The organism is uncultured Caulobacter sp., assembly GCF_947036865.1.
In the GTDB taxonomy this organism is placed as follows: domain Bacteria; phylum Pseudomonadota; class Alphaproteobacteria; order Caulobacterales; family Caulobacteraceae; genus Caulobacter.
In genome coordinates this window covers 1-41,038 of sequence record NZ_CAMQSF010000033.1, presented here as the reverse complement: position 1 = coordinate 41,038, position 41,038 = coordinate 1, and the positions used below count along the sequence as shown (strand labels likewise).

Sequence of the window (41,038 nt, the reverse complement as noted above, 5' to 3'; positions counted from 1 at the left end):
CTCAGTCGGCTTCGCCGACAGCTCCCCCAGAGGGGGAGCAGCTACTCCCGCCGCAGAATCCTGTCCGTCAGCACCTTGCCCAGCATCCCGGCCCGGAAGGTCTTCTTCATCGCCACCGGGTCGTAGTCGTCGCTCTCGACCCAGTCGGTGAAACTCAGGCCCTTGGGCTCGCCGCGCTCCAGATACTGCTCAAACACATAGTCCAGCACGCCGGTGTTGCCGTGCTTGATGTGCAGGTAGCGGGGGGAGAGCTGCTTGATCGCCTCGCGGATCGGCTGGCCCAGGCGGTAGTGGGCGTAGAAGACGCTCATGATCCCGGCCCGATCCGCGCCGGATTTGCAGTGCATCAGGGCCGGATATTCGATCGTCTCGAACAGTTCCTTCGCGCCCCGCACCCGCTCGCGGATCGGGACCTCGCGCGAGGTGATGGTGAAGTCGACGAAGTTGAGGCCCAGGCGCTCGCAGGCGTCCTTCTCCAGCGCGTAGAAGCGGCCGTCGAAGCCGCCGCGCAGGTTCACGACCGTCCTGATCCCCCGCTTCTTCCACCAGGCCAGCTGGAACGGCCAGGGCTGGTTGGCGCGGACCAGCTCCGGGCTGATCCAGTGGGCGTTCGAAAAGCCCAGGCGCAGATAGGCGTGGTCGTTCCACAGATAGTGGAGATAGGTCTTGAACCGGCCCCAGGGCGTGGTGAGGTCGAACTTGGCCAAGCGGGCGCGATCCTTCGGAAAGTCCGCGACTAAGTAGGGTAGAGCGGCCCGAAAGGCAAAATCCCCGGGGGCTCGCCCAGATGGCGTCGCTTTTCGCGGGCACTGCGTCCCGCGCGTCCTTGACAGCCCCGTCGTGAAATCCGACCCCTCGCCCATGACGTCGCCGGCCCCTCCGCAGCCCTCGAACCGCGCCCTGATGGGCCGGATGTGGCGGGAGTTCCTGCGTCCGCGCTGGAAGGGCTTCCTGGTCTCGATGATCAGCGCCGTGGTCGTGGCGCGGCTGACCGTGATGCTGGGCGAATATGTCGAGCCCGCCGTCGACAAGCTGATCGCCCATCCCCAGCCCGGCGCCCTGGTGTGGGTTCCGCTGACCATCGCCGCCCTGGCCGTGGCGCGCGGCGTCTTCCAGGTGATCCAGGCCAGCCTGATCAACCGCATCGGCAACGGCGTCGTCGGCGACATGCAGACGCGCCTGTTCGGCCGGCTGATCCGCGCCGACCTGGCCCGCCTGCGCGGCGCGCATTCCGGCTCCTACGTCTCGTCGGTGCTGTACGACGCCGGCCTGATCCGCGAGGCGGCGACCACCGGGGTGATCAACTATGTCCGCGAGGGCCTGACCGTCGCCATCACCCTGTGGGCCCTGCTGAGGAGCGACCCGATCCTGGCGGCCGGCGTCCTGACCATCGTGCCCGGCGTCAGCGGCGTGATCCGCCACTTCTCCAAGCGCACGACCAAGGCCGCCAAGGGCGCGATGGGCGAGACCTCGAACCTCTCGACCGCGATCATGGAGAGCCTGGACGGGGTCAAGATCGTCAAGATGGAGAACCGCGAGGCCTATGAGGAGGCCCGCGTCGCCGCCGTGGTCGAGCGCCGCCAGCGCCACCTGATCAAGGGCAGCAACGCCCGCGCCATGGCCGCCCCGGCCACGGAGCTGTTCTCGCAGCTCGTGATCGCCGCGGTCTTCGCCTATGCCGGCTGGCGGGCGATCACCGGCGCTCTCGTGGTCGGGCCGTTCACCCTGGCGCCGATCACCGCCGGCGGCTTCCTGAAGTTCGTGATCCTGCTGGGCATCGCCGCCCAGTCGCTGCGCCAGGTGGCCAATCTGCAGACCGTGTTCAGCGAGGGCCTGACCGCCGCGCGCCGGCTGTTCGAGGCGCTGGACGTCGCCCCGGTGATCGTCGACCCGGCCGACGCCAAGGCCCTGCCGGCCGGCGACGGCGCGATCGCCCTGGAGGGCGTCACCTTCTCGTACGGGGCCGACATTCCCGCCCTCTCGGATGTCTCGATCGCGGCGCGCAAGGGCGAGACCGTCGCCCTGGTCGGCCCGTCCGGCGGCGGCAAGAGCTCGATCCTCAGCCTGATCCCGCGCTTCTACGACGTGACCGGCGGGGCGGTGACGATCGACGGCCACGACGTGCGGTCGGTGACCCTGGCGAGCTTGCGCGACCGGATCGCCCTGGTCACCCAGGAGCCGTTCCTGTTCGACGACACCATCCGCGCCAACATCGCCTATGCCCGCCCCGGCGCCAGCCAGCTGGAGATCGAGGCCGCCGCGCGCCAGGCCGCGGCCCACGACTTCATCCAGGACCTGCCCGAAGGCTACGACACGGTGGTCGGCGAGGCCGGCGCGCGGCTGTCCGGCGGCCAGCGCCAACGCATCGCCATCGCCCGCGCCTTCCTGAAGGACGCCCCGATCCTCTTGCTGGACGAGGCCACCAGCGCGCTCGACACCGAAAGCGAGGCCCAGGTCCAGGCGGCGCTGGAGCGGCTGATGGCCGGCCGCGCCACGATCCTGATCGCCCACCGACTGTCGACCGTGAAGAACGCCGACCGGATCTATGTCATCGACAAGGGCCGCGTGGTCGAGACTGGGACGCACGCCGAGTTGGCGCGCGCCGGCGGCCTCTACGCGCGCCTGGCCAAGGCCCAGGACCTGGACCGCGCGCCCGAGGCGTCCGCCGTGGAGACTGGCGCTTGAGGCCCTTGCGTTCCCCGTTCGTGATCTGGCTGCTGTCTTCGATCTTCGCCGGCTATTCCAAGCTGGTGTTCCGCACCCTGCGGATGACCGTCGAGGGCGCCGAGCAGGCCGAGGCGGTCTGGGCGCGAGGGCGCGAGACCGGCGTCGGGGCGATCCTGTGCTTCTGGCACTCGCGCATTCCGATGTCGCCGCTCAGCTGGCCGCAGGACCTGTCGCGCCGCCAGGACATGCGCGCCCTGATCTCGCGCTCCAGCGACGGCGAGTTCATCGCCCGCACGGTCGAGAAGCTGGGTTTTCCGTCGATCCGCGGCTCCTCGGCCAAGAAGACGGACCTGGCCAAGAACAAGCACGGCGAGCAGGCCTTCCGCGACATGGTCAAGTGGGTCAAGGACGGCGGCGGCGTCGCCATCACGCCCGATGGTCCACGCGGCCCGGCCGAGCACATGGAGAAGGGCACGCCGTCGCTGGCCCGCGTTACCGGCGCCCCGGTGATCTTCGTCGGCCTGGCCGCCAAGCCCTGCATCCGACTGGGCTCGTGGGACCGGACCGTCGTGCCCCTGCCCTTCGCCAAGGCGGCGATGGTCTATGACGGTCCGACCGGCGCGGGACGCGGCGACGACCCCGACCAGCTGGTCGAGGATTGGGCGGGCCGCCTCTCCGCCGTCACCCGCCGCGCCGAGGCGCTGGTGCAAGATTGATCCCTTACGCCCTTGGTGGGATGTAGAGCCATGCCGCACGATCACAGCCACGCCCACGACGATCACCACGACCATGATCACCACGATCACGGCCACGCGCACGGTCATGGCCATCACCACCATGGTCACGGCCATAGCCACGCACCCAAGGACTTCGGCCGCGCCTTCGCCATCGGCACGGCGCTGAACCTGGGCTTCGTGGTCGTCGAGGCCGTCGCGGGCCTGATGACCCACTCGCTGGCCCTGCTGGCCGACGCCGGTCACAACCTGTCGGACGTGCTGGGCCTGCTGCTGGCCTGGGGCGCGGCGGTGCTGGCCAAGCGCGCCCCCAGCGCCCGCCGCACCTATGGCCTGCGCAAGGGTACGATCCTGGCCTCGCTGGCCAACGCCGCCCTGCTGCTGATCGCCGTCGGCGCCATCGCCTGGGAGGCCGTCCGCCGCTTCGCCACGCCCGAGCCGATCCAGACCGGCCCGGTGATGATCGTCGCCGCCGTCGGCATCGCCATCAACACCGCGACCGCCCTGATGTTCATGAAGGGGGGCGAGGACGACCTGAACGTCCGGGGCGCCTTCCTGCACATGGCCGCCGACGCCGGCGTGTCGGCCGGGGTCGTGGTCGCCGCCTTCGCCATGAGCCTCACGGGCTGGCTGTGGCTGGACCCCGTGGTCAGCCTGGCCATCATCATCGTCATCGTGCTGGGCACCTGGGGCCTGCTGCGCGACTCGCTGGACATGGCCCTGGACGCCGCGCCCCGGAACGTCGATCCCGGCAAGGTCCGCGCCTGGCTGGCCGCCCGGCCGGGCGTCACCGAGGTCCACGACCTGCACATCTGGGCGATGAGCACCACCGAGACCGCCCTGACCGCCCACGTCGTCCGCGCGCTGGACGCCACCCACGACCAGTTCCTGAACGACGCCTGCGCGGAGCTGGCCAGCAAGTTCAACATCGGCCACGTCACCATCCAGGTCGAGACCCACCATGGCGCCCACGGCTGCCGCCTGGCGCCGGAAGGCGTGGTGTGATCCGGCCCGGCGCGCTCAAGCTCTATCGCGCGGCCACGGGCCTGCTCGAACCGTTCGCCCCGGCGCTGCTCGAGGGCCGGGCCCGGAAGGGCAAGGAGGATTCCGCCCGCCTCGCCGAACGCCTGGCCCGCGCCGAGGTCGCGCGCCCCGACGGCCCGCTGGTCTGGCTGCACGGCGCCAGCGTCGGCGAGAGCCTGTCGATCCTGCCGCTGGTCGAGCGGCTGAGGTCCGAGCGGCCGGAGGTCGCGGTGCTGGTCACCTCGGGCACCACGACCTCGGCGGCGCTGCTGGCCCAGCGCCTGCCGGCCGGAGCGATCCATCAGTACGTCCCGGTCGACGCGCCCGGCGCGGCGCGGCGGTTCATCGCCCGCTGGAAACCCTCGCTCGCGGTGTTCGTCGAGAGCGAGCTGTGGCCCAACCTCTTGCTGGAGGCTAAGGCCGCCGGGACGCGTCTGGCCCTCGTCTCGGCCAAGCTGTCGGATCGCAGTTTCGCCAGCTGGCGCCGGCGGCCTGACGCCGCCCGCCAGCTGCTGGGGAGTTTCGACCTGATCCTGGCGCAGGACGCCCGCGCCGCCGAACGCTTCGCGGCCCTGGGCGGAGTCGTCGCCGGCGAGGCCGACCTGAAGTTCGGCGCCGCGCCACCGCCGGTCGATGGGGCTGAACTAAGCGCCCTGCGCAGTCGCTTCTCGCGAGCGCCGCTGCTGATCGCCAGCACCCACCTCGGCGAAGACGAGATCGCGCTGGACGCCGTCGCCGCCCTGCCCGACCGGCCGCCGGTGATCCTGGCGCCGCGCCATGTCGAGCGGGGGCCTTCGATCGTCGCGCTCGCCCAGGCGCGCGGCCTGACCGCGACACTGCGCAGCCGGGCGCCGGAAGCAATGGCGGATGTCGTCGTCGCCGACACCTTGGGCGAGATGGGTCTCTGGTTCCGCCTGGCGGGGACGGCCGTCATCGCCGGCAGTCTGGTCCCGAACATCGGCGGCCACAATCCGCTGGAGGCCGCGCGCCTCGACTGTCCGGCGATCAGCGGTCCGTTCGTCGACAACTGGGCCGCCGCCTATGAGGGCCTGAGGGCGGCCGGAGGCGTCGTGCTGACCTCGCCTGACGACCTGAGCGGCGCGATCGCCGCCGATCTCGCCGATCCGGCCGCCGCCCACGCCCGCGCCGGCCGCGCCCGCGCCTTCGTCGACGCCCGCGACGCCGAGGCGCGCGCGGGCCTGTCCCGCATCCTCGAGCTCGTTCCCCAGATAGCCTCATGAAACTCGGCACGCCCCGCTGGTGGTACGTGAAGAGCGGCGGCCCCGCGCCGCTGACCCGCGCCCTGTTGACGCCCCTCTCCTGGATCTGGGCCGACGCCACGCGGCGGCGCATCGCGCGGGCGACCCCAGCCATCGTCGGCGCGCCGGTGATCTGCGTCGGCAATGTCACCGTGGGCGGCGCGGGCAAGACGCCGATCGTCCGCGAGCTGCTGCTGATCCTGACCCGCCGGGGCGTGGCGGCCCACGGCCTGTCGCGCGGCTATGGCGGCAAGCTGAAGGGGCCGGTTCAGGTCGATCCGGCGCGGCACACCGCCGCCGACGTCGGCGACGAGCCGCTGATGCTGGCCCAGGACTTTCCGATGTGGGTGGCGGTCGACCGCGTCGCCGGCGCCAAGGCGGCGGTGAGCGGCGGCGCCCAGGCGATCGTCATGGACGACGGCCACCAGAACCCGACCGTGCGCAAGGCGCTGTCGCTGGTGGTGGTGGACGGCGAGACGCGCGGCGGCGAATGGCCGTTCGGCGATGGCCGCGTCTTCCCCGCCGGCCCGATGCGCGAGCCGCTGAAGGTGGGCCTGGCCCGCGCCGACGCGGTGATCGTGCTGCTGCCGGTCGATGTCGAGCAGCCGGACTTCGACCTGCTGGTCTCGCTGGGCGACACGCCGGTCCTGGTCGCGCGCCTGGAGGCCGCCGCCCCGGTTCCGAAGGGACCGCAGGTCGGCTTCGCCGGCATCGGCAAGCCCTGGAAGGTCGAGAAGGCCCTGACCGCCGCCGGCTGCCAGCTGGTGGACTTCGCCCCGTTCCCCGACCACGGCGCCTATGACGAGCCGACGCTGAGGATGCTGGCCGATCGGGCGGCGGTCTACGACGCCGGCCTCGTCACCACCGAGAAGGACTGGGTCCGCCTGCCCCCCGCCTGGCGCGAGAAGGTCACGCCCTGGCCGGTCCGCGCGCGCTTCGACGACGAGGCGGCGGTGGAGGAACTGCTGGCGAAGGCAGGGCTGTAGATCCTCCCCCTAGCGGGGGAGGAGGCCGAAGGCCGGAGGGGGAAGTCCCGCGGGGCCTGCCTCTACCCCTCAGTCGGCTTCGCCCACAGCTCCCCCAAAGGGGGAGCAGCTACTTATAAACCACCCCGCCCTTGATCACCGAAGTCACGTGCTGGAGCACGGTGACGTCCCTGAGCGGGTTGCCCTTGACCGCGATCAGGTCGGCGGCCTTGCCCGGCGCCAGGCTGCCGATCTCGCTGGACAGCGAGAAGTGGTCGGCGGCGTTGACGGTGGCGGTCTGGATCGCTTCCAGCGGTGTGAGCCCCGCCTTGACCAGCAGGGCGAACTCGCCGGCGTTGTCGCCGTGGGCCGAGACGCCGGTGTCGGTGCCGAAGGCGATCTTGACGCCGCCCTCGTGCGCGCGACGCGCCATGGCGAGCATCTTGGGACCAGCCTCCAGCGCCTTGGCGGTCTGGGCCGGGGTCAGGAAGTTGTTCGGGCCAGAGGCGATCCGATAGACGAAATCGCCGGCCATCAGGGTCGGGACCAGATAGGCGCCGCTCTTCTTGAAGAGCGCGATGCTCTCGGCGTCGAGATAGGTGCCGTGCTCGATCGAGTCGCCGCCGGCCTTCAGGAAGCTGTTGATGCCGTCGACGCCGTGGGCGTGGGCGGTGACCTTGCGGCCCATGCGGTGGGCGGCGTCGACGATGGCCTTCAGCTCCTCGTCCGAGAACTGTTGGGCCAGGCCCGCGCTGGTGTTGGAGAGCACCCCGCCGGTGGCGGTGATCTTGATGATGTCCGCGCCGTGCCAGACCTGCTCGCGCACGGCCCGGCGGCAGTCGTCGGCGCCCGAGCAGACCGAGGTCGGGCGCAGCACGTGCATGACCTCGTCGCTGAAGCCGTTGACGTCGCCGTGGCCGCCGTGGATCGACACCGCCGAGCCCGCGGCGATGATGCGGGGCCCAGGGACATCGCCGCGCTTGATCCCGTCGCGCAGGGCGAAGATCGCCTGGTTGTCGGCGCCCAGGTCGGCCACCGTGGTGAAGCCGGCCATCAGGGTCTTGCGGGCGAAGCCGGCGCCGACCATCGCCTGGTCGGCCGAGGACTGGGTCACCTCGTCGAGGCGCGAGGTCGGGCCTTGCTGACCGGTCAGGTGCACGTGGCTGTCGATCAGGCCGGGCAGAACGAAGCTGTCCTTCAGGTCCACGACCTTGCCGCCCTTCTCGGCGACATAGCCGTCGACGATGCGGCTGACCTTGCCGTTCTCCAGCACCAGGGTCTTGGCGGTCTCGACCTTGCCGGTCGAGGGATCGGCCAGCAGCTTGCCGGCCTGGACGAACACGGTCTCGGCCGCCGCGGCGCCGCCCAGCGCGCCAGCCGCGGCCAGGGCGCAGACGCCCGCCAGCAATCCCCTCATATGACCCCTCAGGCCCCCGCCTTCCGCGCGAACTCCCAAGCCCCCTTGGCCAGGACCGGCACGCGCGCCTCCATCAGCTGCGCATGGGCGCTGGCGGCGGTGCCGTCGCGGACGCGGCCGACGATGCCCTGGCAGATGCCGGCCAGTCTGAAGAGGTTGTAGCTGAAATACCAGTCCAGTTCCGGCAGGCCGTCGCGGCCGGTGGCCCGACAATAGCGCTCGACGGCCTGGGGAATGGTCGGGATGCCGTAGGCCTCCAGATCCTGGATCTCGGCGAGGCCGCCGCGCTGGTCGGACGGCATCACCCAGTTCATCAGGAAATAGCTGAAGTCGGCCAGCGGATTGCCCAGGGTCGACAGCTCCCAGTCCAGCACCGCCACCACGCGCGGCTCGGCAGCGTGCAGGATCATGTTGTCGAGGCGATAGTCGCCGTGAACGATCGAGGTCTGGTCGTCGGCCGGCACGGTCTTGGCCAGCCAGTCGATCAGCCGGTCCATCTCCGGGATCGTCGTCGTCTCCGAGGCCTTGTACTGCTTGGTCCAACGGTCGATCTGACGGGCGAAATAGTTGCCGGGCTTGCCGTAGTCGGAAAGGCCCACGGCGGCGTAGTCGACATTGTGCAGCGCCGCCAGGGTGTCGATCTCGGCCTCGTAGATCGCCCGCCGCTCGGCCGGGGCGTAGTCGGGCAGGGTCCCGTCCCACAGGATCCGGCCTTCGACATTGTCCATCACGTAGAAGATCGTGCCGATCACCTCCTCGTCCAGGCACAGGGCATAGGCCTTGGCGACGGGGAAGTTCACGGTGTTCAGGCTCGAAATGACCTTGAACTCGCGGTCGACCGCGTGGGCGCTGGGCAGCAGCTTGCCCGGCGGCTTGCGGCGCAGGACGTATTTCTTGCTCGGCGTGACCAGCTGATAGGTCGGGTTCGACTGGCCGCCCTTGAACTGGCGCACCTCCAGCGGACCGGCATAGCCCTCGACGTTCGCTTCCAGCCAGGCGGCTAGCTTGACCTCGTCGATCGCGTGACGCGGGTCGACCGGCTTGGTGCCCGAGTTCATGTCCTGAGCGGACTGTTCGGCGGCCTCGGCCATGCGCGCATCTCCCCAACGCTTGTTTGAACGGGGAGTTTAGAGGGCGTTACGGGAGGCGCAAGCGGTGTTGCGTCCTTCGAGGCGCGCTTAGGAGCGCGCACCTCAGGATGAGGTCGCCAGTGTGATGAGATCCTCATCCTGAGGTGTGAGCCGAAGGCGAGCCTCGAAGGACGCAATCCGCTTCGGCTATCGCGCCCGCAGCGCGCGCCAGCCGATGTCGCGGCGATAGAAGCCGCCTTCCAGCGAGATCCCGCCCAGCGCGGCGTAGGCCGCGTCGCGAGCCTCGCCCAGGGTCGCGCCCAGGGCGCAGACGTTCAGGACCCGGCCGCCCGAGGCGCGCAAGCTTCCCTCGGCGTCGCGGGTCGTGCCGGCGTGGAAGACCACGGCCGGCGCGACGGCGGCCTCGGCGCCGGTGATCAGACCGCCGGTCTTCGGCGCGTCGGGATAGCCCTCGGCGGCCAGCACCACGCAGATCGCCGCCTCGTCGCGCCACGTCGGCGGCTGGGCGGCGGCGAGCTCGCCCTTGGCGGCCGCCAGCAGCAGCGGGACGATGTCGCTCTCCAGCCGCAGCATCAGGGTCTGGCACTCCGGATCGCCGAAGCGGGCGTTGTATTCGACGAGCTTCGGTCCCGCCGGCGTCAGCATCAGGCCGGCATAGAGCACGCCCACATAGGGATTGCCCTCGGCCGCCATGCCCTCGACGGTGGGGACGATCAGTTCGCGCCAGGCCTGGTCGATCAGGGCCGGCGTCAATACGGGCGGCGGCGAATAGGTGCCCATGCCGCCGGTATTGGGGCCCTCGTCGCCGTCATGGGCGCGCTTGTGGTCCTGGGCCGCGCCGAACAGAACGGCGGTCTTGCCGTCGCAGATCGCGAAGAGGGACGCCTCCTCGCCGTGCATGAACTCCTCGATCACCACGCGCGCGCCGGCCGAGCCGAAGCGGCCGCCCAGCATGTCGAGCACCGCGGCGTCGGCCTGGGCCCGATCGGCGGCGATCACCACGCCCTTGCCGGCCGCCAGGCCATCGGCCTTGATCACGAAGGGAGCCTCCAGCGTGTCGAGGAAGACGCTGGCCGAGGCGGCATCCTCGAACACGCCATAGGCCGCCGTCGGCAGGCCGTGGCGGGCGCAGAAGTCCTTGGTGAAGGCCTTGGAGGTCTCCAGCCGGGCGGCGCGCTGGCTGCCGCCGAAACAGGGAATACCGACCTCGGCGAGGTTGTCGGCGAGCCCGACCTCCAGGGCCGACTCCGGGCCGACCACCACGAGGTCGGCGCCGATCTCCCGGGCCAAGGCCGTCAGCCCGTCCGCGTCCGTGGCCTTGACGTTCCGAAGCTCGGCGACGGCGGCGATCCCCGGATTGCCGGGCGCGGCGACCAGCCGGCCGCACAGCGGCGACTGGGCGATCTTCCAGGCCAGGGCGTGCTCACGCCCGCCGGACCCGACGAGCAGGATGGTCAGCTTTTCCATGAGCGCGGGGTGTGGCGTGGGCGACGGCGCGGGTCAAGGCCGGACCCGCGCCGCGCCGTCTCAGGCGGCGTAGTCCTTGAAGTTGGCGTCGTCCGCGTCCGGGCCGCCTTGGGTCATGTCCAGGGCGAAGCCCTTGGCGCGGGCCTGCTGGGCCGCGACGGAAGTCCGGCTCGCCGACTTGGCGGCGACGGCCTTCTTGGCGGGCCGGGCCGAAGCCTTGGACACCGGCCGCGCCGCCACGGGGGCGTCGACCCCGTCGATGCGGAAGAAGGCGATGGAGGTCCGCAGCTCCTCGGCCTGGGCGGCCAGTTCCTCGGACGTCGCCGACATCTGCTCGGAGCCGGCCGCGTTCTGCTGGGTCACCTGATCCAGCTGCTGCAGGGCCTGGTTGATCTGGGCGGCGCCGACGTCCTGCTCGCGGCAGGCGGCGCTGATCTCGGCGACCAGCTCGGCGGTCTTGCGGATATCCGGCACGAGCGAGGTCAGCATGTCGCCGGCTGACTGGGCCGCCTTCACCGTATCGGACGAGACCGCGCCGATCTCGGCGGCGGCGGCCTGGCTGCGCTCGGCCAGCTTGCGCACCTCGGACGCCACGACCGCGAAGCCGCGGCCATGCTCGCCGGCTCGAGCCGCCTCGACGGCCGCGTTCAGGGCCAGAAGGTCGGTCTGGCGGGCGATCTCCTGCACGATGGTGATCTTCTCGGCGATGGTTCGCATGGCCTCGACAGCCGTGGCGACCGCCTTGCCCGAGGCCTCGGCGTCCTGGGCGGACTGACGAGCGATCTTTTCGGTCTGGGCCGCGTTGTCGGCGTTCTGTTTGATATTGGCGGCCATCTCCTCCATCGAGGCCGAGGCCTCTTCTGCCGAGGCGGCCTGTTCGGTCGCGCCCTGGCTGACCTGTTCGGCGGCCGAGGACAGCTCCTGGCTTCCGTCGGAGACGTTTTCGGAGGCGATCAGGGCGTCCGACACCACGCCGCGCAGGCGGGCGATCATCCGTTCCAGCGCCAGGCCCATCACGTCCTTGTCCGACAGGGGCTTGGCCTCGACCGTCAGGTCGCCGTCCGACACCTTGTCGGCCAGGGTCGCCGTCTGACGGAGGTTGCTCACCATGCCCCGTAGGGACTTGCCCAGGACGTCCTTGTCCGACAGCGGCGTGATCTCGACGCTCAGGTCGCCCATGGCCACCTGGTCGGCCAGACTGGCCGTGGCGCGGAGATTGGCGGTCATGCGGTTGACCGTGTCGACCAGGTCCTTGATCTCGTCATTGGTCGTGACCGTCACGGCCTGATCCAGGTCGCCCTTGGCCACGGCTTCGGCCAGGTCGCCGACCTTGGCGAAGCCGCGCGCGATGGTCCGCGCGACCCAGACCCCGGCCCCGGCGGCCAGCAACACCGAAAGGCCGATCACGCCCATCAAGGTGTTGCGGGAGTTGGCGTAGGTGCGATCGCCCTCGGCGATGGCGGCGTCCAGGAGCTTCTGGTTGACCTCCGTCAGGGCCTCGACCGTCGCGGTGATGCGATTGGTGATCTGACGCTGCGTGGTCCGCATCTGCAGGATCGCCTGATCGCGACGACCCTCCATCAGATCGCGGCGCATGGCCTCGTCGATTTCGGCGAAAGCCGCCCACTCCCCGGCCAGGGCTTCCCACTTCGGCTTGCCGCTGGGCGAGGCATGGGAAAGACCCGCCTCCAGCAGGGTGGCGACCTTCTGCTTGTTGTCGACGGCCTTGGCGTTCTGGCTCTTCAGCTCGTCGGCGTCGTCGGCCAGAGCCATGTTCTTTTCGGCGCGCATCACCTGCAGCAGGGCCGTACTCAGGGCCTGACCGCGCTGGAGCTGCGCCACCGGCCCCGCGACCATGGCTTTCTGGTCCCGGTTAAGGTCGCCCAGTTGCCGGACGCCGAACAGGGTGGCGGCGGCCATCATCACAATGAGCGCCCCGAAGGTCAGGGCGAGTTTGAGCTTGATCGTCATGCGCATGGGAGGCTCCGGCCCGTTTCAGCCCTAGGAGAGAAAAGAAGAGAAAACCGAATGCCAAAATCGAGCCCATTGTTCATGGACACGAGTTCACAGCCACACAGTCACGCGAGTTTTATCCAACACTCGAATGTTTCCAGGGTCGGAGAAACATTCTCCGTAATTATACCTACGTAAACATCGCTGATGACGCGCGATCTAGACGCGGATCGGGCGACAGTTACGCAAATAATACTTGATGAGGTTCGGCCGCTGACGGTTAACGGCCCGTGAATCCATCAACTCACGAGATAGCGACATTCTGCCTCACCATCCTTGAGCGAAATCGTCGCACGGTCGCGAGAACGACTTGGCCGCGTCGCGACGCCCTGAAAACGCGAAGAACCGCGCGCCGACGGACGGCGCGCGGTCGAGCCCGCGGGCTTGGGTTTGGAGCGATTTTCTGACGTGGCGGACGCCCGTCCGCCTCGGCTCAGGCCGCGTCGAGGTCCAGCGAGTAGCCGGCCGAACGCACCGTGCGGATGGGGTCGCCATCGGCGCTGCCGTTCAGCGCCTTGCGCAGGCGGCCGATGTGGACGTCCACCGTGCGGGCCTCGACATAGACATCCGAACCCCAGACCGCGTCCAGCAGCTGCTCGCGGCTGAACACCCGGCCCGGGTGCTGCATCAGATAGTCGAGCAGGCGGAACTCGGTCGGACCCAGGTGGATCTCCTTGCCGCTGCGCTTCACGCGGTGAGCCACCCGGTCGATGACGATGTCGCCGACCGTGATCCGGTCGTCGGCCAGGCCCGGGCGAATGCGGCGCAGCACCGCGCGGACGCGGGCGGTCAGCTCGACCATCGAGAACGGCTTGACCACATAGTCGTCGGCCCCGGTGTCGAGGCCCCGGATGCGGTCGGTTTCCTCGCCGCGCGCGGTCAGCATGATGATCGGCACGTTGCGCGTCTCGGCCCGGCCGCGCAGGCGGCGGCAGACCTCGATGCCCGAGACCTTGGGCAGCATCCAGTCGAGGATGACCAGGTCCGGCGCCCGCTCATTGGCCATGATCAGCGCTTCCTCGCCGTCGCCGGCCACCGCGACGCGATAGCCTTCCTTGTCGAGGTTGTAGTGAAGGAGGGTCGCCAGAGCGTCTTCGTCTTCGACCACCAGAACGTACGGAGTCACTTGGATCGCCCTCTAGAAGGTTATTGCGGGACCGCGTCCAGTTTCGGACGCTGCGAAACCAGCTCTTCGCCGGTCAGTTCGAAATGGATGATCTCGGCGATGTTCGTGGCGTGGTCGCCGATGCGCTCGAGGTTCTTGGCCACGAACAGCAGGTGCGCGCAGGCGTTGATCGTCCGCGGGTCGCCCATCATGTAGGTCAGGAGCTCGCGGAAGATCGAGTTATAGTGCTCGTCGACCTCTTCGTCGCGGCTCCACACGCCCACGGCGCGCTGCAGGTCCGAGGTGGTGTAGGCGTCCAGCACGTCCTTCAGGCGGCTCTGCACCAGCCGGCCCATGCGCTCGATCGAGCGGGTCAGGGCCGTCATCGGGTCGGCCTCGGTCAGGATCAGCGCCCGCTTGGCGATGTTCTTGGCCATGTCGCCGCAGCGCTCGAGGCTCATCGAGATCTTCAGGGCGGCGACGGCGTGGCGCAGGTCCACGGCCATCGGCTGGCGCAGGGCGATCAGCCGGAAGGCCTTGCGCTCGATCTCGGCCTGCAGCGCGTCCAGGCGCTCGTCGCCAGCGACAACGGCCTGGGCCAGCGGGCCGTCGCGGCGGGCGATGGCGGCGATGCAGTCGGCCACCTGGGCCTCGGCCAGCCCGCCCATGCGGGTGACCTCGGCGGTCAGGTGGGCGAGCTCCTCGCCGTAGGACTTGACGGTATGTTCGGTCATTTCGAAGTCCTTCCGGCTAGCCGAAGCGGCCGGTGATGTAGTCCTGGGTGCGGCTGTCGCGCGGATTGGTGAACATGTCCTCGGTCGGGCCGCTCTCGACCAGCTTGCCGAGGTGGAAGAAGGCGGTGCGCTGCGACACGCGGGCGGCCTGGGCCATCGAGTGGGTGACGATGACGATGCAGAACTGCGTGCGCAGCTCGTCGATCAGCTCCTCGATCTTGGCCGTGGCGATCGGGTCGAGGGCCGAGCAGGGCTCGTCCATCAGGATCACCTCGGGGCTGACGGCGATGGCGCGGGCGATCACCAGACGCTGCTGCTGGCCGCCGGACAGGCCGGTGCCAGGCTGGTGCAGGCGGTCGGCGACCTCGTTCCAAAGGCCGGCCTTCTTCAGGCTGCTCTCGACGATGGCCTCCAGCTCGTCCTTGCGCGAGGCCAGGCCGTGGATGCGCGGGCCGTAGGCGACGTTCTCGAAGATGGTCTTGGGGAACGGGTTCGGCTTCTGGAACACCATGCCGACGCGCGAGCGCAGCACCACCGGGTCGACGCTCTTGGCGTTGACGTCGGCGCCGTCGATCTCGATCGCGCCCTCGACCCGGGCCGAGGGGATGGTGTCGTTCATCCGGTTGATGCAGCGCAGGAAGGTCGACTTGCCGCAGCCCGACGGGCCGATGAAGGCCATGACCGACTTGCCCGGGATATCCAGGCTGACGTCGAACAGGGCCTGCTTGTCGCCGTAGAAGACGTTGACGCCGCGCGCCTTGATCTTGGCCTCGCCGGCCGCGGCCGAGCCGATCGGCGCTGGGGCGTGGACCACCGGCGCGCGGGCGGTGTCGTCGGGGCTCTGGGCGGGCATGGCGTGTCCCTGGCGGAGGGGCGAGATGAGGGGGTTCAGGGTCATGGCGGGATCTACCAGCGGCGCTCGAAGCGGCGACGCAGAATGACGGCCGCGGCGTTCATGACGATCATGAAGGCCAGCAGGACGATGATGGCCGCGGCGGTGCGCTCGTGGAAGGCGCGCTCGGACGCGTTCTCCCAGATGAACACCTGCACGGGCAGGACGGTGGCGGCGCCGGTGAAGCCCTCGGGCACGCCGGGCACGAACGAGACCATGCCGATCATCAGCAGCGGCGCGGTCTCGCCCAGGGCGTGGGCCAGCGACAGGATCGCGCCGGTCATCACGCCGGGCATGGCCAGCGGCAGCACGTGGTGGAACACGGTCTGGGTCTTCGACGCGCCCACGCCCAGGGCGGCCTCGCGAATCGAGGGCGGCACGGCCTTCAGGGCCGAGCGGGTGGCGATGATCACGGTCGGCAGGGCCATCAGGGCCAGAACCAGGCCGCCGACCAGCGGCGAGCTGCGCGGCACGTGCAGCCAGTTGATGAACAAAGCCAGGCCGAGCAGGCCGTAGACGATCGACGGCACGGCCGCGAGGTTGTTGATGTTGACCTCGATGATGTCGGTCCAGCGGTTCTTCGGGGCGAACTCTTCCAGATAGGTGGCCGCCAGCACGCCGACCGGCACGGCGATCAGGGCGGTGATGAACAGCATCATGGCCGAGCCGACCACCGCGCCCAGCACGCCGGCCTGTTCGGGCTCGGTCGAGTCGGAATTGGTGAAGAAGGCCAGGTTGAAGCCGGACGAGATCGCCCCGTCCTTCTTCAGCTTGTCCAGCCAGTCCAGCTGCTGGTTGTCGAGCTTGCGGTCGCCCTCGGCGGTCGAGCGCTTGATGTCGCCCTTGAAGTAGAGGTCGGCGTCGGCCTTCAGCGGGCCGGTGACGGTGATCGTCTTGCCGATCAGCGACTTGTCGGCCTTGATCTTGTTCAGCAGCTGGAAGCCGAAGTCGCGCGACACCAGGTCCTGGACCTTGGTCGAGACCGTGCCGAAGTCATCGTCCTGCACGCCCAGCTTCTTCATCACCGCCTCGGAGACGATGTAGTCGTAATTGACGCCGGACAGGTCCGACGTGTCGATCCGCTCCGGGTTCAGATAGACCGGCAGGCTCAGGGTGTGGGTCTCGAAGGTGGTGTAGCCCTGGGCCACGATGCGGCCGACCAGCACCACCAGGAACACCAGGGCGACGACGATCGCGGCGACGCCCTGCGCCTTGAAGCGGCGCTCGGCGGCGTGGCGCTTCTTCAGGCGGGCGTCGGCGGCCGTCAGGGTCGCGCGCGGCCCGGCCGCGCCGAGGGTCGCGTCAGTCATATTGCTCTCGGTACTTCTGGACGATGCGCAGGGCGATGATGTTCAGCGTCAGGGTCACGACGAACAGCGTCAGACCCAGGCCGAAGGCCGACAGGGTCTTGGGGCTGTCGAACTCCTGGTCGCCCGTCAGCAAGGTGACGATCTGGACGGTGACGGTGGTCACGGTGTCCAGCGGATTGGCGGTCAGCTTGGCCTGCAGGCCGGCGGCCATGGTGACGATCATGGTCTCGCCGACGGCGCGCGACACGGCCAGCAGCATGGCGGCCATGATGCCCGGCAGGGCGGCGGGCAGGACGACCTTCTTGACCGTCTCGGACTTGGTCGCGCCCATGGCGTAGCTGCCGTCGCGCAGGCTCTGCGGCACGGCGTTGATGATGTCGTCCGACAGCGACGAGACGAACGGGATCAGCATGATGCCCATCACCACGCCGGCCACCAGGGCCATCTGGTTCTGGACTTCCATCAGATAGGTCGCCACCGGACCGGGCGGCAGGGCCGCGCCGAGGGCGTTGAAGCCGGCGCGGAACAGCGGACCCACCGTCAGGGCGGCGAAGAAGCCGTAGACCACGGTCGGCACGCCGGCCAGGATCTCCAGCAGCGGCTTGACCAAGCCGCGAACCGGGCGGCTGGCGTATTCCGACAGATAGATCGCCGAATAGAGGCCGACCGGCGCGGCGACCAGCATGGCGATGAACATGATCAGGAAGGTGCCGGCGAACAGCGGCACGGCCCCGAAGGCGCCCGACGAGGCGACCTGATCGGCGCGCATGGCGATCTGCGGGCTCCACTCGGTCCCGAACAGGAAGGCCAGCGGATTGACGCTGTGGAAGAAGCGCCAGCTCTCCCACACCAGCGACAGCACGATGCCGAGGGTGGTCAGCACGGCCGCGACCGAGCAGGCGATCAGCAGGACGCCGATCCAGCCCTCGACCCGGTTGCGGGCGCGGAACTCGGCGTTGATGCGCGGGATCGCGACCAGGAAGCCGGCCAGGGCCAGAACGCCGGCGGCGGCCAGCATGCCGAAGGTCCGCAGGGTCTGGAGCCGGCGCGCCTCGGCCACCTTGGCGTCCAGCGCGGTTTTCAGCTCGCCCTCATAGACCACCTCGGACGGCGAAGCCTTGGCGGCGATCGCCTGGGCGTCGCTGAAGAAGACGGTCTGGCGATCGGGCTCGAGCGCCTGGACGACGGCCGGCCGGTTGGCCTGCAGCATCGCGTCCTCGACCCGGCCGCCGAACATCGCGCCCAGCAGCAGGAGCAAGGCGGCCGGCACGCCCGCCCACAACGCGGCATAGGCGCCGTAATAGTCGGGCAGCGAGTGGAGGACGCGGGCGCGCCCCTCGGCGGCGGCCACGGCACGGCGGCGACCGGCGAGGAACGCCGCGCCCGAGAACAGCGCCAGGACGATGAGCGAAAGCCAGGTCAGCATACGTGTGAGGCTAATCTTGCGCGAGCTTGTCGAAGGTCTCGCAGGATCGCGCGCCTTCCCCGAGCCGATGTGCCAGCCCGTCGCCGCGCTTATGCGACAGCTTGATGACACTTTGACGACAAGGGTCGGTTAACGCTTGAGAAGCTTGGACTTCCGCTGTTCGCGGCGCGTGTCAGGCTTCGGCGGGAGCCCGTTGCACCGCCGGCGCCGGCGGTCCGACCTTGGCCATCGGCAGATAGACGCCGAACGTCGCGCCCTCGCCCTGCACGCTTTCGACGGTGAGGCCGCCGCGGTGGCGGTTCATGATGTGCTTGACGATGGCCAGACCCAGCCCAGTGCCCGAGCGCTCGCCGCTCTTCTGGCCCTCGACCCGATAGAAGCGCTCGGTCAGTCGCGGCAGATGCTCGCGGGCCAGGCCCGGCCCCTTGTCGGTGACCCGCAGCACCGCGTAGCGCTCGGCCGGATCGTGGTCCGGGGTCAGCAGCGACATCCGCGCCGCCGCTGGGTCGCGGGCCGCCGCCGCGGCCTCGGCGGGCAGGCCGGGGAAGATCTCGACCCGCACGACCCCGCCCTCGGGCGTGTACTTGATCGCGTTGTCGACCAGGTTCTGGATCACCTGGATGATCTGGTCGCGATCGCCGTCGACCACCGCCCCGCCGCGCGGCGGCAGCACCGGATCGAAGGTGACCGTCTTCTCGCGCGCCTGCGGCCCCAGGGCGTCGATGACGTCGATGGCGGCCATGGCCAGGTCCACGCGCCCGGCCGGGGCGATGTGCTCGTTCAGTTCGATGCGCGACAGACTCATCAGGTCGTCGATCAGCCGCGACATCCGCTCGGCCTGGGCCAGCATGATGCCCAGGAACTTGTCGCGGGCGCCCGGATCGTCCTTGGCGTGGCCGCGCAGGGTCTCGATGAAGCCCGACAGCGAGGCCAGAGGCGTGCGCAGCTCGTGGCTGGCGTTGGCCAGGAAGTCGGCGCGGGTGCGCTCGCTGCGGCGCGCGTCGGTCTCGTCGCGCAGGGCCAGCAGCGCCAGGCGCGAGCGGCCGGTCGAGGCCTCCTTCAGCGGGCGGACATAGGCCAGCCAGGCGCGCCCCTGGGCGCCGCCGGTCTCGAACTCGACCATCCCGTCGACGCCGCCGAACAGCGCCTCGTCCACCGCCTCCAGAACGCGCGGGTTGCGGACCGCCGTGACCAGCAGGCCGCCCTGCTGCTGGATCTTGAAGAGATCGCGGGCGGCCGAATTGGCGAACAGGAAGCGGCGGCCGGTCAGATCGTCGGCCTCCTCGGCGGCGATCACCATCAGGGGATCGGGCAGCCGGTCGAGAATGGCGATGTACGGCGCCTCTTCCTCGACGACGGCCGCGGGGGCCAGGGCCGCCGCCGGGCGCGCCGCCGGCCGCTCGGCCCGCCGCGTCGCCCAGATTCCCACGACCGCCGAGGCCACCGCCGCGGCCAGGGCCGGGGCGGGCTGGGCCACGCCCACCACCGCCAGGGCGAGAATCGCGCCCGGACCGATCATGATCGGCCAGGAGGCGCTCGCGCGGCGGCTTTCGCGACCGTCCGGGGGCAGGTTCGCCAGCGGCATATGAGGGCTCACCGATTCAAGCGAGAGGCGATTCGTCGATCCAGATATGGCGCCCCGCCAAGCCATGCGATAGACGGTTGACGCCTTAGGGCGCGTCACGAGCGAGAGTCACCGCAATTTCGCCGCATCGTGACCCGAACTAAGGGCGCCGGTTTCATGGGGTTTCGTTCGTAATGCAGCGCAAGGTCCTGGTCGCGACGGTCGCGGCCGCTCCTCTTCTGGCCATGGGTTTCGCCGCTCTGGCGGAAACCTCGGTCTCTTCCGCGCGCACGACGCCCATCGCCACCAGCACGGCCACGGGCTCGGCGGCGGACGATATCAAGATCACCAGCGACGGCTCGATCAAGCCGACGGCCGCGGGCGCGATCGTCACGATCGACAGCAACAACAAGGTGACCAACGCCGGGACCCTGTCGACGAACAATGTCGACGACAGCGTCGGCGTGCTGATCATCGGCGGCAAGACCGGCTCGCTGACCAACTCGGCCGCGATCTCGCTGTCCGAGGACTACACCCCGACCGACACGAACAACGACGGCAACCTGGATGGGCCCTTCGCCCAGGGCAAGAACCGGATCGGCGTGCGCCTGACGAACGCCGGAACCTTCACCGGCGACATCGTCAACGACGCCACCGGCACGATCACCGTCAAGGGCAACAACTCGGCCGGCGTGCTGATCGAAGGCCCGCTGACCGGCAATCTGAAGAACCTGGGCAACATCACCGTCACCGGGGACAACGCCTATGGCGTGCGCGTCACGGCCCCGGTCACCGGCGCCGTGACCATGGGCGGGGCGGTCAATGTCCAGGGCCTGAACGCCGTGGCCCAGGCCTATGACGCCTCGATCAACGGCCCCCTGGTCCTGCAGGGCTCGACCAGCGCCACCGGCTATCGCTACACCGCGCGCCCGAGCACGGTCGACGCCCTCAACAAGCTGGGCGCCGACGACCTGCTGCAGGGCGGTCCGACCGTGCGGGTGGCCGGCGATGTCAGCGGCGGCCTGCTGCTGCAGGGCGTCAACTATTCGACCAAGGTCGCGGCGGACGGCACGGTCACGACCACGACCGTCACTTCCAGCACGTCCGGCTCGTCCAGCATCAGCGCGTTCAGCGGGTCGCCGGCCTTGCAGATCGGCTCGGCCACGCGGAACGTCACCCTGGGCGCGGTCGGAACGGCCGACAACGCCTATGGCGTGGTCGCCAAGGGCGTGATCACCGCCTCGGGCGTCTATAACGGCGTGTCGTCCACGGCCGTCTCGATCGGCCAGGGCGGCGGCAACTCGACCACCCTGACCGGCGGCCTGCGCAATGACGGCCAGATCTCGGCGTCCAGCTACGAGGCCGGTTCGACCGGCCTGATCCTGAACAGCGGCGCGGTCGCCAACGAGATCGTCAACCGCGGCTCGATCGCCTCCAGCGCCGCGTCTTTCGCCGCGTCCGGCGTCACCGCCTCGGCGCGCGGCGTCGTGCTCGGCGCGGGCTCCAGCACCAGCGCGATCAACAACACCGGGACCATCTCGGCCACGCGCACCGGCGAGACCGGCGACGCGGTGGCGATCCTCGATCAGGCCGGCGCGCTGAAGACCATCACCAATACGGGCGTGATCCGGGCCACCGTGGGCGCCCCCGTCATCAAGCAGGACGGGACCGCCGCCACGGTGACCGCCGGCGGCCAGACGATCGCCCTGGATCTGCGGGCGAACAATTCCGGCGTCACCTTCACCCAGAAGGGCCAGACGGACTACGCCTCGACGACCACCTATCCGAGCGCCGACACCGTCAGCAGCGTCGACACCGTCACCACCTCGGTCGCGCCCTCGACGATCGGCGACGTCCTGTTCGGCGGCGGCAACGACACCCTGAACCTCTCCGGCGGCGCGTTGGTGGGCGCCCTGTCGTTCGGCGCGGGCCAGGACCGCTTCTCGGTCGACGGCGGCGGCACGTTCCTGGGCAAGCTGACCGACAGCGACGGGAAGCTGGACGTCTCGGTCATCAACGGCAGCGTCGGGATCACCAACGCCGAGACCATCAAGCTGACGAGCCTGAACCTGGGCTCGAAGGCCAAGCTGCTGTTCTCGGCGGACGGCGCGACGGGCGCGAACACCAAGCTGGTGGTCTCGGGCCCGACCACCCTGGCCACCGGCGCCGAGCTCGGCATCCGCCTGACCAACCTGGTCCAGCAGCCGACCAGCTTCCTGGTGATCCAGGGCTCGAACCTCAGCGTCGGCACGATCGGGACCGGCCTGCTGGCCGAGTCGCCCTATCTCTACGTGGCCACCAGCCGCGCCGACACCAACAATGTCTATATCGACGTCCGCCGCCGCAGCGCCGCCGAGATCGGCTTCAACCGCGCCGAGACCTCGGCCTATGACGCGGTGTTCGCGGCCCTGGGCAAGAACAGCAACATCGCCAACGCCGTCCTGGGTCAAAGCACGCGCGACGGCTTCCGCGACCTCTACGACCAGATGCTGCCCGACCAGGGCGAGGGCCTGTTCGCCGCCCTGCAGTCGGTCAACCAACAGGTCTCGTCGGCGACCCTGTTCCGTCCCGATCCGGGCGACCGCTACGGACCCGACAGCCTCTGGATTCAGGAAATCAACAACCTGACCCGCCGCGACACCGACAAGACCCTGGGCTCGGACACCCAGGCCTTCGGCTTCGTCGCCGGCTACGAGGCGATGGGCGACGCGGGCGGGGCTCTGGGCGTGACCCTGGCCTATGTCAGCATCGAAGAGCACGACTCGGTCGCCAAGGTCGGCGAGCAGACCACGGCCTCCTTCGTCCAGACGGGCGCCTACTGGCGGCGTTCGGTCGGCGGCTGGCGGTTCAACACCGGCGGCGGCGTGGGCTACGGCTTCTTCAACGGCGACCGCCGCTTCATCGCGCCGGACACCAACGGTGACGGCGTGGCCGACCTGGTCGTGAAGAACGCCGCCAACTGGAAGGGCCTGACGGCCAACGCCTTCGCCGGCGTCGCCTATGAGCAGAAGTTCGGCCGCTTCTTCGCGCGTCCCGAGGGCCGCCTGGACTATGTCTATCTGCGCGAAGGCAAGCGCGCCGAGAGCGGCGGCGGCGATGGCTTCGACCTGACGGTCGACAAGCGCAGCTCCAGCAATCTGAGCGGCGAGCTGGGCGTGGTGTTCGGCGCCGACTTCGGTCAGGCCGTCTGGTGGCGTCCCGAAGTGCGGGTCGGCTACCGCCAGACCCTGGCCGGCGACGTCGGCGACACGGTGGCGCGCTTCAAGGGCGGCAACCCCTTCACCCTGACCGCCATGAACGACAAGAACGGCGCGCTGACCGCCGGCTTCGCGATCCGCGCCGGCACGCCGATGTCCTATCTGGCGCTGGAAGGCGGCGTGGAGGCCACCAAGAAGCAGAAGCGCTACAACCTGCGTCTGGCCGGCCGGGCGATGTTCTAGAGCGTGATAGCCGAAAGTGTGAGCGGTTTCGGCGGCTATCACGCCCTAAATGTCTGAAAGCGAGCCTGTCTTCCGCAGCCAGCGGTTGAAAATAAGCCGTCGCGGTTCGCCGCGACGGCTTTTTCGTGCACGGAAACTTTACCGTTTCGGAACGAGATAGTTTCGAAGAATCAAGGCCTTGCCGCGACACTTCGCCGCGCCCGCAGAAAAACTCCAGGCCGGCTTTCCTAAACTCGATTCCGACGCTGGGGAATAAACGCTTCCTTGGCTCGGCAGGTCGGCTCCGCGTCGCGGCGCCGAAAGGGACACAGATGATCACCAAGACCGTCTTACGAACCGGCCTGGTCGCCGCCGCCTCCCTGCTGGCCACGGCCGCCGCCGCCCAGACCGCCTCGCCGCCCCCGGCCTCGCCCGAGGAAGCCGCGGCGCGCATCGCCGCCCTCGAGGCGCAGCTGGCCGTCCTGCAACAGCAGGTCGCCGACCTGAAGGCGGCCACGGCCGCCAGCCTGAAGGACGTGCGCGCGGTTCAGGCCGCCCAGCCCGTCGTCAGCCTGGCCAGCGGCAAGCCGACGATCACCTCCAGCGACGGCGCGTTCAGCATCAATTTCCATGCGCTGATGCAGCTGGACGCGGCGCAGTACTACCAGGCCAAGGGGCTGCCGGCGGTGGACGGCAACGCCCGAGACCTCAACAGCGGCACCAACTTCCGCCGCGCCCGCCTGGGCTTCGACGGCAAGCTCTACAAGAACTTCGACTACGGGGTCCTGTTCGAGTTCGGCGGCAACGGCACGGACGGCCAGGGCACGCTGCAGGAGCTGTGGGTCCAGTACAACTACGCCCCGTTCAAGTTCAAGGTCGGCGCCTTCATTCCCAATCTCGGCCTCGAGGACAGCGCGCCGGTGGCCACCCAGCTGTTCCCCGAGCGCCCGGCTCCGGCCGAACTGGCGCGGAACCTGGCCGGCGCGGACAAGCGCATCGCCTTCCAGGTCCAGACCGCCGGCGAGCGCTGGCTGCTTTCCGGCGCGGTCACCGGCGCCAAGACTGGCGACGGCCAGACCTTCGACGAGCAACTGGGCTATGTCGGCCGAGCCGTCTATCTGCCGATCAAGACGCAGGACTGGCTGGTCCATGTCGGGGCCAACGCCAGCGTCGTGGTCACCCCCGCCCAGACGGCGGTGGGCGGGCCCTATCCGATCACCTTCACTGAACGACCCGAGCTGCGGGTCGACGGAACCGCGCTGATCAACACCGGCGCGATCGACGCGCTGGGCGCGCATCACTACGGCGTCGAGGGCGCGGTCCAGCACGGGAACCTGATGGTCCAGGGCGAGTATTTCGACCTGGCGATCAACCGCCGCAATCCGGCCGACGGCGTGACCAATCCCAAGTTCAAGGCCTGGTACCTGGAAGGCTCGTGGGTCCTGACCGGGGAGGCGCGCCGCTACACCTCGAACTTCGTGTTCGACGCGCCCAGCGTGGCCAAGCCGTTCGATCCGAAGAAGGGGCAATGGGGCGCGTGGGAGTTGGCGGCGCGCTATTCCGTCTCGGACCTGAACTATCATGAGAACGCCGCCCTGGCGGCCGACCGCGTGCGCGGCGGCGACCAGAAGATCGCGTCGGTCGGGCTGAACTGGTTTCCGAACCCGGCGACGAAGTTCTCGCTCAGCTACTATGACGTCTCGCTCGATCGCCTCGACCCGGCCGGCGGCGCCGTGCCGCTGAGCCAAGACTATCAAGTGATCAACCTACGCAGTCAGTACGCGTTCTAAGGCTGTCGGCGCGCCGTCAGAAGGCGTCGCGCCGGCCGCTTCCCCGAAGACCCCAGACCTTCCAGAAAGGACCGTCTCGATGAGCGACTTCACCCAGGTTCAGACCCGCAGAGGCCTGTTGGCCGGCGCCGGCGCGGGGGCCGCGGCCCTGATGATCGGCGGCGGACCGGCCCTGGCCCAGGCCAAGCCCGTGACGCTGCTCAATGTCAGCTACGATCCGACCCGGGAGCTCTACAAGGACATCAACGCCGCCTACGCCAAGTACTGGAAGGAAAAGGTCGGCCAGACCCTGGTGATCAACCAGAGCCACGGCGGTTCGGGCAAGCAGGCGCGCTCGGTGATCGACGGCCTGCAGGCCGACGTCGTGACGCTGGGCCTGGCCTACGACATCGACGAGATCGCCGCCAAGGCCAAGCTGCTGCCGGCCAACTGGCAGTCGCGCCTGCCGCAGAACTCCACGCCCTACACCTCGACGATCGTCTTCCTGGTCCGCAAGGGCAATCCGTGGAAGATCCGCGACTGGGGCGACCTGGTGAAGCCGGGCATCGACGTGATCACGCCCAATCCCAAGACCTCGGGCGGGGCGCGGTGGAACTACCTGGCCGCCTGGGCCTGGGCGCTGAAGCAGCCGGGCGGCAATCCGGCCAAGGCCGAGGCCTATGTGAAGACCCTCTTCGAGCACGTGCCGGTGCTGGACACCGGCGCCCGCGGGGCGACGACCAGCTTCACCCAGCGGGGTCTGGGCGACGTGCTGCTGGCCTGGGAGAACGAGGCCTACCTGGCCCAGGAGGAGCTGCCCGGCAAGTTCGACATCGTCTATCCCAGCCTGTCGATCCTGGCCGAGCCGCCGGTGGCGCTGGTCGACAGGAACGTCGATCGCCACAAGACCCGCGTGGTGGCCGAGGGCTATCTGAACTTCCTCTACAGCCCCCTGGCCCAGGAGCTGATCGCCAAGAACCACTATCGCCCGCGCAACCCGCAGGTCGCGGCCAAGTACGCCGGCAGCTTCAAGCAGATCCCGCTGGTGACCATCGACGACACCTTCGGCGGCTGGAAGAAGGCCCAGGCCGCCCACTTCGCCGACGGCGGCTCGTTCGATCGGATCTACCAGCCCAAGTGACGCCCGGCCCGTCCGCTCCGGGAAGCGCGGGCGGGCTTTGCGCGGCGCGGCGGCGGCCGAGCGCTTCGAGAGGCGCTGGCCGCCGCCTTTTTTCCGCATGCCCCATGTTGGGAACCCGACATCCTCGGGTACGTTGAGCGTCCACGGGGTGGTGGGAGCTTGACCGTTCAGATGGACAATCACTCGGAATCGCGACGCGCCGAAGACCGGCTGGCCGGTCACGGCGTCGACGATCCCTTCGCGGCCGCCGTCCGCGCCTCGCGCATGGCGATGGTCGTCGCCGACGCCCAGAAGGCCGACAGTCCGATCGTCTTCGCCAACGACGCCTTTCTGCGGCTGACCGGCTATGAACGCGACGAGGTGATCGGCCGCAATTGCCGATTTCTGCAAGGCCCCGAGACCGACCCGGAGGCCGTCGCCGCGCTGCGCCAGGCCATAGCCGGCGGCGAGGATATCGCCATCGACCTCCTGAACTATCGCAAGGACGGCTCGACGTTCTGGAACGCGCTCTATCTGTCGCCCGTGCGCGACGACGCCGGAGAGGTCGTCTACTTCTTCGGCGCGCAGCTGGACGTCACCGACAAGAAGGCCATCGAGTTCCGGGCCCGCGACCACAGCGACGGCCTCCAGCAGGCGGTCGACGATCGCGCCGACGAGCTGAGCAAGGCCCTCGAGCAGAAGACCGCCCTGCTCCACGAGGTCGACCACCGGGTGAAGAACAATCTTCAGCTGATCTCCAGCCTGCTGCTGCTGCAGAACCGCCGGGTCGCCGATCCGGCGCTGAAGGCCTCGCTGAAGGGCATGCTGGGCCGGGTCAACGCCATCGCCACGGTGCACCGCCGCCTGTTCCAGAGCGAGGACGTCGAACGCTTCGACGTCTCGGCCTTCATCCGCGACATGGTCGCCGACCTGATGGGCTCGACCGCGCGCGACGACATCGAGGTCGGGCTGGACCTGGAGCGCGTCGACATCCCCGCCTCCAAGGCCGCGCCGTTCGCCCTGGTGGTCAACGAGCTGCTGACCAATTGCGTCCGGCATGGCTTTCCGGAAGGGCGCGGCGGCCGGATCCTGATTAGCGTGCGCCGCCAGAACGGCGACTTTCGGATCGAAATCGCCGACGACGGCGTTGGTTTCGACAAGGACGCCAAGCCGTCGGGCTTCGGCCTCACGATCGTTCAGCTGCTCTGCCAGCAGTTGAAAGCGAAGTACGAGACCGCCGACGCGGAACCCGGCGCCCGCGTGGTCGTTTTGCTGCCCGTGAACGGGGCGCACTAGAGCATGCTGGCCGAAAATGTGAGCGGTTTCGGCGGCTAGCACGCTCTAAATGTAGGAAATCGAGCCTGTCTGTTTCGAATGATCCCATTCGAAACAGACAGGCTCTAGAGGATTTTGTCGGTGATGAGCCCGCGTACGCTCGATGTGCTGATCGTCGAGGACGAGATGCTTCTGGCCATCGAGCTGGAACATCTGGTCGAGGAGGTCGGCTGCCATCCCGCGGGCCTGGCCATGAGCTCCGAGGAAGCGGTCGCCCTGGCTCAAAGCCTGCAGCCCGATCTGGCGCTGGTGGACGTTCACCTGAGCGACGGTCCGACCGGCGTCGACGTCGCCCGCAAGATCTCCAGCGACTGCGGCGGGGTGGCGCTGTTCATGACCGCCAACGTCAAGCGCCTGCCCGAGGACTTCGCCGGCGCCTGCGGGGTGATCGGCAAGCCCTATTCCGAGCACGGGGTGAAGACCGCCCTCTCGTATCTCGCCTTCTGTCTTACGGAAGGCCACGTGCCCGGTCCGGTTCCGGTCGGCCTGACCCTGGCCCCCGCCTACGCCGCGCTCTGGGGGCTGGGCGAGGCCCTGCCCGAGAGCGCCTGATGGCCGTACCGCCGGTCGCGGCCGCCATCGGCACGGTCGCGGCCCTGATGTCGATCACCAGCTTCGCGCCGCAGATCCTGAAGATCTGGAAGGAGAAGGACGCCTCGGCCGTGTCCTTGCGGACCTATGTCGTCACCGTGACGGGGTTCGCGTGCTGGATCGCCTACGGGATCCTGATCCGGGCCTGGCCGGTGATCGCCTCCAACATCGCCTGCCTCCTGATGTCGGGCGCGGTTCTTCTGATGAAGTGGCGGTTCGAGCGCGCGCGCTGATCCGCCCCTTTTTGATGACAGGGGGGTCGGGGTCCGCTATCGAGGCGCGCTCTTTTCCTTCCCCCACTGTTTGAGGGATCGCCCTTGACCGAAGCCGCCGAGGAAGCCGGCTGGGCCACCGCCAAGACCCTGGCCGAGGCCCTGCCCTACATCCAGATCTACGACCGCGAGACGGTCGTGATCAAATACGGCGGCCACGCCATGGGCCAGGAGGACGTGGCCAAGGTCTTCGCCGCCGACGCGGTGCTGCTGAAGCTGCTGGGCGTCCACCCCGTCGTGGTGCACGGCGGCGGGCCGCAGATCAGCCGGATGCTGGACAAGGCCGGGGTCAAGTCGACCTTCGTCGACGGCCTGCGCGTCACCGACGAGGCGACCATGGAGGTGGCCGAGATGGTCCTCTCCGGCGCGATCAACAAGGAGATCGCCAACTGGATCACCCAGGCCGGCGCCGAGGCCGACGTGCGCGGCGTGGGCCTGTCGGGCAAGGACGCGCGGATGATCACCGCCGAGAAGGTGACCCGCACCCGCAAGGATCCCGGCAGCAATATCGAGCAGATCGTCGACCTCGGCTTCGTGGGCGAGCCGACCAAGATCGACCCGCACATCATCCAGGCGCTGCTGGCGTCCGAGACCGACTACATCCCGGTGATCGCGCCGATCGGCGTCTCGGCCGCGGGCGAGACCTTCAACATCAACGCCGACACCGTCGCCGGCGCCCTGGCCGGGGCGCTGAAGGCCAAGCGGATGCTGATGCTGACCGACATCGTCGGCGTGCTGGACGGCAACGGCGAGCTGATCCGCCAGATGACCATCGAGGACGCCCGCCAGCTGATCGCCGACGGCGTCGCCACCGGCGGCATGATCCCCAAGCTCGAGAACGCCATCCACGCGGTGGAATCGGGCGTCGAGGCCGTGGTCATCCTGGACGGCCGCCGGCCGCACGCCATGCTGGTCGAGCTGTTCAGCGAACACGGCGCGGGCACGCTCATCTCGCGATGAGCGCCGACCTGACCCACGTCGACACCTGGCTGTTCGACCTCGACAACACGCTCTACCCGCTGGAAAGCCAGTTCATGGGCCTGATCGAGGCCAAGATGACGGACTTCGTTCAGCGCGAGACCGGCCTGCCGCGCGACGAGGCCCGGGCCCTGCAGCACGCCTATTTCCACGAGCACGGCACCACCCTGGCCGGGTTGATGGCCAATCACGGCATGGAGCCCAAGCGCTTCCTGGACGAGGTGCACGACGTCGAGATGGATCGCCTGACGCCAGACCCGGCGCTGCGCGCGGCCATCGCCCGCCTGCCGGGCCGCCGGCTGATCTTCACCAACGGCTCGCTGGGCCACGCCGAGCGGGTGTTGACCCACCTGAACCTGCGCGACCTCTTCTCCGAGGTCTTCGCCATCGAGACGGCCGACTATATCCCCAAGCCCGCCTTGGCGACCTTCGACAAGATTACCAAGCTGCACGCCATCGACCCGCCGATGACCGCCTTTTTCGAGGACAGCGAGAAGAACCTGGTCCCGGCCGCGCGGCTGGGCATGACCACGATCCTGGTCGGCCCGCACGCGGCGGCCTCGACCTCGGAACACGTCCATTTCCGCACCCACGACCTGCCTGAGTTCCTGAACTCGGCCCGCCTGCAAGGAAACCCGCAATGACCGCCGTTTCTCTGGCCGACCTCCAGACCGAGATCGAAGCCGCCTGGGAGGCTCGCGCCGACATCTCGGCCGCCACCACCGGTCCGCTCCGCACCGCCGTCGACGAGGCCCTGCTGCTGCTCGACAGCGGCAAGGCGCGCGTCGCCGAGAAGATCGACGGCGAATGGGTCACCCACCAGTGGCTGAAGAAGGCCGTCTTGCTGTCGTTCCGCCTGAACCCGAACACCGTGATGCGCGCCGGCACGCTGGGCGGCGGCGTCGGGCCGTGGTGGGACAAGGTGCCGAACAAGTTCGACGGCTGGGACGCCCCGCAGTTCGAGGCCGGCGGCTTCCGCGCCGTGCCCGGCGCCATCGTCCGTCGCGGCGCCCATATCGGCAAGAACGTGATCCTGATGCCGTCGTTCGTGAACATCGGCGGCTATGTCGACGACGGCACGATGGTGGATACCTGGGTCACGGTCGGCTCGTGCGCCCAGATCGGCAAGAACGTCCACCTGTCGGGCGGCGTCGGCATCGGCGGCGTGCTGGAGCCCCTGCAGGCCAATCCGACCATCATCGAGGACGACTGCTTCATCGGCGCCCGCTCGGAAGTCGTCGAGGGCGTGGTCGTCGGCCAGGGCAGCGTGCTGTCGATGGGCGTGTTCATCAGCGCCTCGACCAAGATCGTCGACCGCAAGACCGGCGCCGTCCACATCGGCAAGGTGCCGCCCTACAGCGTCGTGGTCCCGGGCAGCCTGCCCGACCCGCACGGCGGCCCCAGCCTCTACTGCGCCGTGATCGTCAAGACGGTGGACGCCCAGACGCGGTCGAAGACCAGCATCAACGACCTGCTGCGGGATTAAGGCGGAGAAGCCGCCCTCGCCCTTCGACAAGCTCAGGGCGAGGGCTACTCTGGCCTTTCAGTAGAAACCTCACCCTGAGCCTGTTGAAGGGCGAGGTTTCGCGGCTACTTCGTCGCCTCGTTCAGCTGCTTCTTGCTTTCCGCCGCGCCCTGCTTGGCGTCCTTCTTGAGGTCCGCGCCAGCCTCCTTGGCCTCCTGGCCGGCCTTGGCGCCCAGGTCCTTGGCCTGGTCGGCGACCTCACCGGCGGCTTCCTTGGTGCTCTCCTTGATCGCGGTCCCGGCTTCCTTGACGTCCGGATCGTTCGCGATCTGATGAGCGGCGTCCTTGATGTCGGAGGCGGCGGCCTTGGCGCCTTCCTTGACCTCCTGGGCATGCTGGTCCGAGCAGGCGCTAAGGGTCAGGGCCGCGCCGGCGGCGGCGATGAGCAGCAGTTTGGAACGCATGATCAAACTCCCGAAGGGGTTGGCGTGACTCGGCTGGATAACGGCGGGTCATGGCCGAGGTTCCGACTCCACGCGGTTGTCCCGGCCTTTGCCTAAGAGCGCGCGGACGTCTAAATCCCCGCCATGCGCATCGCCTTTCTCGGCACTCCCGACTTCGCCGTCTCCTGCCTGGCCGAACTGGTCGCCGCCGGTCACGAGATCGCCTGCGTCTATTCCCAGCCTCCCGCGCCGCGCGGCCGGGGCCATGAATTGAAGCCCTCGCCTGTCCATGCCTTCGCCGAGGGGCTGGGCCTGCCGGTCCGCACGCCGGTCTCGATGAAGACCCCGGACGAGATCGCCGCCTTCCAGGCCCTGGATCTGGACGCCGCCGTCGTGGTCGCCTTTGGCCAGATCCTGGTCAAGGCGGTGCTCGAGGCGCCGCGCCACGGCTGTTTCAACCTGCACGCCAGCCTGCTGCCGCGCTGGCGCGGCGCGGCCCCGATCCAGCGGGCGATCATGGCCGGCGATCCGGTCACCGGCGTCCAGGTCATGCGGATGAGCGAAGGCCTCGACGAGGGGCCGATCCTGATGTCCGAGCAGGTGCGGATCGACAGGCTGGAGACCGCCGGCAGCCTGCACGACAAGCTGGCCGCCGTCGGCGCGCGCCTGCTGCCCGTCGCCCTGGCCGCCATCGAACGCGGCGGCGCGGTCGAGACGCCCCAGGCCGCCGAGGGCGTGACCTACGCCAAGAAGATCAAGTCGGCCGAGGCCCGCATCGACTGGACGCGGCCCGCCGCCGAGGTCGACGCCCACATTCGCGGCCTCTCGCCCTTCCCCGGCGCCTGGTTCGAGGCGCCGTCGGAAAAGGGACCGGTCCGGGTCAAGGCCCTGCTATCGCGCGTCGAGGACGCCGAGGGCTCGCCCGGCCAGGCGCTGAACGACGCCCTGCTGATCGCCTGCGGCGACGGGGCGGTCCGCCTGCTGAAGGCCCAGCGCGAGGGCAAGGGCGCCCAGGACGCCGACGTCTTCACGCGCGGCTTCCCGATCCCCGCCGGGACGATCCTGGCCTGATGCCCCGCTACCGCCTCCTCGTCGAGTATGACGGCCGCCCCTATGCCGGCTTCCAGGCCCAGGCGACCCTGCCCAGCGTGCAGGGCGCGATCGAGGCGGCGGTGAAGGCCTTCTGCGGCCAGGACGTGCGCATCGCCGCCGCCGGCCGCACCGACACCGGCGTCCACGCCACCGGCCAGGTCGTGCATGTCGATCTCGAGAAGGACTGGCCGGCGGAGACGGTGTTCAACGCGCTAAACGCCCACCTGACCCGCGAAGCCGTGTCGATCCTCTCCGCCGAGGTGGCCGAGGACGGCTGGCACGCGCGGTTCTCGGCCAATGAGCGCCGCTACCTCTACCGGATCCTCAATCGCCGCGCCCCGCCGGCGCTGGACAAGGGCCGGGTCTGGCACATGAAGAAGGCGCTCGATCACGAGGCCATGCACGCCGCCGCCCAGCATCTGGTGGGCTTGCACGACTTCACGACCTTCCGCGACATGCACTGCCAGGCCAAGAGCCCAGTGAAGACCCTCGACGTCGCTCGCGTGCGGCGGGTCGGCGAGGAGATCCACCTCGACTTCGAGGCGCGGTCCTTCCTGCACCGCCAGGTCCGCTCGATGACGGGGACGCTGGTGGAGGTCGGCGCTGGGCGGTGGACGGTCGACGACGTGAAGGCGGCGCTGGAGGCGCGGGACCGGCGGGAGTGTGGGCCGGTCGCGCCGGCGCACGGGCTTTATCTGGTGGGCGTGGGGTACGCCTCGATAGATCCTCCCCCCTAGGGGGAGGATCTACAGCACCGAGCAGTTGGTGATCTGGCTGAACGCCTCCAGCGCCGCCGTGCCGACGACCGACGTTCCGAACCGATCCAGCTCCGGCGACCACACCGCCACCGTCGCCTTGCCGGGGATCACCGCGACGACGCCGCCGCCCACGCCGCTCTTGGCCGGCAGGCCCACGCGGTAGGCGAAGCTGCCGACGCTGTCATAGATGCCGCAGGTCAGCAGCAGGGCGTTCAGGCGTCGGGTCAGGCGCTCGGGGAACACCGTCTCCTCCGCGATCGGCGAGAAGCCGCCGGCCGCCAGCGGCAGGAAGGCCCGCGCCAGCTGGCGGCAGCTCATGGTCAGGGCGCATTGCCGGCAATAGGCGGCGACCACCGCCTCGGGATCGTGCTCGATCGTCCCCTGGCCGCGCATCAGGCTGGCGATGGCCCGGTTCTGCCAGGCGTTGGCCAGCTCGGACGCGGCGACGTTGGGGTCGATCTCCAGCCGCTCGCCACACAGGAAGCCGGCGAAGTCGCGGACCAGGGCGGCCGGGTCGCGCGAGGCCTTCATCAGGACGTCGACCACCGCCATCGCCCCGGCGTTGATGAACGGGTTGCGCGGCACGCCGTCCTCGGCCTCCAGCAGCGACAGATGGTTGAACGGCGTGCCCGAGGGCTCCTTGCCGACCCGGGTCCAGAGCTCGTCGCCGATCCGGTTCAAGGCCAGGCCCAGGGCGAAGACCTTGGTGATGCTCTGGACCGAGAAGCCCTCGTCGGCGTCGCCGATCACGTGCTCGTCGCCGGACACGGTTCGCACGGCCATGCCGAACTTGTCGCCCGGCACGGTGGCCAGCTGCGGGATGTAGTCGGCCGCCCGGCCCTTGCCGAAATGCGGCCGGACCAGCACCGCCACCTCGGCCAGCACGTCGGGGATCGAAAGCGCCTTCATCGGATCCGCCCCCCCCCCCTCAAACCCTCAGGGCGACCAGCACGGCGCCGGCGGCGATCAGGGCCACGCCCAGCCAGTTCAACGGCGACAGCTTCTCGCCCAGGAACAGGGCGGCGATGACCGCCACGAACACCACGCTCAACTTGTCGATGGGCGCGACCTTGGCCGCCTCGCCGATCTTCAGGGCGCGGAAGTAGCACAGCCACGACGCCCCGGTGGCCAGGCCCGACAGCACCAGGAACAGCCAGGAACGGCGGCCGATCTCGCCCGCCCCGCGCCACTCGCCCGACACCGTGACGATGAGGGCCGCGAAGGCCAGGATCACCACCGTCCGCACCAGGGTGGCGAGGTTCGAGCCGACGCCCTCGACGCCGATCTTGGCCAGGATCGCGGTAAGGGCCGCGAAGACCGCCGAGGCCAGGGCCCAGAAGGGCCAGCTCGCCAAGACGGCCCGCCCCATCAGGCGAAGGCCTTGAAGTAGCGCTTGATCAGCGCCTCGTAGGCGAGCGCCAGCTGGCGGATCTCCTCGACCGGCGCCCGCTCGTCGACCTGGTGCATGGTCGAACCGACCAGGCCGAACTCGACGACGGGGCAGAGCGCGCGGATGAACCGGGCGTCGCTGGTGCCGCCGGTGGTGGAGAGTTCGGGCGCGCGGCCCGTCGCCTCGCTCACCGCCGCCACGATCACGTCGGTGAAGGCGCCGGGCTCGGTCAGGAAGGCCTCGCCGCTGATCTTGCTGACCACCTCGACGCGGCCGTCGAAGCCCTCGGCCGCCGCCTTCGCCGTCTGGTCGATCCAGGCGGCCAGGTCCTTGCCCTTGTGCGCCGGATTGAAGCGGATGTTGACCCGCGCCCTGGCCGAGGCGGGGATGACATTGGTGGCGGTGTTGCCGACATCGACCGTGGTCACCTCCAGGTTCGACGGCTGGAAGCCGGTGTACCCGTCGTCCAGCACCCGGGCCTGGAGGCGCGAGAGGATGTCGACCAGCACCGGGATGGGATTGGCCGCGCGGCGCGGATAGGCCACGTGGCCCTGGCGGCCCTCGACCGTGAGCCAGGCGTTGATGCTGCCGCGCCGGCCGATCTTGACCATGTCGCCCAGCAAGTTCGCCGAGGTGGGCTCGCCGACGATGCAATGGTCGATGATCTCGCCCTCGGCGGCCAGGGCCTCGACCACCTTGACGGTGCCGTCCTCGGCCACGCCCTCCTCGTCGCCGGTGATCAGGAAGCTGAGCGAGCCGGGGTGGTCGGGGATCTTGGCGGCGGCGGCGACGAAGGCGGCGATCGCCGACTTCATGTCGACGGCGCCCCGGCCGAACAGCACCCCATCCTTGATCTCGGCCTCGAACGGGCCGGCGGTCCAGGCGGCGTCGTCGCCGACCGGCACCACGTCGGTATGGCCGGCGAAACAGAGGTTCGGCCGCGCCGTCCCGCGCCGGGCGTAGAGGTTCTCGATCTCGCCGAACTTCATCCGGCGGCAGGAAAAGCCCAGGGCTTCCAGCTGGCGCTGCAGCGTGTCCATCGCGCCGGCGTCGGCCGGGGTCACCGAGGGCCTGCGGATCAGGGCCTGGGCGAACGCGACAGGATCGATGCTGACGGAAGCGGGCGCGGGGCTGGTCATGATCCTGGCTTTAGGCTTCCCTCCCGCCCGACGCAAACCCAGAGCCCACCGATGCCCAAGATCGATATCGCCAGCGCCCCGACCCGGATCGGCACGGCCTATCCCGCGCCGTTCGACGAACCTTGCCTCAAGCGCCATCGGATCAAGCTGGGCGACGCCGTCGGGCTCGATCAGTTCGGCGTCAACCTGCTGCGCCTGGCCCCCGGCGTCTGGTCCAGCCAGCGCCACTGGCACACGGCCGAGGACGAGTTCACCTGGGTGGTCGAGGGCGAGGTCGTCCTCGTCGAGACCGGCGGCGAGACGGTGCTACGGGCCGGCGACTGCGCGGGCTTCAAGGCCGGGGTGGCGGACGGTCATCACTTCCAGAACCGCTCGGACCGGGAGGCGGTGCTGCTGGAGGTGGGGTCGCGGAGGCCGGCGGAGGACGGGTGCGACTATCCGGATATCGATCTGGTGCTGCGGGAGGGGGAGGAGACCTACCGGCGGCGCGATGGGACGCCGTATGAGACGGCGCGGGGGCGGACGCGGTAGGGGGAGTCGGCGGTTCCAAGTGATGAACTGAACACGCCCTGCGTCCTTCGAGGCCCCTACGGGGCGCCTCAGGATGAGGGGCCTTTATGCTGAAGTCCTCATCCTGAGGTGCGCGCTCCTGAGCGCGCCTCGAAGGACGCACGGTCTTCAAGGTCCGCAATGGTGGATTGAGGGCGTTGGAGTGCGTAGCGTGATTGCATGGCTTGGCATCCGAAAATCAAGCTGGAACCGCTGCGCGAAATCGGTCAGCGCGACTGGAACCCCATCGGTGCTGGCGTGCCGGCGGATGAGTATGACACCTATCTCCTCAGCGCCGCTGGGCAGATCGTCAACGGCAGGTCGGACGATGCCGTAGCAGATTACCTGATGTCGGTCGAAGTTGAGCAAATGGGGCTCGACCCTGCTCCGGGCATCCGTGCTCGTGCGCTGGTCGTCGCCTCTGCAATCCGCGCCTACGTGCAGGCGTTAGGCTACTGAAAGTCAGCCGAGGCGGCGACCGGTTACGCGATTATGTGGCCTAAGGCCGAGTAAGGGAGTGCGATCGAATGGCAGGCGTCAAACTAGTCTGCGACATCTTCGCCAATGCATCCTACCTCACCTTGCCCGACCATCCTGGGCGAGGGACGTGGGGATGTGTCGCGAATAGTATTCCGCTGGATGAAGTAATCGAAGGCTATGCAGGGCCAGATGTCGTGCTCGATTTCGACGCCAATGGCCGCTTGATCGGCATCGAAATTCTAGCCGCATAGCAGACCATTTAAATCTCTGAGAAGGACCGCAAGCCGACCGCCGCGTCGGGGGCGAGCCTTAAATCTCTTGGAGGCCGCAGCGTGCAGGGCTCCTTCTCGGGGAGAAGGGTTTCTCACTTCACACAAACACTCCCGTCATCCCGCGCTTCATGCGCGGGACCCATGGTTCAGCTGGCGCGTGAGCGCTCCATTCCGCTCCGCGCGTGCGGCGGACAAATGGGTCCCGCGCATGAAGCGCGGGATGACGGCTAACTTTTTGAATTCCCGGGGTTGAACCCGCAGCCCCTAGGCCGCGCGGCGCGCCTTCTTCACCTTGGCGATGGCCCGGTCGCGGCGCAGGCGCGAGAGGTGGTCGATGAACAGGACGCCTTCCAGGTGGTCCATCTCGTGCTGGATGCAGACGGCGTAAAGGCCCTCGGCCTCCTCGACGACGGTCTCGCCCTGATAGTTCAGGTAGCGGATCGTCACCTTCGACGGACGCTCAACGTCGTCGAAATATTCCGGCACCGACAGGCAGCCTTCCTCGTAGCCTTGCAGCTCCTCGGAGCGCGCCAGGATCTCGGGATTGACGAAGTAGCGCGGGGCCGGCTCCTCGCCCTCGCGGGCCAGGTCCATGACGATGACGCGGATCGGCTCGCCGATCTGCACGGCGGCCAGGCCGATGCCCGGCGCGGCGTACATGGTCTCCAGCATGTCGTCCATCAGGGCGCGCAGGTCGTCGGTGACGGCCTCCACCGGGGTGGAAACCTTCTTGAGGATCGCCAGGTCGGCGGCGTTATCGACGGTGAGGATGCGACGGAGAGCCATGATGCTGGTCAGGTAGGCGCGTCATTTCCGAGCGTCAAGGTGGGAGATTGCTCCACCTCCAGCTTGGTCACCGGCCGCACGGCCGTCTCGATGGCGTCCAGCTCGTCCATGGGCTTGCCGCCGTGGTCGACCTTCAGCTTCTCGAACTCGCGCGCCTTGGGGAGGACGCGGCTCTCCAGCGAGCCGACGAAGGCGTTGTACTTGTCGACCGCCGCCGACAGCGACCGCCCGACCCCGGCCACGTGACCCCCCATGTCGGCTATGCGCTTGTAGAGCTCGCGGCCCAGGGCGGCGACCTCGACGGCGTTCTTGGCCTGATCCTCGGCCCGCCACCCATAGGCGACCGCCTTGCACAGCGCGAACAGCGTCGACGGCGTGGCGATGATCACCCGCTTCTCCATGGCCTCGGTCATCAGCTCGGGCGCGCGCTCCAGAGCCGCCGCCAGGATCCCGTCGCCCGGCACGAACATGGTCACGAAATCGGGCGAGACCTCCAGCGCGTCCCAATAGGCCTTGGCCGACAACTGCTGGACATGGCCGCGCAGGCTGGCCGTGTGCCGCACATAGGCGGCCTCGCGCGCCAGATCGTCGCCGGCGTCCTGGGCCTCGAGATAGGCGGTCAGCGAGCACTTGGCGTCGATCACGAAGGCGGCGTTGCGCGGCATGCGCACCACGACGTCGGGGCGCAGGCGGCCGCTGTCCAGCTGGACCTGCTCGGTGAAGTCGATACCGTGCTTCAGGCCCGCCATTTCCAGCACGTTGCGCAGCATCTGCTCGCCCCAGCGGCCCTGTACGCCCGCCCCGCGACGCAGGGCGGCCGACAGCTTGCGGGCCTCGGCCTGGGTGGCGGTGGAGGCTTCCAGCAGCGCGCTGATCTGGGCCTTCAAACCGCCGGTCTCCTCGGCGCGGGCCTTCTCGACGGCGGTGACCTGGGCCTCGAACTTGGCCAGGGTCTCGGCGACGGGCTTCAGCTGGGCCTCCAGCCGGGCCTCCGCCAGCCGTTCGCGGCTCTTGGCGTTCTCGTCGGCGCGCTTGATCAGCTGCTCGGCGATGGCGTTGGCGCTCTGGGCGGCCTGGGCCTTGATCAGTTCGATCTGGGTGGCCGACTGGTCCTCGAGGAGGCGCAGGCGCTCCTCGCCCTGGGCGACCTTCTCGTTCAGCATCCACGCCTGGGCCTCGGCCTTGGCGGCGCGCCGCTGGGCGCTGATCGCCCACAGCGCGCAGGCGGCGGCGGCCAGGGCGAAGACGATGGCCAGGATCAGGAAGGGGTCGGCGAAGTTCATGCTCCGTTCTTAGCCGGAGTCGAGGCCGAGCGAAAGGCGGCCAGGCCCCGCCCGGCCGCCGCCGTGATCAGGCGTCGCCGTCGGCGAGGTCGGCGATCAGGCCGTTGATCGGCTCGTCGTTGAAGCTGGTGACGTTGTGGCCCTTGTCGACCACGCCGACCTTGGCGACGTGCGGGGCTTCGGTTTCGGCTTCGGGCGACTTGTCTTCCGGCGTGCTCATGGTGCGGTCCCTCCGCGCGCGCGGCGGGGATCGCCAAGCGCGGCCATGGCAAGCTGGCACGCGGGACGACGGTTGTCAGCACCCGGAGCGCGTCGGCGCGCGCTTTGGTCTCAGGCCGGGCGCCGGGCGCGCAAGGCCTGGGCGATGGTGCCGTCGTCCAGCCAGTCGAGATCGCCGCCGACCGGCACGCCGCGCGCCAGCATGGTCACCGGAACCCGCGTCCCCGCCAGCCGGTCGGCGATGTAGTGGGCGGTCGTCTGGCCGTCGACCGTGGCCGGCAGGGCCAGGATCACCTCGGCCACGGCGCCCTCCCCGACGCGCGCGACCAGCTCGCCGATCCGCAAGGCCTCCGGGCCGACGCCGTCGAGGGCCGACAGCAGGCCGCCCAGCACGTGGTAGCGCCCGCGAAACGACCCGCCCCGCTCCATGGCCCAGACCGAGCCGACCTCCTCGACCACGCAGATCAGGCGGGCGTCGCGCGTGGCGTCGGCGCAGATGGCGCAGGGGTCGGTGACGTCCAGCGAGCCGCACACGGAGCAGGTCCGGACCTTCGCCTGGGCCTGGGCCAGGGCGTCGGCCAGCGGCGCCAGCAGCGTGTCGCGCTTCTTCAACAGCGCCAGCGCCGCCCGCCGGCCCGAGCGTGGTCCAAGGCCCGGCAGCTTCGACAGCAGGGCGATCAGGCGCTCGATCTCGGGTCCGGCGGAGGCGGCCATCAGTCCTTCTTCTTGTCCGCGTCGGGACGCGGCAGGGCCTGGGCGCGGCGGCCGGCTTCCAGGATCGGCAGGCCGGCCTCGGTCGGGATGTAGATCACCTGGTGGCCGCCCTGAGACGAGGTTTCCTGCAGCATCTCGATATAGCGCCAGCGCAGATAGCCCTCGGGGCCGCCCAGGCTCTCGGCGATGATCTTGTTGGCCTGGGCCACGCCCTGGGCCCGCCGGACCTCGGCCTTGGCATCGTAGTCGGCGGCCTCGAACTTGGCGAGCGCCTCCTGGACGCGCACCTGCCGGTTCTGGCTGGCCCGGGCCAGCTCGGCCTCGCCGTGCTTGCGCGCGGCATAGACGTTGTAGCTGGGCCAGCCCACCAGCATCGCCACGATCAAGGCCAGGATCACGCCGATCCCGGCCAAACCCACACCACGCATGACACCCCTCCCTAGGTTGACGAGGTTCTAGAACTTCATCCCCGGCAGGCCGCCCATCAAGCCCGCCATCGGACCCGCGGCCTCCTGCATCAGCTCGGCCTGCTTGGCGTCGAGCTTCTTCTTGGCGTCGGCGTGGGCGGCGATGATCAGGTCGGCGATCACCTCGCCCTCGCCCGGCTGGACCAGGCTTTCGTCCATCAGCACCCGGACGAGCTCGCCATTGCCCATCAGCGTGACGGTGACCATGCCCCCGCCCGAGGTGCCGTCGACGGTCGTCGCGGCCAGCCGCGTCTGGGCGTCGGCGAGTTTCTGCTGCATGGCCTGGGCCTGCTTCATCAGGCCGCCGAGGTCTTTCATCGCTCAATCTCCAACTCGAGTTCCCTCCCCCATCGAAGGGGAAGGGAGAATTCCAGGCCTATCCCTCTTCCTCGTCCGGCTCCAGCGGCGGGGTCTCGGGCGTCAGCATCTTGCGGATCTCGACGATCTCCGCGCCCGGAAAGGCCGCCAGCACCGAGGCGACGAAGGGGTCGGACTTGATCGCCTCCAGCGCCTCGCGCTCCTCGCGCTTCTGGCGCTCCATCAGGCTCTCGGCCCCGCCGCCGCCCTCGGCGGCCACCAGCCAGGGCTGGCCGGTCCATTCCTTCAGCGCCCGGACCAGACGGCCGGCGAGATTTCCGGGCGCGCCGGGCGCGGCCTCGAAGGTGATGGCCCCGGGCCGGAAGCTGATCGGCCGGACATATTGCTCGACGTCCAGGCGCAGCCCGATGTCGCGCTTCTCGGCGATCAGCTTGAGCACATCGTCGAACGAGGCCAGCACAGGCGCGGCCTGGGCGCCCGGCGCGGCCAGGGTCATCGGCGCGTGGGCCGAG

At 69.3% G+C, this 41,038-nt stretch carries 40 protein-coding genes and 3 pseudogenes; 20 read left to right on the top strand and 23 right to left on the bottom strand.

Annotation, left to right across the window (positions count from 1 at the left end):
- Nucleotides 1-41 precede the first annotated feature (41 nt).
- A complete protein-coding gene (locus tag Q0V34_RS15800) occupies nt 42-707 on the bottom strand; it encodes a tyrosine-protein phosphatase (protein WP_297513607.1) in 666 nt (221 codons plus the stop codon).
- Nucleotides 708-861: 154 nt separating this feature from the next.
- On the opposite strand from Q0V34_RS15800, the gene Q0V34_RS15795 reads away from it, so the two are divergent.
- Genes Q0V34_RS15795 through lpxK form a run of 5 tightly spaced genes read left to right on the top strand, consistent with a single transcriptional unit; the run spans nt 862 to nt 6,669 of the window.
- Nucleotides 862-2,685, top strand: a complete 1,824-nt coding sequence (locus tag Q0V34_RS15795; protein ID WP_297513604.1) for an ABC transporter ATP-binding protein — start codon at nt 862-864, stop codon at nt 2,683-2,685.
- Nucleotides 2,682-3,383, top strand: a complete 702-nt coding sequence (locus tag Q0V34_RS15790) for a lysophospholipid acyltransferase family protein (RefSeq protein WP_297513601.1) — start codon at nt 2,682-2,684, stop codon at nt 3,381-3,383. Before Q0V34_RS15795 ends, Q0V34_RS15790 begins: the two co-directional genes overlap by 4 nt.
- A gap of 30 nt (nt 3,384-3,413) precedes the next feature.
- Complete coding sequence (locus Q0V34_RS15785; RefSeq protein ID WP_297513598.1) at nt 3,414-4,406, top strand: cation diffusion facilitator family transporter; 993 nt, start codon at nt 3,414-3,416, stop codon at nt 4,404-4,406.
- Nucleotides 4,376-5,665: a 3-deoxy-D-manno-octulosonic acid transferase gene (locus Q0V34_RS15780; RefSeq protein ID WP_297513613.1), complete on the top strand. Its 1,290-nt coding sequence runs from the start codon at nt 4,376-4,378 to the stop codon at nt 5,663-5,665. Before Q0V34_RS15785 ends, Q0V34_RS15780 begins: the two co-directional genes overlap by 31 nt.
- Nucleotides 5,662-6,669 (top strand): tetraacyldisaccharide 4'-kinase, encoded by a 1,008-nt coding sequence (gene lpxK / locus Q0V34_RS15775; protein ID WP_297513595.1) that lies wholly within the window; start codon nt 5,662-5,664, stop codon nt 6,667-6,669. Before Q0V34_RS15780 ends, lpxK begins: the two co-directional genes overlap by 4 nt.
- Nucleotides 6,670-6,778: 109 nt before the next feature.
- On the opposite strand, the gene Q0V34_RS15770 is transcribed toward lpxK, so the two are convergent.
- The 11 genes and pseudogenes from Q0V34_RS15770 to Q0V34_RS15720 form a co-directional block, all read right to left on the bottom strand.
- A complete protein-coding gene (locus Q0V34_RS15770) occupies nt 6,779-8,065 on the bottom strand; it encodes an amidohydrolase family protein (protein WP_297513592.1) in 1,287 nt (428 codons plus the stop codon).
- 8 nt (nt 8,066-8,073) lie between these two features.
- Nucleotides 8,074-9,156 carry a phosphotransferase family protein gene (locus Q0V34_RS15765; RefSeq protein WP_297513590.1) on the bottom strand — a complete coding sequence of 361 codons (1,083 nt, stop codon included), beginning with the start codon at nt 9,154-9,156 and terminating at the stop codon, nt 8,074-8,076.
- A gap of 68 nt (nt 9,157-9,224) precedes the next feature.
- Nucleotides 9,225-9,333: pseudogene (locus Q0V34_RS15760) on the bottom strand (hypothetical protein); the annotation flags it as partial.
- 9 nt (nt 9,334-9,342) lie between these two features.
- On the bottom strand, nt 9,343-10,623 hold the full coding sequence (purD, locus tag Q0V34_RS15755) for a phosphoribosylamine--glycine ligase (protein WP_297513588.1): 1,281 nt from the start codon (nt 10,621-10,623) through the stop codon (nt 9,343-9,345).
- Nucleotides 10,624-10,683: 60 nt separating this feature from the next.
- Complete coding sequence (locus Q0V34_RS15750) at nt 10,684-12,600, bottom strand: methyl-accepting chemotaxis protein (RefSeq protein WP_297513586.1); 1,917 nt, start codon at nt 12,598-12,600, stop codon at nt 10,684-10,686.
- Nucleotides 12,601-13,069: 469 nt separating this feature from the next.
- On the bottom strand, nt 13,070-13,762 hold the full coding sequence (phoB, locus tag Q0V34_RS15745) for a phosphate regulon transcriptional regulator PhoB (protein ID WP_297513583.1): 693 nt from the start codon (nt 13,760-13,762) through the stop codon (nt 13,070-13,072).
- A 20-nt stretch (nt 13,763-13,782) separates the two neighbouring features.
- Nucleotides 13,783-14,475, bottom strand: a complete 693-nt coding sequence (gene phoU, locus Q0V34_RS15740) for a phosphate signaling complex protein PhoU (RefSeq protein WP_297513580.1) — start codon at nt 14,473-14,475, stop codon at nt 13,783-13,785.
- A gap of 16 nt (nt 14,476-14,491) precedes the next feature.
- Nucleotides 14,492-15,328: a phosphate ABC transporter ATP-binding protein PstB gene (gene pstB, locus Q0V34_RS15735; RefSeq protein ID WP_297513610.1), complete on the bottom strand. Its 837-nt coding sequence runs from the start codon at nt 15,326-15,328 to the stop codon at nt 14,492-14,494.
- Between the two features lie 53 nt (nt 15,329-15,381).
- Nucleotides 15,382-16,677 carry a phosphate ABC transporter permease PstA gene (gene pstA, locus Q0V34_RS15730; protein WP_297513577.1) on the bottom strand — a complete coding sequence of 432 codons (1,296 nt, stop codon included), beginning with the start codon at nt 16,675-16,677 and terminating at the stop codon, nt 15,382-15,384.
- A complete protein-coding gene (pstC, locus tag Q0V34_RS15725; RefSeq protein WP_297513575.1) occupies nt 16,670-18,103 on the bottom strand; it encodes a phosphate ABC transporter permease subunit PstC in 1,434 nt (477 codons plus the stop codon). The genes pstA and pstC overlap by 8 nt, the downstream gene beginning before the upstream one ends.
- Before the next feature lie 172 nt (nt 18,104-18,275).
- Nucleotides 18,276-19,688 (bottom strand): ATP-binding protein, encoded by a 1,413-nt coding sequence (locus Q0V34_RS15720; RefSeq protein WP_297513572.1) that lies wholly within the window; start codon nt 19,686-19,688, stop codon nt 18,276-18,278.
- Between the two features lie 173 nt (nt 19,689-19,861).
- Between Q0V34_RS15720 and Q0V34_RS15715 the strand changes: the two genes are divergently transcribed.
- The 9 genes from Q0V34_RS15715 (at nt 19,862) to dapD (ending at nt 30,637) form a co-directional block, all read left to right on the top strand.
- The gene (locus tag Q0V34_RS15715; RefSeq protein WP_297513569.1) at nt 19,862-23,107 is read left to right on the top strand and encodes an autotransporter outer membrane beta-barrel domain-containing protein; all 3,246 of its coding nucleotides are present in this window, start codon (nt 19,862-19,864) and stop codon (nt 23,105-23,107) included.
- A 311-nt stretch (nt 23,108-23,418) separates the two neighbouring features.
- Nucleotides 23,419-24,876 (top strand): porin, encoded by a 1,458-nt coding sequence (locus Q0V34_RS15710; RefSeq protein ID WP_297513567.1) that lies wholly within the window; start codon nt 23,419-23,421, stop codon nt 24,874-24,876.
- Nucleotides 24,877-24,955: 79 nt separating this feature from the next.
- Nucleotides 24,956-25,996 (top strand): sulfate ABC transporter substrate-binding protein, encoded by a 1,041-nt coding sequence (locus Q0V34_RS15705; protein WP_297513563.1) that lies wholly within the window; start codon nt 24,956-24,958, stop codon nt 25,994-25,996.
- Nucleotides 25,997-26,167: 171 nt separating this feature from the next.
- Complete coding sequence (locus Q0V34_RS15700; RefSeq protein WP_297513560.1) at nt 26,168-27,271, top strand: PAS domain-containing protein; 1,104 nt, start codon at nt 26,168-26,170, stop codon at nt 27,269-27,271.
- A gap of 123 nt (nt 27,272-27,394) precedes the next feature.
- Nucleotides 27,395-27,862 (top strand): response regulator, encoded by a 468-nt coding sequence (locus Q0V34_RS15695; protein ID WP_297513558.1) that lies wholly within the window; start codon nt 27,395-27,397, stop codon nt 27,860-27,862.
- Nucleotides 27,862-28,134 (top strand): SemiSWEET family sugar transporter, encoded by a 273-nt coding sequence (locus tag Q0V34_RS15690; protein WP_297513555.1) that lies wholly within the window; start codon nt 27,862-27,864, stop codon nt 28,132-28,134. Before Q0V34_RS15695 ends, Q0V34_RS15690 begins: the two co-directional genes overlap by 1 nt.
- Before the next feature lie 84 nt (nt 28,135-28,218).
- The gene (gene argB / locus Q0V34_RS15685; RefSeq protein ID WP_297513552.1) at nt 28,219-29,133 is read left to right on the top strand and encodes an acetylglutamate kinase; all 915 of its coding nucleotides are present in this window, start codon (nt 28,219-28,221) and stop codon (nt 29,131-29,133) included.
- The gene (locus tag Q0V34_RS15680; RefSeq protein ID WP_297513549.1) at nt 29,130-29,795 is read left to right on the top strand and encodes a pyrimidine 5'-nucleotidase; all 666 of its coding nucleotides are present in this window, start codon (nt 29,130-29,132) and stop codon (nt 29,793-29,795) included. The genes argB and Q0V34_RS15680 overlap by 4 nt, the downstream gene beginning before the upstream one ends.
- Nucleotides 29,792-30,637, top strand: a complete 846-nt coding sequence (gene dapD, locus Q0V34_RS15675) for a 2,3,4,5-tetrahydropyridine-2,6-dicarboxylate N-succinyltransferase (RefSeq protein WP_297513546.1) — start codon at nt 29,792-29,794, stop codon at nt 30,635-30,637. Before Q0V34_RS15680 ends, dapD begins: the two co-directional genes overlap by 4 nt.
- A gap of 104 nt (nt 30,638-30,741) precedes the next feature.
- On the opposite strand, the gene Q0V34_RS15670 is transcribed toward dapD, so the two are convergent.
- On the bottom strand, nt 30,742-31,086 hold the full coding sequence (locus tag Q0V34_RS15670; RefSeq protein WP_297513543.1) for a cell surface protein: 345 nt from the start codon (nt 31,084-31,086) through the stop codon (nt 30,742-30,744).
- A 117-nt stretch (nt 31,087-31,203) separates the two neighbouring features.
- Between Q0V34_RS15670 and fmt the strand changes: the two genes are divergently transcribed.
- The gene (gene fmt, locus Q0V34_RS15665) at nt 31,204-32,130 is read left to right on the top strand and encodes a methionyl-tRNA formyltransferase (protein ID WP_297513540.1); all 927 of its coding nucleotides are present in this window, start codon (nt 31,204-31,206) and stop codon (nt 32,128-32,130) included.
- Nucleotides 32,130-32,888, top strand: a complete 759-nt coding sequence (gene truA / locus Q0V34_RS15660; RefSeq protein ID WP_297513536.1) for a tRNA pseudouridine(38-40) synthase TruA — start codon at nt 32,130-32,132, stop codon at nt 32,886-32,888. The genes fmt and truA overlap by 1 nt, the downstream gene beginning before the upstream one ends.
- 9 nt (nt 32,889-32,897) lie before the next feature.
- On the opposite strand, the gene Q0V34_RS15655 is transcribed toward truA, so the two are convergent.
- Genes Q0V34_RS15655 through dapE form a run of 3 tightly spaced genes read right to left on the bottom strand, consistent with a single transcriptional unit; the run spans nt 32,898 to nt 35,438 of the window.
- Entirely contained in the window at nt 32,898-33,818 is a 921-nt protein-coding gene (locus Q0V34_RS15655) for a glutaminase (RefSeq protein WP_297513533.1), read from the bottom strand.
- Nucleotides 33,819-33,837: 19 nt separating this feature from the next.
- Entirely contained in the window at nt 33,838-34,263 is a 426-nt protein-coding gene (locus Q0V34_RS15650) for an EamA family transporter (protein ID WP_367272074.1), read from the bottom strand.
- 14 nt (nt 34,264-34,277) lie between these two features.
- Entirely contained in the window at nt 34,278-35,438 is a 1,161-nt protein-coding gene (gene dapE, locus Q0V34_RS15645; RefSeq protein WP_297513528.1) for a succinyl-diaminopimelate desuccinylase, read from the bottom strand.
- 51 nt (nt 35,439-35,489) lie between these two features.
- Here dapE and Q0V34_RS15640 point away from each other — a divergent pair, with 51 nt between their 5' ends.
- From Q0V34_RS15640 to Q0V34_RS15625, 4 genes and pseudogenes are all read left to right on the top strand, one after another.
- On the top strand, nt 35,490-35,969 hold the full coding sequence (locus Q0V34_RS15640; RefSeq protein ID WP_297513525.1) for a cupin domain-containing protein: 480 nt from the start codon (nt 35,490-35,492) through the stop codon (nt 35,967-35,969).
- A 198-nt stretch (nt 35,970-36,167) separates the two neighbouring features.
- Nucleotides 36,168-36,446: a hypothetical protein gene (locus Q0V34_RS15635; protein ID WP_297513522.1), complete on the top strand. Its 279-nt coding sequence runs from the start codon at nt 36,168-36,170 to the stop codon at nt 36,444-36,446.
- A gap of 68 nt (nt 36,447-36,514) precedes the next feature.
- Nucleotides 36,515-36,718 carry a DUF2283 domain-containing protein gene (locus Q0V34_RS15630; protein WP_297513519.1) on the top strand — a complete coding sequence of 68 codons (204 nt, stop codon included), beginning with the start codon at nt 36,515-36,517 and terminating at the stop codon, nt 36,716-36,718.
- Nucleotides 36,719-36,880: 162 nt separating this feature from the next.
- Nucleotides 36,881-36,964, top strand: a pseudogene (locus tag Q0V34_RS15625) (hypothetical protein); the annotation flags it as partial.
- Nucleotides 36,965-37,003: 39 nt separating this feature from the next.
- On the opposite strand, the gene def reads toward Q0V34_RS15625, so the two are convergent.
- The 7 genes and pseudogenes from def to Q0V34_RS15590 all read right to left on the bottom strand — a co-directional run.
- Nucleotides 37,004-37,525 carry a peptide deformylase gene (gene def / locus Q0V34_RS15620; RefSeq protein ID WP_297513515.1) on the bottom strand — a complete coding sequence of 174 codons (522 nt, stop codon included), beginning with the start codon at nt 37,523-37,525 and terminating at the stop codon, nt 37,004-37,006.
- 8 nt (nt 37,526-37,533) lie between these two features.
- Nucleotides 37,534-38,808, bottom strand: coding sequence for a DNA recombination protein RmuC (gene rmuC, locus Q0V34_RS15615; protein WP_297513512.1), 1,275 nt, complete (start codon nt 38,806-38,808; stop codon nt 37,534-37,536).
- A gap of 67 nt (nt 38,809-38,875) precedes the next feature.
- A complete protein-coding gene (locus Q0V34_RS15610; protein WP_297513510.1) occupies nt 38,876-39,028 on the bottom strand; it encodes a hypothetical protein in 153 nt (50 codons plus the stop codon).
- A gap of 110 nt (nt 39,029-39,138) precedes the next feature.
- Nucleotides 39,139-39,741 (bottom strand): recombination mediator RecR, encoded by a 603-nt coding sequence (recR, locus tag Q0V34_RS15605; protein WP_297513507.1) that lies wholly within the window; start codon nt 39,739-39,741, stop codon nt 39,139-39,141.
- Nucleotides 39,741-40,169 (bottom strand): membrane protease subunit, encoded by a 429-nt coding sequence (locus tag Q0V34_RS15600; RefSeq protein ID WP_297513504.1) that lies wholly within the window; start codon nt 40,167-40,169, stop codon nt 39,741-39,743. The genes recR and Q0V34_RS15600 overlap by 1 nt, the downstream gene beginning before the upstream one ends.
- Before the next feature lie 27 nt (nt 40,170-40,196).
- A complete protein-coding gene (locus Q0V34_RS15595; protein ID WP_297513502.1) occupies nt 40,197-40,526 on the bottom strand; it encodes a YbaB/EbfC family nucleoid-associated protein in 330 nt (109 codons plus the stop codon).
- A 58-nt stretch (nt 40,527-40,584) separates the two neighbouring features.
- A pseudogene (locus tag Q0V34_RS15590) lies at nt 40,585-41,038 on the bottom strand (DNA polymerase III subunit gamma/tau); the annotation flags it as partial.

Coding starts and splice junctions, on each gene's coding strand:
- Q0V34_RS15795 (WP_297513604.1), top strand. CDS start 862: ATGACGTCGCCGGCCCCTCCGCAGCCCTCGAACCGCGCCCTGATGGGC.
- Q0V34_RS15785 (WP_297513598.1), top strand. CDS start 3,414: ATGCCGCACGATCACAGCCACGCCCACGACGATCACCACGACCATGAT.
- lpxK (WP_297513595.1), top strand. CDS start 5,662: ATGAAACTCGGCACGCCCCGCTGGTGGTACGTGAAGAGCGGCGGCCCC.
- Q0V34_RS15770 (WP_297513592.1), bottom strand. CDS start 8,065: ATGAGGGGATTGCTGGCGGGCGTCTGCGCCCTGGCCGCGGCTGGCGCG.
- Q0V34_RS15765 (WP_297513590.1), bottom strand. CDS start 9,156: ATGGCCGAGGCCGCCGAACAGTCCGCTCAGGACATGAACTCGGGCACC.
- purD (WP_297513588.1), bottom strand. CDS start 10,623: ATGGAAAAGCTGACCATCCTGCTCGTCGGGTCCGGCGGGCGTGAGCAC.
- Q0V34_RS15750 (WP_297513586.1), bottom strand. CDS start 12,600: ATGCGCATGACGATCAAGCTCAAACTCGCCCTGACCTTCGGGGCGCTC.
- phoU (WP_297513580.1), bottom strand. CDS start 14,475: ATGACCGAACATACCGTCAAGTCCTACGGCGAGGAGCTCGCCCACCTG.
- pstB (WP_297513610.1), bottom strand. CDS start 15,328: ATGCCCGCCCAGAGCCCCGACGACACCGCCCGCGCGCCGGTGGTCCAC.
- pstA (WP_297513577.1), bottom strand. CDS start 16,677: ATGACTGACGCGACCCTCGGCGCGGCCGGGCCGCGCGCGACCCTGACG.
- pstC (WP_297513575.1), bottom strand. CDS start 18,103: ATGCTGACCTGGCTTTCGCTCATCGTCCTGGCGCTGTTCTCGGGCGCG.
- Q0V34_RS15720 (WP_297513572.1), bottom strand. CDS start 19,688: ATGCCGCTGGCGAACCTGCCCCCGGACGGTCGCGAAAGCCGCCGCGCG.
- Q0V34_RS15715 (WP_297513569.1), top strand. CDS start 19,862: ATGCAGCGCAAGGTCCTGGTCGCGACGGTCGCGGCCGCTCCTCTTCTG.
- Q0V34_RS15710 (WP_297513567.1), top strand. CDS start 23,419: ATGATCACCAAGACCGTCTTACGAACCGGCCTGGTCGCCGCCGCCTCC.
- Q0V34_RS15705 (WP_297513563.1), top strand. CDS start 24,956: ATGAGCGACTTCACCCAGGTTCAGACCCGCAGAGGCCTGTTGGCCGGC.
- Q0V34_RS15700 (WP_297513560.1), top strand. CDS start 26,168: ATGGACAATCACTCGGAATCGCGACGCGCCGAAGACCGGCTGGCCGGT.
- Q0V34_RS15695 (WP_297513558.1), top strand. CDS start 27,395: ATGAGCCCGCGTACGCTCGATGTGCTGATCGTCGAGGACGAGATGCTT.
- Q0V34_RS15690 (WP_297513555.1), top strand. CDS start 27,862: ATGGCCGTACCGCCGGTCGCGGCCGCCATCGGCACGGTCGCGGCCCTG.
- Q0V34_RS15680 (WP_297513549.1), top strand. CDS start 29,130: ATGAGCGCCGACCTGACCCACGTCGACACCTGGCTGTTCGACCTCGAC.
- dapD (WP_297513546.1), top strand. CDS start 29,792: ATGACCGCCGTTTCTCTGGCCGACCTCCAGACCGAGATCGAAGCCGCC.
- fmt (WP_297513540.1), top strand. CDS start 31,204: ATGCGCATCGCCTTTCTCGGCACTCCCGACTTCGCCGTCTCCTGCCTG.
- truA (WP_297513536.1), top strand. CDS start 32,130: ATGCCCCGCTACCGCCTCCTCGTCGAGTATGACGGCCGCCCCTATGCC.
- Q0V34_RS15655 (WP_297513533.1), bottom strand. CDS start 33,818: ATGAAGGCGCTTTCGATCCCCGACGTGCTGGCCGAGGTGGCGGTGCTG.
- dapE (WP_297513528.1), bottom strand. CDS start 35,438: ATGACCAGCCCCGCGCCCGCTTCCGTCAGCATCGATCCTGTCGCGTTC.
- Q0V34_RS15640 (WP_297513525.1), top strand. CDS start 35,490: ATGCCCAAGATCGATATCGCCAGCGCCCCGACCCGGATCGGCACGGCC.
- Q0V34_RS15635 (WP_297513522.1), top strand. CDS start 36,168: ATGGCTTGGCATCCGAAAATCAAGCTGGAACCGCTGCGCGAAATCGGT.
- Q0V34_RS15630 (WP_297513519.1), top strand. CDS start 36,515: ATGGCAGGCGTCAAACTAGTCTGCGACATCTTCGCCAATGCATCCTAC.
- def (WP_297513515.1), bottom strand. CDS start 37,525: ATGGCTCTCCGTCGCATCCTCACCGTCGATAACGCCGCCGACCTGGCG.
- rmuC (WP_297513512.1), bottom strand. CDS start 38,808: ATGAACTTCGCCGACCCCTTCCTGATCCTGGCCATCGTCTTCGCCCTG.
- Q0V34_RS15610 (WP_297513510.1), bottom strand. CDS start 39,028: ATGAGCACGCCGGAAGACAAGTCGCCCGAAGCCGAAACCGAAGCCCCG.
- recR (WP_297513507.1), bottom strand. CDS start 39,741: ATGGCCGCCTCCGCCGGACCCGAGATCGAGCGCCTGATCGCCCTGCTG.
- Q0V34_RS15600 (WP_297513504.1), bottom strand. CDS start 40,169: ATGCGTGGTGTGGGTTTGGCCGGGATCGGCGTGATCCTGGCCTTGATC.
- Q0V34_RS15595 (WP_297513502.1), bottom strand. CDS start 40,526: ATGAAAGACCTCGGCGGCCTGATGAAGCAGGCCCAGGCCATGCAGCAG.